This is a genomic window from Achromobacter sp. FW305-C-28 (assembly GCF_058783235.1).
Genome location: NZ_JBYSYL010000002.1, coordinates 336447 through 390729, shown reverse-complemented (window position 1 = coordinate 390729; position 54283 = coordinate 336447). Strand labels below are relative to the sequence as shown.

The following is a 54283-nucleotide window of genomic DNA, read 5'->3' as shown; positions in this document are numbered from 1 at the left end:
CGCCTGCGCATGGTGACGGCGATGTTCCTGTCCAAGAACCTGCTGATCGACTGGCGCCTGGGCGAAGCCTGGTTCATGGCGCACCTGGTGGACGGCGACCTGGCCGCCAACAACGGCGGCTGGCAATGGAGCGCGTCCACCGGCGCCGATTCGGTGCCCTACTTCCGCGTCTTCAATCCGCTGTCGCAGTCACGCAAGTTCGATCCGCGCGGGGTGTTCCTGCGCGAATGGCTGCCCGAGCTGGCGCACCTGGACAACTCGGCGATCCACGACCCCAGCCCCATGGAACGCGCGGCGGCGGGCTATCCGCTGCCCATCGTCGACCTGGCGCAAAGCCGCCTGCGCGCGCTGGAGGCCTTCGGCAACCTGCCCAAGGCATAGCCGCGTACATCCCCCGCGCGAACCCAAGCCGTCCATCACAGCACGGCTTGAGTTCGCCACCCACATTTACCTTTCGCATAACTTCCAAATATTTTGATGTAGATCAACCCGGCCATACCGTCCGTCCCGGATCATCCGGCAGCACCTCGCCACGCCCATCACAGGACGACAGACGCATGCGCAACAACCAGCCGGTCTACGACAAGGAATACACGCTGCACGACGAGCAGTACCTGATTTCGCGCACCGACTCGCGCGGACGCATCATCTACGCCAATCCGGCGTTCGTCGAAGTCAGCGGCTTTTCACGCGATGAACTGGTGGGCGCGGCCCACAACATCGTGCGCCACCCTGACATGCCCGCAGAAGCGTTCGAGGACCTGTGGCGCACCATCCAGCGCGGCGAGTCCTGGACCGGCGTGGTCAAGAACCGCCGCAAGGACGGCGGCTTCTATTGGGTGCTGGCCAACGTCACCCCCATCATCGAGCGCGGCGAAACGGTCTGTTATGCCTCGGTGCGCGTGAAGCCGACGCGCGCCCAGATCGATGCCGCCGACGCGGCCTACACGCGCTTGCGCAACGGCACGGCGCACGGTTTCACGCTCAGTCGCGGCCAGGTCAAGCCCACCGGCATCCGCGGCGTGCTGGCCCGCCTGAAACTGTGGCGCCTGACCGGCGTGCGCTCGCGCATGCTGGCCTGGGCCGTGCTGGCGTCCAGCCTGTTCCTGGGCGCGGCTGGCGTAGCGCTGTACGGCATGCTGGACCGCATGAGTACCGAAGAAATCGCATTGGCCGGGGCCATGCTGGCCGGCGGCGTCGTGCTGATCTTCGCGTCGGGCTGGGGCTTTGCGCGGTCGATCACCGGGTTGCTGGTCACCGCCACCGACTTCACGCGCCAGATCGCCGCGGGCAATCTCAGCACACCGCTGCCGCCGGCCAGCATCCGCGACGAAATCGGCGCCTTGAAATTCTCGCTGGAAGTGATGCGCAAAAGCCTGGTCAGCATCACGCGCGACGTGCACCACGGCATTGAAAGCGCACTGTCGTCCGCCGCCGAGATCGCCGACGGCAACGCCGACCTGTCGGCCCACACGCAACGCCAGGCGGCCTCGCTGGAAGAAGCGGCGGCCAGCATGGAGCAGCTGGCGTCGACCGTGAAGCAGACGGCCACCAACGCGCACGGCGCGGACCAGATGGCCAACCAGGCGTCGGACGTTGCCAAGCGCGGCGGCCAGGTGGTCAACGACGCGGTGGCGGCCATGCAGGGCATCGTGCAAAGCACGTCGCGCATCGCCGAGATCGTCGGCATCATCGACGGCATCGCGTTTCAGACCAACATCCTGGCGCTCAACGCCGCGGTGGAAGCGGCGCGCGCGGGCGAGGCTGGCAAGGGCTTCGCGGTAGTCGCTTCCGAGGTGCGCAGCCTGGCGCAGAAAAGCGCCACCGCCGCACGCGAGATCAAGGAACTGATCGAGGCCTCGAACCACAAGGTCGAAGACGGCGTGCGGCATGTGGAACGGGCCGGCGAGGCCATGCTGGACATCGTCGATTCGGTGCAGCAGGTGACCCAGATCGTCAACGAGATCGCGGCCACGTCCACGGAACAGCACACCGGGATCGACAACGTCAGCCGTACCATTTCGGAAACCGACAATGCCGCGCAGCGCAACGCGGCGCGCGTCGAACAAGCCAGCCTGGCGGTGGACAACCTGCGTACGCGCGGCGCGCAGCTGCGTCATGCGATCGAGGTGTTCCGCATTGCCGGCGCGCAGACGGTGCTGCCCAAGCGTGCCGCTGCGCCCGTGCCCGCCGGGCTGATCGCATCGCCGCCGCGCGTGGCACAGCCGTTGCTCGAGCAGCGTACTTCTTGAGTCAGCGCGCCGGGCGGCGACGCGGCCAGGCCCGGTCTGCACGCGATCGTTCAGGCGGCTTGCGCGGCCGCCTGAATCGCCTGCAACTGCCCCGCCAAGCCTTCCCGGGCGGCGGGAAACTTGCCGTCCAGCGCCGCGGTGCCGACCGTGAAGCCTGCCGCGCCCGCGCGGCAGGCCAGCTGAATGCGTTCGGCCGAATCCAGCGACCCCGCCACGATCACCGGCACATCCACGCGGCACACGTCGGCGATCAGGGCCGGCACGTCGACATCGGCGCGGTAGGCCAGCAGATCCAGCCCATGCACGCCGGGCAGGTCCGCCAGCTGGCGCGCGCTGCGGGCGATCGCCTCGCGCGAACCGCCCAGGATGCTGGGATGTCCATGCACCTGGCCGGGAAACGGGTAATAGCGGATACGCGACCCCGCCAGCAGCGGCAATGCATCGGCCACATGCGTGCCGCCCAGCAGGAAATCCACGTCCAGTTCCAGCGCGGCGCGCACGGACGTCAGCTCGCTCTCGCGGTCCTGCGAGACCACTTCCAGATAGCTGTGGCCGCCGGCCTCGCGAATACCGCGGTTCAAACGCTGCAAGGTCGCCAGCGGCTGGCCGATATCCTTGAAGCCGATGTGCCGCACGCCGCTGTCCAGCGCGATGTCCAGGTAGGCCTCGGCGCTGTCGACCGTGCGGTCGTTGCGCGTCAGCATGAAGATGAAGTCGGATCGCATGATGATGGGGGTGTCCTGGTCAGGCATTGTCGATAGGGAAAGCGGCCTTGGGCAAGTCTTGCGCGTGCCCGGCCAGTTGAAAGGCACGGTCAATGGCGCTGCGCAGGCTGGCCGGATCGGCGATGCCCTGCCCCGCGATGTCGAAGGCCGTGCCGTGATCGGGGCTGGTGCGCACGAACGGCAGCCCCAGCGTGATGTTCACGCCCTGCTCCAGGCCCAGGTACTTGACCGGAATCAGCCCCTGGTCGTGGTATTGCGCCACCACCACGTCGAAGCGCCCTTGCCGCGCCTGCATGAAGACCGTGTCACCGGGCCAGGGGCCGCTGGCGTCGACGCCTTCGCGCCGGGCAGCCTCGATGGCGGGCCGGATGATGCGCGCCTCTTCGTCGCCGAACAGCCCGCCCTCGCCCGCATGCGGATTCAGCCCGGCCACGGCCACCCGGGGCGCCGCCACGCCCAAGGCGCGGCCGCCCTGGTGGGCCAACCGGATGGCGGAGAGCTGCGCATCGAAGTCGGCGCGCTCGATGGCCAGGCGCAGCGAACAGTGGATGGTCACCAGCACCGTGGCGATGACGTCGTTGGCCAGCATCATCGCCACGCGCGACGCGCCTCCGCGCTCGGCCAGGATCTCGGTATGGCCGGGATACGGCACGCCGGCCACGGCCAGCGCCTCTTTATGGATGGGCGCGGTGACCATGCCGGCCACCCGCCCCTGGCGCGCCAGGTCGATGGCCAGGCAGATCGCCTGATACGCCGCCCGGCCGCACGCCGGATCCACGCGGCCCGGCGGCGGCAACGGCGCCAGCGAGGACGATGGCAGCAGGCAGATCCGGCCCGCCCGCAACGGCGCGGCGGCCACCTCCCGCACCACGTGCAGACGATCGGCGGCGCCCAGCGGTGTCAGCGCCCGCAGCATGGCGCCGGGGTCGCCCACCACAATGCAGCGTTCGGCGTATTGCGGCAGCAGCAAGGTCTTGGCGACGATCTCCGGCCCGATGCCGGCGGGGTCGCCCATCGTGATGGCCAGGGGTAGCAAGGGCATGGGGGTCTCCAGGGTCGGGGAAGTCATCGGCACAGCAACTTCATGGCGGCCGCCAGCAGCGCGTCCGGGCGGCCGAAACCGCCGGCCTTCATGGCGAGCGCCAGGCGATGGCCGCGGCCGGCCACGGCCGCCACGCCCGCCGGAAAGCCCGGCGCCAATTCGCAGGTCAAGGTGAAGCTGCGGATCATCAGCGCATCCAGCAATGCGGCCAGCGTGTCGCCGCCGGTGGCGATCAGGCCGTCAAAGCGATGGCGCGCCAGCGCCTGCATGGCCTGGCGCGTCAGGGCCGCCAGCACCGCGGGGGAATCGGCCTGCGCCGTGTCCGGCGCTTGCAGGCAGACCACCTGGGCGTCGGGCGGGATCTCGTCCGCGTGCCGCGTCACCTGGGCGCCGGCGGCCCGCAGCGCGTCGCATTGCGCATGGCTGACCGGGTTGGCGCTGCCCACCACGATCAACACGCGCTGCGCCCGGACCGGTTCGGGCGCAGCGACCGCCACGCCGCCGCATTGCGCGGCCAGTGCGCGCGCCATGCCCGGCGAGCCCGCCCACAGCACCGATCGTCCCTGCGCCATCACCTGTGCCACCCGGTCGTCCAGCGCCTGCTGCGTGCTCGCGTCCAGCACCAGCACCCGCGACGCGCCGGCGGCAGCGCGCACCTGCGCGGCGCTGGCGTCCTCGGTAATGACGCGGGCCGGGCCGATGGCCGGATCGACCAGGTCCAGGATGCGGGACGTGCGCGCCGGATGCACGGGATCGGCGCCGTACATGCTGGCGGCCACCAACTGGCCATGCACGTACTGGTTGCCACCCAGCGTCACGCGGCCCGCGCCGGCAAACGCGGGGGCCACCACCAGCAAGTGACGGCCGCTGGCGCGGAAGGCCGCCGCCAGTTCGGCGCGGATATGCCCGCGCAGCGTGGAATCCATGGTCTTGTAGAGCACGTCGCGGCCAGCCAGTGCCTCCACCGCGGCCGACGCGGCTTGCGCGGCATCTATTTCCGCCCGCGCCCGGCTGCCGGTGTCCAGCGACAGGATGCGCGGCACCTCGTCGGCGGCGACGCCGCGGCACACCTGTGCCGGACCGGCCCAGGGCAGGAAGGGGCCGGCGCCGTCGGCGGCGCTGGTCAGGTCGTCGGCGATGATGCCGATGCTGCGGGAAAAGGCTGCGGGTGTGTTCATATTGGTGATTAAAATGCATATCACCAGCCACGAATATCCATGATTTCTGACGTTTATCAGTGATGAAAAATCACCAATGACCCGACGCCCATCCCTGAACGACCTGCGCGCCTTCGAAGCCGTGGCCCGCCTGGGCTCGATGCGCGCCGCCGCTGATGAACTGTCGCTGACGCACGGCGCGGTGAGCCGGCGCGTGGCCAAGCTGGCCGACGACCTGGGCCTGGTGCTGGTCGAGCCCGCCGGCCGCGGCCTGCGCATCACCGCCGCCGGCCAGTTGCTGGCCTCGTCGATGAACCGCGCCCTGGGCCTGATCAACGGCACGATCGACACCCTGCAAGACCGTGGCGCCAAGCGGCCCGTGGTGCTGTCATGCGAACGTTCGGTGGCCATGCGCTGGCTGATTCCGCGCCTGTCTGCGTTCCAGGACCGGCATCCCGACATCGACCTGCATCTGTCGGTGGGCGGCGGTGCGCTGGATTTTGCGCGCGACTCGGTCACGCTGGCGCTGCGGCGGCTGGATTTCCCGGTGCGCCCTGAATGGACGGTCACCCGGCTGATGCCCGAAAGCATGGGCCCGGTCATGGCCCCCGCCCTGGCGGCGGATTTTCTATCGGGCAACTACGTGGCGCTGGCCTCGCGCACCCGGCCGCAGGCCTGGGACGACTGGCTGGCGCAAGCGCCCGCGCACCCGGCGCCGCGCAGCACACGGCACCTGGATCATCATTTCCTGATGGTGCAAGCCGCGGCCGCGGGCCTGGGCGTGGCGCTCAGCCCGCGCATCCTGGCGCTGGACGATCTGCGCACGGGGCGGCTGGTCGCGCCCTTGGGTTTTGCACCCGATGGGTCCGACTATGGCCTGATCGAACCTCGGGCCACGCCGGCCGGCGCCGAAACGGCGCTGGCTGCCTTGAAACAATGGCTGGTCGACACCGCGCGCAGCGATATCGACGCCGCCTGACAAGCGGCCGCCATCACGGCTGTTGTGCGGCCGCCGCTTCCTTGTCCAGCCGCTTCATGAATACCAGCAGTTCCTTTTCGACCTGCTTGTCGCCGCGCGCCTGCGCGGCTTGCAGGCCGGATTCCCAGGCGGCGCGTGCACCGGCCTTGTCGCCCAGGCCCAGGCACGCCTTGCCCAGCCATTTCCAGGCCACCGAATAGGCCGGATCGAATGCCAGCGAGGCGCGCAAATGCGTTTCGGCTTCGCGAAAGCAATCCTGTTCGGCATAGGCCTTGCCCAACGAGAATCGCAACAACATGTTGTCCGTGCCCTTGGCCAACATTCCTTCCAGACGGTCGATCATTTCCCGCATCACCGGCCTCCTTTGCGCCGCATGCGCTGAATGCGATGGCACATGATAGGACGGCCGGCCCGCACAGGCGGCAATGGCCCCGCGCCGCGCAGGGATAGCGCGTCGCAGGGGCAAAACGATCGGTTTCCGTGCGTTTCAAGCGGCGTGCACAAGGGAATGCCGGTGCGAATATCCTGTCACACGCTCAGGGCCAGCACGTTGCGCGCCGGACCTGAATGCCTGCTGACGACAGGCCTGATCGATCACTGGAGAGGGGCCCGCTTGATGCCATCCTTGCGCTCACCGTCCTGGCATGCGCTGTATTCGCGACTGCCGCAGGGGGACCTGCCACATTCGCAACGGCCGCGTTCGTTCCCGCGACCGCTGCTGAGCCATCTCGCGCTTCTGGCGCTGCTGCTGCCCCTGGCCGTCCAGGCTGCGCCACCCGCCGCCCGGGCCACTGCGGACCCCGCGCCTGCCGCCGGCAGCCCGCGCGACGCCGAGGCCCGCGCGCAGGACGCCGCCCTGCTCAACCGCGTCACCTGGGGCGCCACGCCCGCCGACCTGGCGCGGCTGCGCGAACTGGGCACGGCGCGCTACCTGCAAGCGCAATTGCACCCCGACCCGCGCACCCGCCTGCCGCTCGCCGTGCAGCAGCGCATCGACGCGCTGTCGATCTCGCGCCAGAGCGCCGACGACGCGCTGGCCGAACAGCGCGCGATACGCCAGGACGCCAAGGACGCCGCCCCCGGCCCCAGGCAGGACGCGCAGCGCGACGCGCGCGCCATCTCGCGCCAACGCGCCGACGACACCGCCACCCGCGCCTTCTACCGAGCCCTGTATTCGCCCAACCAGCTGCAGGAACAGATGGCCTGGTTCTGGATGAACCACTTCAATGTCTATGCCGACAAGAACGACATCGGCACCTACATCGACCAGTACGAAGAACGCGCCATCCGCCCGCATGCGCTGGGCAAGTTCCGCGACCTGCTGGCAGCCACGCTGCGTTCGCCGGCCATGCTGGTGTACCTGGACAACACCCAGAACGCCGCCGGCCACCTCAATGAAAACTACGCCCGCGAACTGATGGAACTGCACACGCTGGGCGTCAAGGGCGGCTACACGCAGACCGACGTGCAGGAACTGGCCCGCATCCTGACGGGCCTGGGCATCCGCAACGCCAAAGGCGCGCCCAAGCTGCGGCCCGAACTGCGCGGCCAGTTAGTAGAAAACGGCCTGTTCGTCTTCAACCCCGCGCGTCACGATTACGGCGACAAGGTCTTCCTGGGTCACACCATCCGCGGCGCCGGCATGGCCGAAGTGGACCAGGCCGTCGACCTGTTGGCGCGCCATCCCGCCACCGCGCGCTTCGTCAGCACCAAGCTGGCCGTCTATTTCATGGGCGACGCCCCGCCGGCGTCGGTCATCGACAAGATGGCCAAGACCTTCCAGGCGCAGGATGGCGACATCGCCGCCACGCTGCAGACGCTGTTCGCCTCGCCCGAATTCGCGCATTCGCTCAAGGCCGGCGTGTTCAAGGACCCGGTGCATTACGTGTATTCCGCGCTGCGCCTGGCCTATGCCGACCTGCCGCCCATCGTCAACACGCGCCCCGGCAAGGCCATGCTGCGCCAACTGGGCCAGCCCCTGAACCAGCGCCTGACGCCCGACGGCTATCCGCAAGCGCAGTCGGACTGGGCCGGCTCGGGCCAGATGACCGCGCGCTTCGAAGTGGCGCGCGCCATCGCCGCCGGGCCGCAGGCCTTCTATCGCGAGGGCGACGACAAGGGGCCGGTGGACCTGCCGCGCATGCCCGACCTGCTGCGCGCAGACAGCGCCGACGGCCTGTTCGCGCACCTGTCGCCCGCCACCCGCCAGGCCATCGCCCAGGCCAGGAATCCCAAGGACGCCAACACCTATCTGTTGGCCTCGCCCGAATTCATGCGCCGCTGACGCGCGGCGCGAAAGGAGTCCCGACATGCATCGCCGCCGCATCCTGCAACTGATGGCCTCGGCGCCGCTGGCCTTCGGCGCCAGCCGCCTGTACGCCGCGCCCGCTGCCGCCGGCAACAAACTGCTGGTCGTCTTCATGCGCGGCGCCTACGACGCCGCCAGCCTGCTGGTGCCTGCCAGCAGCGACTTCTATTACGAATCGCGCCCGTCCATCGCCATCGCCCGACCCGGCAGCGGCGCGGATGCCGCCCTGCCCCTGGCCGACGGCTGGGCCCTGCATCCCGCGCTGGCCGACAGCCTGATGCCGTTCTACCAGAAGCGGCAACTGGCCTTCGTGCCGTTCGCCGGCACCGACGACATCAGCCGCAGCCACTTCGAAACGCAGAACAGCATCGAACTGGGCCAGGGCGCGGCCCGCGCCAAGGGCGGCGATTTCCGCTCGGGCTTCCTGAACCGGCTGGCGGCGACGCTGACAGGCCGCGGCGCCCAATCGGCCGCCTTCACGTCCGAGGTGCCACAGATATTTCGCGGCGACGAACGCGTGCCCAACATCGACCTGGGCGGGGCCGGCCGCAAGTCACGCCTCTCCGACGAGGACAACCGCGCCATCGCGTCCATGTACCGCCACACCGACCTGGACGCCCCGGTGGCCGAAGGCCAGCGCATCATGGGCGCGGCGCGCGAAGAACTGGAAGCCGAGATGCAGGCCGCCAACGGCAACGCCGTCTCGGCCGGCAAGCTCGAACAGGAAGCGCGCCGCATCGGCCGCTTCATGAGCGACCGCTACAACCTGGGCTTTGTCGACGTGGGCGGCTGGGACACCCACGTGGGCCAGGGCGCAGCCACCGGCATGCTGGCCAACCGGCTGGGCCAGCTGGGCCGCGCGCTGGCCGCCTACGCCGATGCCATGGGCCCGGCCTGGAAACAGGCCACGGTAGTGGTCATCAGCGAATTCGGCCGCACCTTCCGCGAAAACGGCAACAAAGGCACCGACCACGGCCACGGCACGGTCTACTGGGTGCTGGGCGGCAACGTGCAAGGCGGCCGCATCGCCGGCCGCCAGGTCAGGGTCGCGCAGAACACGCTGTTCCAGGACCGCGACTACCCCGTCCTGAACGAGTACCGCGCGCTGTTCGCCGGCCTGTTCTCGCGCTTGTACGGCCTGGACAAGGCCCGCCTGGCGCAGATATTCCCCGGCATCGCGCCGCTGGATATGAAGCTGGTGTGACCCACTCGCGCAATGGCTCCTGCGCGCGCGCCGACACCTTCCTGTAAGGCCGTGCCCCTATCATTGGCAGGTCATTGCCCGGGCCCGCGTGCCCGGCTGCCCTAAAATCACGGACTTGTTCCCCTTGCCGCCCGCGCCGCCCGGCGCGCCACGGCCATCCCCTTTCCGGTTTTCCATGCCCCTGCATCTCATCGCGCTGGCCGCCGCCGCTTTCGGCATCGGCACCAGCGAATTCGTCATCATGGGCCTGTTGCCCAACGTTGCTGCCGACCTTGACGTCACCATCGACATCGCCGGCCTGCTCATCACCGGCTACGCCATGGGCGTGGTGATCGGCGCGCCGATCATGGCGATCATCACCGCCAAGCTGCCGCGCAAGGCCACGCTGATCGGCCTGGCCAGCACCTTCGTGCTGGGCAACCTGCTGTGCGCGCTGGCGCCCAACTACGGGCTGCTGATGGCGGCGCGGGTGTTCACGGCCTTCTGCCATGGCGCCTTCTTCGGTATCGGCGCGGTGGTGGCGGCGGACCTGGTGCCGCGCAACCAGCGCTCCAGCGCGATCGCGCTGATGTTCACCGGCCTGACGCTGGCCAACGTGCTGGGCGTGCCGCTGGGCACCGCGCTGGGCCAGGTGGCCGGCTGGCGCTCGACCTTCTGGGTGGTCAGCGGCATCGGCCTGGCCGCGGTGGCGGCGCTGGCAGCATGGCTGCCGGGCCGCATCCCGATGCAGCCCGGCAACATCCTGCGTGAATTCAAGGTGCTGCGCGACATCCGCGTGCTGTGGCCGCTGGCGGCCAGCGTGCTGGCGTCGGCCTCGCTGTTCTGCGTGCTGACCTACATTGCGCCCATCCTGCGCGACATCACCGGCGTGTCCGAACGCGGCGTGACCGGCGTGCTGCTGCTGTTCGGCGTGGCGCTGACGGTGGGCAGCACCCTGGGCGGCAAGCTGGGCGACCGCAACCTGGAAGTCTCGCTGCGCCGTATTTTCCTGGGCCTGGTGCTGGTGTTCCTGGCGCTCAGCCAGGCCATCCACGCGCTGGCGCCGATGCTGATGATGACCTTCATCTGGGGCATGCTGGGCTTTGCCGTGGTGCCGCTGTTGCAGACCCTGATCGTGGACCAGGCCGCCGATGCGCCCAACCTGGCGTCGACCCTGAACCAGGGCGCCTTCAACCTGGGCAACGCAGGCGGCGCGTGGCTGGGCAGCCTGGCGCTGGGCCACGGCCTGCCGTTGACCGACCTGCCCTGGATGTCGGCCGCCATCGCCGCCAGCGTGCTGCTGCTGACCTTGTGGGGCACGCGCTACTATGGACGCCATGCCGGGACGGCGCAGCCGCAGCAAGCCAGCGAACTGGCCTCGTCCCGTTCCGACGCCTGACCCAGCCGCGTCGATACCCCCAGGAGCCCACCATGAGCACGATCTACGATTTCTCGGCCCGCGACATCCATGGCGCCGACCAACCGCTGGATGCCTACCGCGGCCGCGTGCTGCTGGTGGTGAACGTGGCCTCCAAGTGCGGCTTCACGCCGCAGTACTCGGGGCTGGAAGAGCTGTACCGCAGCCTGCGCGATGACGGCCTGACCGTGCTGGGGTTTCCGTGCGACCAGTTCGGCCACCAGGAACCCGGCAACGAAGCCGAGATCCAGAATTTCTGCTCCACCCAGTACGACATCACCTTCCCGCTGTTCGCCAAGATCGATGTCAACGGCGCCGACGCCCACCCGCTGTACCGCTGGCTGAAAGGCGAAAAGCCCGGCGTATTCGGCACCGAGGGCATCAAGTGGAATTTCACCAAGTTCCTGGTGGGCCGCGACGGCCAGGTCATCAAACGCTACGCCCCCACCGACACGCCCGCAGGCTTGAAGGACGATATCGTGCGCGCGCTGGCGGCGCCGGCCGTCTAAGTCCCGGGTTCACGTCAGCCCCGACCAGGCATGGCAGGGCCGAAGCGCCGGCCCGCGTTGGCCGGCCCGGGCCAACGGCCCGAGCCAACGGCCCGGCTCAACGCAGCGGCGGCAAGCGGCGGCGCACGGTGTGCGACTTGACGATGGCGGTGTTGGTTTCGGCGAATTCGGTCACGCGTTCCAGGATGCCGTCCAGGTGCGTGATCGACCGCAGCACCAGCCGCGCAATGAAGCAGTCATCGCCCGTGACCTTGTCGCATTCCACGAAATCCGGAATCTCCTGAATCAGGCCCTCGACCCGGCGCAACTGCCCCGGCAGCGGCCGGATGCGCACGATCGCTTCCAGCGTGTAGCCCAGCGCCACCGGATCGACATCCAGCGTGTAGGCGCGGATCACCCCCGATTCTTCCAGGCGCCGCAGGCGGTCGGCCACGCTGGGCGCGGACATGCCGACCTGGCGCGCCAGGTCGGCGGTGGTGGTGCGCGCATTGGCCGTCAGGGTCTCGACCAGGCGGCGGTCGATACCATCCAGAACCGGGTTTTCATTCTTTAGGTCGTTTTGCATAAATTCCACCTAAATGAAGGTTCAAAAACAAAACTGCCGTATCAATATCATATAGCTCGCGGGATCGGCCTGGGATAATTTCTCCATCGAACCCCTGGGCCGCAAGGCCGCCTGGAGCCTCCCATGTCCCCTCATTCCGACCGCCTTGGCCTGGCGCAAATGGCCGCCGCCATGACCCTGTCGGGCACGCTTGGCGTGTTCGTCCTGGAATCCGGCCAAAGCGCCTGGAACGTCGTGTTCTTCCGCTGTGTCTTCGGCGCGCTGTCGCTGTTCCTGTATTGCTGGGCCCGCGGCCTGCTCAAGCCGGGCCTGTTCACCGCCCGCACGCTGGGTCTGGCGCTGGCGGCGGGCGCGGCGCTGGTGCTGAACTGGGTGCTGCTGTTTTCGGCCTACCGGCTGGCCTCGATCTCGCTGGCCACCGCCGTCTACAACGTACAGCCTTTTTTCCTGATCGGCCTGGGCGCGCTGTTCCTGGGCGAACGCCCCAGCCGCGGCAAGCTGGCCTGGTCGGTGGTGGCCTTTGCCGGGCTGCTGCTGGTGCTGCGCCTGACCGACACGGCCGGCGCGGGCGGCGCCGCCTACCTGTCGGGCCTGCTGCTGGGCCTGGGCGCGGCGGCGCTCTATGGCATCACCGCCGTGATCGTCAAGCGTCTGAAGGGCATCCCGCCGCAGGTGCTGGCGCTGGTGCAGGTGACGCTGGGCGCCGTGATGCTGCTGCCCATGGCCGACTTCAATGCCCTGCCCGCCGCGCCGCTGCAATGGGGCTACCTGGTGGCGCTGGGCGTGATCCACACCTGCCTGATGTACATCCTGATGTACTCGGCCATCCAGAAGCTGCCGACCACGTCCACCGCCGCGCTCAGCTTCATCTACCCGGCCGTGGCCATCCTGCTGGACCTGGTGGTGTACGGGCACCGCATGGACGCCACCCAGGTCGTGGGCGTGGCGCTGATCTTCCTGGCCGCGGCCGGGGTCAGCCTGAACTGGCAATGGCGCCTGCGCGGCAGCGCCAAGCCGGGCGCGGCGTGAAGCCACAATCCCGCACCCGGCTTCGGGGTATTCGTCCGCCCCGCCCTCACCCGCCGCTATCATGGTTTTCCTATCCGCCGGCCCCGTCCGGCGGCGCCAAGACGACAAAGGAATCCGCATGATCGATCTCTATTACTGGACCACCCCGAACGGCCACAAGATCACGATCTTCCTGGAAGAAACCGGCCTGCCCTACCAGATCCATCCGATCAATATCGGCAAGGGCGACCAGTTCAAGCCCGACTTCCTGGCCATTGCGCCGAATAACCGCATTCCGGCGATCGTCGACCAGGCGCCGGCCGATGGCGGCGCGCCGATCTCGTTGTTCGAATCCGGCGCCATCCTGCAGTACCTGGCCGAAAAGACCGGCCGCTTCCTGCCCGCCGACCTGCGCGGCCGCGCCGAGGTATCGCAATGGCTGTTCTGGCAGATGGGCGGCCTGGGCCCCATGGCCGGCCAGAACCATCACTTCTCGGGCTATGCCCCCGAACGCATCCCCTACGCCATCGACCGCTACGTCAAGGAAACCAACCGCCTGTATGGCGTGCTGAACAAGCGCCTGGCCGACCGCGAATTCGTGGCTGGCGACTATTCCATCGCCGACATGGCCGCCTACCCCTGGATCGTGCCGCACGCCAAACAAGGCCAGGATCTGAACGACTTCCCTCACTTGAAGCGCTGGTTCGACGCCATTGCCGCGCGCCCGGCCACCCAACGCGCCTATGCGCTGGCAGACGGCATCAATACCACGCCGTCGGTCAGCGATGAGGAATCGCGCCGCATCCTGTTCGGCCAGACCGCCCAGCACGTGCGCTGAACGAGGCCCGCCATGACCGATACTGCGACCGGCGCCGCCGGCACCGATTCCCCCCTGCGCTTTCGCCGCGCCACCCTGGCCGACCTGCCCGCCATCGTCGCCATGCTGGCCGACGACGAACTGGGGGCCAAGCGCGAAGATCCCTCCATTCCGCTGAACCCCCGCTACACTTCCGCCTTTACCGCCATCGAGCAGGACCCGAACCAGTTCTTCGCGGTGGTCGAGCGCGATGCGCACCTGGTCGGCTGTTTGCAGTTATCGTTCATACCCGGCCTGTCGCGGCTGGGCCAATGGCGCGGACAGATCGAGAGCGTGCGCATCGCCTCGTCCTCACGCGGCCAGGGCCTGGGGCGCACCATGTTCGAGTGGGCCATCGAGCAATGCCGTTCGCAGGGATGCGAAATGGTGCAGCTGACCACCGACCGCGCCCGGCCCGACGCCCGCCGCTTCTACGAAAGCCTGGGCTTCGTGGCCAGCCACGACGGCATGAAACTGAGCCTGTAGCGCCCCCCGGCGCCCAGGCCATCACTAAGGAGCGCCCCATGCACGGCGAATACAAAGTCCCCGGCGGCAAGCTGGTCGTCGCGGACCTCGAAGTCCAGGACGGCCGCCTGGCCAACGTCCGCATCAGCGGCGACTTTTTCCTGGAACCGCCCGAGGCCCTGGAAGCCATCAACAGCGGCCTGAACGGCATGCCGGCGGACGCCGGCGAGCTGGAACTGGCGGTGGCCGTACAGTCGGCCCTGCCCGACAACACCGAAATGTTCGGTTTTTCGGCCGAAGCCGTGGCCGTGGTGCTGCGGAGGGCCCTGGCATGACCCGCACCGACTGGAACGACTACGACTGGCAACTGATCCACGAGCCGCCGCAGCCACCCGCGCTGCACATGGCGCTGGATGCCGTCATCACCGACGAAGTCGGCGCCGGCACGCGCCCGCCCACCCTGCGCATCTGGGAATGGTCGGCGCCCGCGGTCGTGATCGGCCGCTTTCAATCGCTCAAGAACGAAGTCGACCCCGACGGCGCCGCGCGCCACGGCATCGAAGTCGTGCGCCGCGTCAGCGGCGGCGGCGCCATGTTCATCGAACCCGGCAACAGCATCACCTATTCGCTCAGCGCGCCGCAGGCGCTGGTGCACGGCATGAGCTTCCAGGAGTCCTATGCCTTCCTGGACGCCTGGGTGCTGCAAGCCTTGCAGGGCCTGGGCATCACGGCCTGGTACCAGCCCCTGAACGACATCGCCTCCGACATCGGCAAGATCGGCGGCGCCGCCCAGGCGCGCCGCGCCGGTGCGGTGCTGCACCACGTCACCATGTCCTACGACATCGACGCCGATAAAATGGTGGAAGTCTTGCGCATCGGGCGCGAGAAACTGTCGGACAAGGGCACCACCAGCGCCAAGAAGCGCGTCGACCCGCTGCGCACCCAGACCGGGCTGGCGCGCGAAGTCATCATCCAGCGCATGGTGGACACCTTCGCCGGGCTGCACCGCCTGACGCCGGGCCAGCTGGGCGCCGCCACGCTGGCGAACGCCCAGGCCCAGGCCGCCGAAAAATTCTCTACGCCCGAATGGACCGCGGTCGTCCCCTGACGGCCCCGGGTTTACGTTCGACGGCTGCGCCCTCGCGGCGCGGCCGGGTTTTTCTGGAGGTAGTTCAATGCGTCGCCCCTTTACGCCTTGCGGCGGGATAAGCGCCCTGTTCCTGGGCGCCGCGCTGCTGGCGCTGGCCGGCTGCGGCAGTTCGCCGCCCGCCAACATCACGCTGGAATCGCCAGCATCGGCCTCGGCGGCGCAGTCCGCCACGCCGGAAAAAGTGGGCGACCTGTCCACCGAACGCATCAAATGGTCGTCCGACAAACCCGGCTGCAAGGGCGACTGCCCCCGCATCGAAATCGACAGCGTGGCGTTTCCCGGCATCCCCAAGCTGACCGCGCTGGTCGACCACGTGCTGGCCTACATGACCGGCACCGACGCCAACCGCCGCGGCCCGTATGAAACCCTGTCGGAATACACCCAGTACTTCTGGTCCACCGCCCGCCCGCGCGACGCCACCTACTTCAAGGCCAGCGTCAAGGACACCGTGGGCGACGTCGTATCCATCGAACTGCACACCGAACAATTCCTGACCGGCGCCGCGCACGGCATCCCGGCCACCCAGTACCTGAACTGGGAACGCAGCCGCGGCCGCGTCATGGCGCTGGACGAAGCCCTGATCCCCGGCCGCCGCGGCGAATACGTCGCCGCCCTGCAACGCGCCCACGCCAAGTGGCTGGCCAGCAACGCCGACGCCAAGCGCGACCCCGCGGCCTACAACAAGATGTGGCCGTTCCAGGAAAGCGACAACTTCGCCCTGACGCGCGACGGCATCGTGGTCAAGTACGACGCCTACTCCATCGCGCCGTACTCCCACGGCGAACCCGAGCTGAGCATCCCCTACGCCGACCTGCGCGGCATTCTCAAGCCGGAACTGCTGCCCAAGTCCTGATGCGGCCCGGCGCCGGGATGGCCGTCAACGGATCGGCCCCTCCGATGACTGTTTGCCCCGGGTAGCCTCGTCCAAGGTTCCCGCCAATGCAAACCGCCCCTTGCGGGGCGGCGTGCTTGTCTTCCTCACTGCTCCTCCGGCGCCGGGCCTGAACCCGGCGCAAGAAGCCCTTACGGGTACAGGCCGCGCACTTGGCGGGCTTGCAGGATGCGCGTGCAAGCCACGATGAACGCGGCGGTGCGCAGCGTCACCTTGTGTTCCTTGGCCACCTGCGCCACCGAGGCATAGGCTTCGCGCATGATGCGTTCCAGGCGCTGGTTGATTTCGTCTTCGCTCCAGAAGAAGCTGGAGAAGTCCTGCACCCACTCGAAGTACGACACGGTCACGCCGCCGGCGTTGGCCAGCACGTCCGGCACCACGTACACGCCGTGTTCAGCCAGGATGTCGTCCGCTTCCGGGGTGGTCGGGCCGTTGGCGCCTTCCACCACGATCTTGGCGCGCACCTTCGCGGCGTTGTTGACGGTGATCTGGCTTTCCAGCGCGGCCGGGATCAGGAATTCGGTTTCGAGCGTCCAGAATTCGTCCTTGTCCAGGGCCTGGCCGCCCGAGAAGCCGCCCACGCCGCCATGTTGCGACACATGCGACAGCAGCTTGTGCACGTCCAGGCCGGCCGGGTTGTGCACCGTGCCGGTGTGGTCCTGTGCGGCGATGACCTTGGCGCCGGCTTCATGGAACAGGCGGGCGGCGGTGCCGCCCACGTTGCCGAAGCCCTGCACCACCACGCGTGCCTTGGACACGTCGATGTTCAGGTCGCGCGCGGCTTCGCAGCCGACCACGAACACGCCGCGGCCGGTGGCCTCGACGCGGCCCAGGCTGCCGCCCAGCGCGATCGGCTTGCCGGTCACCACGCCAGTGGCGGTGGAGCCTTCGTTCATGGAGTACGTGTCCATCATCCAGGCCATGGTCTGGGCGTTGGTGTTCACGTCAGGCGCGGGGATGTCCTTGGACGGTCCGATGATGACGCCGATTTCCGAGGTGTAGCGGCGCGTCATGCGCTCGAGTTCGGATTGCGACAGCTTGCGCGGATCGACACGGATGCCGCCCTTGGCGCCGCCGTAGGGCAGGTTCACCGCGGCGTTCTTGACCGACATCCAGGCGGCCAGCGCCATCACTTCCGACAGGGTCACGTCCTGGTGGAAACGCACGCCGCCCTTGCCCGGGCCGCGCGAGGTGTTGTGCTGCACGCGGTAGCCCTCGAAGTGGGCCACGCTGCCGTTGTCCAGTTCGATCGGCACGTCGACGATCAGCGAGCGCTTCGGGCGCTTCAGGGTCTCGACCCAGCGCGCCAGCGAGCCGAGGTACGGGGTGACCCGATCGACTTGTTGCAGGTAATTACCCCAGGGGCCGAGATCGTCGGCATTCAGATAAGACGGCAAGGCATGGGTGGGAGTTTGAGACATGAACATGCTCTCCTGACAAAGTTGCGCCATTTTATCCATAACCTTAATACGTCCCCATATTTAATATAAATATTTTAATTGGGGACACATAAAAGCGGACGGATACCGCGAGCGTTGCCGAGCCTGCCGAAACGCTGCGCCTATCCTAGCCCTGCGAGACGCCAGCGTCCAGCCACCCAGTGCGACCCGCCCCGCTTGAAACCGACCCCGAGTTCACCCAGAATCAGCCGGCCCCGGTTTTTTTCTTCCCGGCACCGGCGGCTTGTAAAGCTTGTCACTTCCGCGTTCGGCAGCGGGCAACCCCCGCCAGCCATCTTGCCCTTATGAAAACCAACCATAGAGGTGCGCATGTCGGATTTTTCTCTCATTGACGGCCATGACCCGCGTTACGCGACCCTGCAAAAAGGGTTCAACCTGCGCTTTCCCAGCGCGGGCCAAGGCGCGAACGCCATTTACGTCTGCAAGACCCCGCAAGACGTGCTGGACGCAGCCAACGCCGCGCTGGCCCAGGGCTGCCGCATCACGGTGCGCAGCGGCGGCCACTGCTACGAAGGCTTCGTGGCCGACAAACTGCCCGAAGACCACGGCCAGCCCCTGGCCATCATCGATCTCAGCCTGATGACAGGCCTGCGCTACCGCGAGGCCGGCGACATCGCGTCGCCCTGGAACCCGGCAGCGCGCTACCGCTTCGCGGCGGCGTCCGGCAACCAGAACTGGGACGGCTACCTGGACCTGTACAAGACCGCCAACCGCACCCTGCCCGGCGGCTCGTGCTATTCGGTCGGCTCGGGCGGGCATATCGTAGGCGGCGGCTACGGCCTGCAGTCGCGGCTGCACGGCCTGACGGTGGATTGGCTGTCCGGCGTGGACATCCTGGTGCCGCAGGGGCCGGGCGCGCGCAAGCTGGTCGCCAAGCACGTCAACCTGCACAGCACTGGTAGCGACCGCGACCTGTTCATCGCCTGCCGTGGCGGTGGTGGCGGCAATTTCGGCATCATCCTGACCTACTACTACGCCGAGCTGCCCAAGGCGCCGCAGGAAGCCTACTGGTTGTCGTTGTCGTACCCGTGGGACGGCTTCGGCACCGGCACGGCCGGCCGCGCCGCCTTCGCCCGCTTCATGCGGGCCTACTGGCAATGGTTCGCCGACCACGATGCCGACTGGAACAGCCCCGACCCGGCGCGGGCCAACGGCGGCCTCTTCACGCTGCTCAAGGTGCAGCACCGCTCCACCGGCGACATCGTGCTGAACATCCAGTACACCGGCCTGGACGGCAAGGTCGGCGGCGCGCGCGACCAGCCTTTCCTGGACTTCGTGGCCACCATGAACGCCGCGGCCGGCGCGTCGCCGGGCGTGAACCTGGCCTCGAGCTGGCATGGCCCGTCGCGGCGCGTGGTCGAACCGGCGATGCGCCTGTTGGCGCACCCCGTGGCCGATGCGCAGAAAATGGACTGGCTGTGGCTGACCCAGACCATCAACGGCTCGGGCAGCAACCAGCGCGGCAAGTACAAGTCCTCGTATCACAAGGCCAATTTCAGCGACGTCGAAATCATGGCGATGTGGGAATACCTGAATGGCTCGGACGACCCGCGGCTGAACCAGGCGCTGGTGCAGATCGATTCCTACGGCGGGCGCATCAACCGCAACGACGAAACCGCCAACCCCACCAGCGTCAGCCAGCGCGCCTCGCTGCTGAAGTCGCAGTTCCAGGTCTACTGGACCAATCCCGCCGACGACGCCTTCCACCTGAAATGGATCGCCGATCTGTACGACGAGTACTTCGCGCAGTACGGCGGCAAGCCCCGCTACCAGCCGGGCTCGCCGTTCCAGGGGTGCTACATCAACTATCCGGACACGGACATGAAGTACACCGACGCCAGCCGCAGCCGCATCGACCCGGACTGGCTGAACCTGTACTACGGCGACAAGGCCGCCGCCCTGATCGCCACCAAGCGGCAGGTGGACCCTGACAACCTCTTTCACCACGAGATGTCGATTCCGCTGACGCCGCCGCACGCTTGACGCACGCCTCACCCAGGCGTCATCCGCGCGCAATCAGCGCGTAGTCGGCGCCCAAAAACGAACCGGCCCGCGCGAAGCGGGCCGGTTTTCCTGGAACGCCCCGGCCACCTGGACCCGGGCGCCGCGCCTCAGGCTGACACCAACTGCCAGGCCAGCCGCGCCGCCGCGCGGGCACCGTGGCCATCCACGTCAAAACGCGGGTTGAACTCGGCCAGGTCGGCCAGGCGCAGCTTGCCGCTGGCTTTCACCCGCAGCACGATCTCTTCGATCACCGCCATCGGCACGCCATAAGGCGCGGGCGCCGACACGCCGGGCATGACCGCCGCGGGCAGCACGTCCAGGTCGATCGTCAGGTACACGTGGCGCGCCCGGGCCAGCAACGCATCGACGTTGGCCAGCCGCGCCTCCAGGTGGCGCTCTTGCATGTCGCGGTCTTCCACCCAGATGGCGCCCACTTCGGCAGCCCGCGCATACAGCGCCGGGGTATTGGCCAGCCGCGACACGCCCAGGCAAGCGTATTGGAACGCCAGGCCCTGCGCCTCGCAGTAGTGCGCGATCTGGTCGAACGGCGTGCCCGAACTGCCCGGACGCCCGGTGCGCAGGTCGAAGTGTGCATCCAGGTTCAGCACCAGCACGGGGCCGGCGTCATCCCGGCCCGCCAGCCAGCGCGCCAGGCCCTGGAAGCTGCCCCAGGCAATCTCATGACCGCCGCCCAGCACCACCGGGCGGGCGCCCTGTTGCAGCAGGTCGGCCACGGCCAGGCCCAGGCGTTCCTGCGCGTCTTCCAGCTGGTCGCCGTCGCAGGCCACGTCACCCGCGTCGAGCAGGCGCGTCAAGCCGTGCGCCGGCAGGCCCGCCATGAACTTGCGGATGCCGGCCGGGCCGGCGGCCGCGCCTGTGCGGCCCTGGTTGCGCGCCACGCCCGCGTCGCAGGCAAAGCCCAGGATCACGGCTTCGCCCTTGGCGGCCGCCTGCCCGGCGGCCGGCTCGACGATGTGCGCCAGGCGGCGTGTGTCGCCGCGCTCGGCGCTGTCGTCACGGGCGGTCCACAGACTCTTGTCCAGTTGCGCCATCGTCATGCCGCCCCCTGCCCTGCACTCAGCACTGCCTGCAGGAATTCGCGGGTGCGAGCCTCGCGCGGCTGGCTGAAGATGACCTCGGGCGAGCCGGATTCCAGGATCACGCCGCCATCCATCACCGCCACCACGTCGGCCACGTCGCGGGCAAAGCCCATTTCGTGGGTCACGACCATCATGGTCATGCCTTCGCGGGCCAGCAGCTTCATCACCTGCAGCACTTCACCGACCAGTTCCGGGTCCAGTGCCGACGTCGGTTCGTCGAACAGCATGACCTTGGGCTGCATCGCCAGCGCGCGGGCAATCGCCACGCGCTGCTTCTGGCCGCCCGACAGGCTGGCCGGCATCGCCGACATCTTCTGCGACAGGCCGACCTTGGCCAGCAGGTCGGACGCCAGTTCGTTGGCCTCGTCGCGGCCCATGCCACGCAGCTTGCGCGGCCCGACCGTAACGTTTTCCAGCACCGACAGGTGCGGGAACAGGTTGAATCCCTGGAACACCATGCCCACCTGCATGCGCAGCTGGTTCAGCTGGGCTTCGGGTAGCAGTTCGCCGTTGTCCTGCAACGTCTGGCCGCAGATGTCCACGGTGCCGCCCTGCGCCACTTCCAGCCCGTTGCAGCAACGCAGCAAGGTGCTCTTGCCCGAGCCGCTGGGCCCGATCACCACCACCACCTGCGACGGCAGCACGTCAAAGTCGATGCCGCGCAGCACGGCGTGGTCGCCGTAGGATTTTTCCAGTCCGCGGATGCGGATCATTTCTTTCGGGTTTCCGAAGTTCATTGCACCATCCCCCCGGCACGCAGGCGTTGTTCGATCTGGCGCAGAATCACCATGGCCACCGTGGTCAGCACCAGATAGATCAGCGCCACCACCAGATAGGTTTCCAGCGAGCGGTACGACACGCTGATGATCTTCTGGCCTTCGTGCATCAGGTCATGGATGGTCAGCAGCGATACCAGCGCGGAATTCTTGATCAGCGCGATGAACTCGTTGCCCAGCGGCGGAATCATGCGCACGACAGCCTGCGGCAAGATGATGATGCGCATGGCCTGGCCCGACGACATGCCCAGCGAACGGGCCGCCTCGGTCTGGCCGCGATCCACCGACTGGATCGCGCCGCGCACGATTTCCGACACATAGGCGCCGGAATACATGCCCAGGCCCAGCACGCCACACGCAAACGCGGGCAGCGTCACGCCAAACTGCGGCAGGCCGAAGAACCAGATGAACAGCTGCACCAGCAAGGGCGTGCCGCGAAAGAACAGCAGGTAGGTGCTGCACAGGTTGTAGATGATGCGGCGTTGCGGGTTGAGCCGGCCCACGCCGACCAGCAGGCCGATCACGCAGCCCAGCAGCAGCGCGCCGGCGGTCACCTCGATGGTGACCAGCGCGCCGCGCAGAAGCGAGTCGTAGTCGGCAAAGACAGGGGCAAAGTCCAGGTTCATTTCGCGGGCGCCTCGAACCACTTGTTGACGATGGCCTGGTAGCTGCCATCGGCCTTGATCTTCTTGAGCGCCTCATTCAGGCCGCGCGTCAGCTCGGGCTTGCTCTTGGGCACGGCGATGCCGTAGTCCTCGGTGGTGACCTGCTCGTCCAGCACGGCCAGGTCGGTCGTGCTCTGCGCGAACAGCTTGGCGGCGGGCTTGCCCGTCACCGCGGCGTCGGCGCGGCCGATCTGCACCAGGTTGAACATCTCCTGGTTCTTCTCGACTTCCACGCGCTGCACCGACGGGTAGTGTTCCTTCAGGTAGTTGACCGACTTGGTGCCGACCTGCACCGACACCTTGCGGCCGTCCAGGTCCTTCAGGCCCTTGATGTCGCCGCCCTTCTTGGTCAAGACCACCAGGCCGCCTGCGTAATACGGGTCGGTGAAGTCCACCACCTTGCTGCGCTCGGGCGTGATGTAGATGGCGGACACGGCGATGTCGGCGCGGCCGGCCTGCAGGGCAGGAATCAGGCCCTTGAAGTCGATGTCGATCCATTCGACCTTCTTGCCCATGGCGGCGGCCAGGGCCTCGACCAGTTCGATGTCAAAGCCCGTGCGCTTGCCGTCCTTGACGAATTCCATGGGCGGGAAAGTGGCGTCGGTCACGGCGCGAATGGTTTCCTGGGCGTGGGCAGAGCCGGCGGTCCAGGCCAGGCCCAGCGTCAGGGCGGCGGTCAGCAATGTGCGGCGAGTGGTCATGGCAGGTCCTAAAAGGAATGAGTGGGTACGGGGGTACGTCTATCGGTACGGCGTAAGGCCAGCGGCGTCTAGAGATGAGGCGGGAATGGCGGGGACAGCGAGGAATCCGGAATGGCGGCGGCGTCAGTGCGCCTGCAACTTGGCAGAAATGCGGCGGGCCGCGGCCACGGTCAGGTCGATGAAGGCCTGGGGCCGCTGGTCGGCGCGGGTGGATGGGGCCATCAACGTAATGGAGGCCACCGCCTGGTTGGCGCGCTGGAAGATCGGCACGCTCACGCCCCAGACGCCGGCATCGACTTCGCTGTCGGTCACGGCATAGCCCTGGGCGCGGATGGCCTCCAGTTCATCGGCCAGGCGCGCCACGTCCACGCCCGGCTCCTTGGCCAGGAACGTCAGCGCGGTCTGCAGACGCGCGGCCGGCATGAAGGCCAGCAACGACTTGGCCGAGGCGCCACGGGCCAGCGGCAGACCGCGGCCCTTGGTGAAGGAACAGCGCAGCGGATGCTGGCTTTCGACCATGTCCAGGCACACGGCCTGGTCCTTGACGGCCACCAGCAGGCCGATGGTCTCGCCCGACGCGGCGGCCAGCGCCGCCATGTCCGGCTGCGCTTCGTGAATCAGGAACGACGACTGGTCGAAACCCCAGGCCAGTTGCACGCACAGCGGGCCGGGGCCGTACTCGCCTTCGTGCTCGGCCACGAAGCCCCAGCGCTTGAGCAACCCCACCTGCCGGTACAGCGTGCTTTGGGCCAGGCCGGTCTTTTCCGCCAGCGCGGCGATGCTCAAGGGGCCGTCGTGCCGGGCCAAGGTGGCCAACACATACAAGACGCGATCCGCGCCCGCCCCAACCGACTGATCCGACATGAAAAACGCACTCCCAGCATTGATGAAGCGCAGATTATCAATTTATGGTGGTTGAACTTCAAAATATTCCCACCCAGTGAGAATACCCAGGGAAAACCCCGAAAAAAAAACCCGCCGGACGGCGGGTTTTTCAGGGGACGCAGCAAGGCTGCGCAGGCCGACAAGGCTCAAGGCGATGCGGGCGTGTCGTAGTTGTTCAGGCGCACGCCCGACACGCCCCCCACGCCCGGCGACGCCGGGGCAGCCTTGGAGCTGGCGTTGCCCGTGCCCGGGGCAGGTTGCGCCATCGGCGGCGGCGCCTCGGCAGACGGCGAATTCGCGGGTGCGGCGTCCGGCGTCGCAGCGACATCGGCCGGATCGGGTTCCGGCTCGGGCGGCTCGCTGGCGCGACGGGCGCGCTTGGACGCTTCCTGCTGGGCGATCAGCTTCTGCAACTCCGCCGCCAGGGCGGTGGACTTGCCGGTGCGGGCCCAGTCGGATGCATCCTGGCCTTTGGTGTCGCGCGTGGTGATATCGGCGCCCGCCTTGAGCAGCAGGTCCACCATGGGCTTGTTACCGGACAGCGCCGCCATCATCAGCGGGGTTTCGCCGTTGGGCGCCGGCGCGTTCACCATCGCCTTGTGGTCCAGTAGCAGCCGGGCCATGGCCATCTGGCCCTTGGACGCGGCGTAGTGCAGCGGCGTCCAGCCCAGGCGGTTGACCTGGGCGCCGCGCGCCATCAGGCTGCGGGCGCGGTCGACCTGGCCGGCAATGGCCAGGTACATCAGCGGGGTCTCGCCCGCCGGGTTCTCGGCATTGACGTCGGTGCGTGGGTCGGCGGCCAGCACGTCGAACACCTTCCAGGCGCCATCCACCACGGCCCGCATCAGGGCCGGCTGGCCATTGCGGTAACGCACGTTGGGATCGGCGCCCTGGGCCAGCAGGTCCTTGATGTCGTCCGGATAGTCGTTGGCGACGTAGACCCACCAGTCGGCCGGATTGGCCGCCTGCGCCAATGGGGCCGACAGGCCGAGGCACAGCGCCAGCAAGGCGTTGCGGCCATGCGCAACAAGGCGGCGGGACAAGGCGGTGCGGACGGTCATGGCGCTCCTGATTTACTTTAAATAATTCAGATTAAATTATCTCTTTATCTTATTGAAAAGATTAAAGAAATTTTCCGTAGAAGCCTTGGCCACCTCGGCCACGCTGATACCCTTCAGGTCGGCGATCTTCTCGGCTACATGAATCACCTTGGACGGATCGTTGATCTTGCCACGATACGGCACCGGCGCCAGGTAGGGCGAATCGGTCTCGATCAGCAGGCGATCCAGCGGCACCTTGGCGGCCACTTCGTGCACGATGTGCGCATTCTTGAACGTCACGATGCCTGACAGCGAGATATGGAAGTTCTGGTCCAGCGCCGCCTGGGCCACTTCCCAGGTTTCGGTGAAACAGTGCATCACCCCGCCCACTTCGGCCGCGCCCTCTTCGCGCAGCATGCGCACGGTGTCTTCGGCGGACGAGCGGGTATGCACGATCAGCGGCAGCCCCACGTCGCGCGCGGCACGGATGTGGCGGCGAAAGCGTTCGCGCTGCCAGTCCAGCGGCTCGGACAGCCGGTAGTAGTCCAGCCCGGTCTCTCCGATGGCCACCACCTTGGGGTGGGCCGCCAGGCGCACCAGTTCGGCGGGCTCGGGGTCGGGCGTGTCTTCGTAGTCGGGGTGCACGCCCACCGAGGCCCACAGGTTGGCCTGCGGCTCCACCAGCGACATCAGGCCCGGCCATTCGGGCATGTTGACGCTGACCACCAGCGCGTGGGTCACCTGGTTGGCGGCCATCCGGTCGAGAATGGCCGGCAGGTCGGCGGCCAGCTCGGGGAAATTCAAATGGCAGTGGGAATCGACGTACATGGAATTCGGCTTCGGATTGCGCCGCCCGGACGGGCCGGACGGCGGCGGGTTACGCCTGGCAGGATAGCACCACGCGCTGCAGCGTCGCGTGGGCGAAAAGCTTGGCATTCAGGGGGTGGGTGGCCAGCGCCCGTTGGCGCGTCAGCCAGCGGGCGGACTCGGCCACGCGCGCGGTGTTCATGCGGGCGGCCACCTGGGCCACGCCGGCCGCCAGGGCCGGGAAGTAACGCACCGGCGCGCCGGCCGCCGCCAGCATCAGGTCGGTGTACAGGCGCTGCAACGCGTCGATCCATTCGGCGGGCGCGATCTTTTCCAGCGCTTCGGCCAGGGTGCCGACATCGGGCGCCTGGCCCTTGGCCAGCGGGCCGATCAATTGGGTCAACCACGGCGGGCAGGCGGTTTCGGCGTGCTGCGCCAGGCGCAGCGCGGCCAGCGGCGCCCCGCCCGCGGCGGCCAGCCATTCGCGCGCCGGCTCCACGTTCTGGTCGCGCAGCCATTGCAGCGCGGTGTCCGGGTCCGGCGCCGGCAGCGGCAGGCGGCGGCAGCGCGACACCAGCGTCGGCAGCAGCCGGTCGGGCGCGTCGGCCACCAGCAGGAAGACGGTGTGCGGCGGCGGCTCTTCCAGCACCTTGAGCAAGGCATTGGACGACACCACGTTCAGCGCGTGGGCCGGGTACAGCAGCGCCACCCGCCAGCCCCCGCGGTGGGTGGCCGTGTTGAACCAGGATTCCAGCGAGCGGATCTGGTCGATGCGGATTTCCTTGGACGGCGCCTTCTTGGCGGCGCCGGTGGCCGGCTCGGCGTCGTCGGCCGCTTCAGCGGCGTCGGCGCCCTCTTCGACCGCCACGGCCTCGGGCCGGATGCGGCGCAGGTCGGGGTGGTTGCCGCTGGCGAACCAGGCACAGGCGGCGCAATGGCCGCAGGCCAGGCCGTCTTGCGGGGTTTCGCACAGCAGGCTGGCGGCAGCGGCAATGGCGAAGTCCAGCTTGCCGATGCCGGCCAGGCCGTGCACCAGCCAGGCATGGGCGAAGCGGTCGCGGTTGCCCAGCCAGGCCCGCGCCGTCTCCATCTGCCAGGGCAGGAACTGGGGCGCGCTCATGGGCGGGCTGCCACCAGCTCGCGCAGGCCCGCTTCCAGGTCGGTGCGGATTGCGGCGATGGTGCGGGTCGAGTCGATCACGCGGATGCGGCCCGGATCGGCCGCGGCGCGCGCCTGGTAGGCCGCGCGGGTGCGCTCGAAGAACGCGGCGCCCTCACGCTCGAACCGGTCGGGTTCGCGCGCATCGGCCAGCCGCGCCCGCGCCACGTCCAGCGGCACATCGAACAGCCAGGTGCGGTCGGGCTGGCCCGCCTGCATCCAGGTTTCCAGGGTGGCGACGCGCTCAGCGCCCAGGCCGCGGCCCCCGCCCTGGTAGGCGTAGGTGGCGTCGGTGTAGCGGTCGCAGACCACCCAGGCGCCGCGCGCCAGCGCCGGCTCGATGACCTGGCGCGCATGTTCGCAGCGCGCCGCGAACATCAGCAGCGTTTCGGTGTCCAGGCCCATCGTGTCGGTCAAGACCAGCGCGCGCAGCTTTTCGCCCAGCGGCGTGCCGCCGGGCTCGCGGGTCGAGACAACCTCAAGGCCCTGCCCGCGCAGGAAATCGGCGATCCAGTCGGTGTGGGTGCTTTTACCCGCGCCGTCCACTCCCTCCAGCGTGATGAAGCGTCCGCGTGAGGTCATTGGTCTTGTCCTTGTGCTGGTGCCGGATCGGCATCCGGCGTCGAAGTGGGAGCCTGGGCCGGCGCGGCGGGCGCCGGGGTGGGCGCACCCGCGGGCGCGGGCGTGGCCGCGGCGGGCCGGCCCGCCGGGGTCTGGCCCAGGATGTAGCGGGACACGTTGCGGTTGTGCTCGTTCAGGTTGACCGAGAACTCGCTGGTGCCGTTGCCCCGCGATACGAAAAACAGGAATTTATGCTGCTCGGGCTGCACCGCCGCCAGCAGCGCCGCCCGGCCGGGGGCCGCGATGGGCGTGGGCGGCAGGCCCGGGCGCGTGTAGGTGTTCCAGGGCGTATCGGTCTGCAGGTCGCGCTTGCGGATGCGGCCCTGGTAGGCGTCGCCCATGCCGTAGATGACGGTGGGGTCGGTCTGCAGCAGCATGCCGATCTTCAGGCGGTTGGTGAACACACCCGATACGCGACGGCGTTCCGGCCCATGGCCCGTTTCCTTTTCGATGATGGACGCCAGCACCAGCGCTTCATAGGGCGTGGCCACCGGCAGGTCGGACTGGCGCTTGGACCAGGTGTCGTCCAGGATGCGCTGGCCTTCCTGGTAGGCGCGGCGCAGCAGGTCGAAATCCGTGCTGCCCGGCGTGAAGATATAGGTATCGGGGAAGAACAGGCCTTCCGGATGCTTGATATCGGACCCCAGGCGTTCCATCAGCGCTTCATCGCTGATGTCGCCCAGCGTCTGCTTGACGTCCGGGTTCTCGCGCAGCGCCTGGCGGATCTGGCGGAAGGTCCAGCCTTCCAGGAAGGTGATCTGGCGCTGGGTCATGTCGCCGCGCGCCATGCGTTCCAGCAGCAGCCACGGCGTGTCGCCATTGATGGCCTGGTAGCCGCCGGCCTTGATCAATTTGTCTTGCTCGGTCAGCCGCGCCATCCAGACAAAACCGGGTTCCCAGACGGGCACGCCCGCGGCGTTCAACGCGCGCACGACGGTGCGCGGGCTGCTGCCCGGGTCCACCACGAAATCGATCCTGTCGGCCGACAGATGCAGGGGTCGGTGCATCCAGCTCCAGGCGGCGCCGACCGCAGCGGCGGCGGCCAGCACGAGCAGCAGGAAAGACCACAGGACGTAAAAACGGAGTCGCTTCTTCATAAGTGTGGGGAGTTTAATGGATCGCGCGGGCCTGTCGCGGCAAAACCAGGGCCAGAGCGCGTATTGCGCCCCTTTGGCCAGCCGGGACATGGGCCTCTATCAGGGGGAAGGCGGCTATCATCAAGCCTTTGATGACGAGTCACGGGCCTTTGCCGCCATGCATGCATTCCATTCTTCGATCCCTGTGCGCGCGGAAGGTTGCGCCCAATGCGCGCCTTTGGAAGATTTTTCCGTATTCGCCGCTGCCGGCGCCGACGCGCTGACCTTCCTGCATGGCCAGTTGACGCAAGACGTCACCGGCCTGTCCGCCGATGCCGCCCGCCTGGCCGGCTACTGCACCGCCAAGGGCCGCCTGCTGGCCACCCTGGTGATGTGGCGCGGCGCCCCCGCCGCCGACGACGCCCCGCAACTCTACGGTCTGGTGCGCCAGGACTTGTCGGCCGCCCTGATCAAGCGCCTGTCCATGTTCGTGCTGCGCGCCAAGGCCAAGCTGGCCCCCGCCCCCCTGCATGTGGCCGGCGTACAGGCCGACGACGCCCAGGCGGCCGCGCTGGAAGCCGCTGCGGGCGCGTTGCCGCGCAGCGCCTGGCAGCGCGTCGACCTGCCGTCCGGCACCTGGATCGCCGCGCCCTCGGCCGACGCTACGCTGCGCTGGTGGTGGATCGCCTCTGACGAACAACTGGCCGCCGCCGCGCCGCTGGCCGCCACGCTGGGCCTGGCCCCCGCCGCGCAATGGCACGCCGCCGACCTGGCCGCCGGCATCCCCTGGATCACCACGGCCACGCAAGACGTCTTCATTCCGCAGACGGTCAACCTGGACCTGATCCAGGGCGTGAGCTTCACCAAGGGCTGTTATCCCGGCCAGGAAGTGGTGGCGCGCAGCCACTACCGCGGCACCGTCAAGCGCCGCATGGCCTACGGCACCATCGCCGACGCCGGCCTGGCAGACGGCGCGCTGGCCGGCACCGACGTGTTCGATGCCACCCAGCCGGGCGAACCCACCGGCCGCGTCGTCGACGCGGCCGCGACGCCAGGCGGCGTGTCGGTGCTGTTCGAAACCACGCTGGCCGCGCTGCCCGAAGGAGACCTGCGGCTGGGCGCGGCCGACGGCCCGCGCATTGCGGCCCAGCCGCTGCCCTATTCGATCACGCCGTAATTCCCGCGTCGGCCGGGTTTCAGACCACCGTGCCGAACAAGGCGCCCACCCCCGCGGTGGCCGCCATCGCCAACGCCCCCAGGATGGTCACGCGCAGCGCCGCCGGCCCCTTGGGCGCGCCGCCGGCGCCCGCCGCCAATGCGCCCAGGGCGGCCAGACAGGCCACCGACGCGCCGATCACCCACAGAATCAAATGCGGCAAGGGCGTCACCGCGGCCACGGCCAGCGGCAACGCCGCCCCGCCCGCGAAAGACGCGGCCGAGGCCACGGCGGCCTGCACCGGCCGGGCGCGGTTGTGCACTGAAATGCCAAGTTCGTCGCGCGCGTGGGCGTCCAGGGCATCGTGGCGCGTCAGTTGCCGCGCCACCTGTCCGGCCAGGTCCGGCGACAGGCCCCGATCCACGTAGATACCGATAAGTTCTTCCAGTTCTTCGTCTGAATTGCGCCTGAGCGAACGTTGCTCAAGACGCAGGTCGGCGGCCTCGGTATCGGCCTGCGACCGCACCGACACGTATTCGCCCGCGGCCATCGACAAGGCGCCGGCCACCAGGCCGGCCAGGCCCGAGGTCAGCACCGCGCCGTGCGTGGCCTGCGCGGCGGCCACCCCGGTGATGAGGCTGGCGGTGGACACGATGCCGTCGTTGGCGCCCAGCACGGCGGCGCGCAGCCAGTTGCTGCGGAAGATGCGGTGGTGTTCTTTCGAGGGCATTGCCGAAGACCTGTTCAGGGCGCGACAAAGCTTGCGGCGGATGCCCGCCGCAAGCGGATCAACGCGGCGTCACGCGCACCGCGGTGAGCAAGCCTATCACGCAAAGCGTGGCTTGTTCGCCCTCGTACGCATGCACCTCGACCTGGCAGATCGACAGCCGTTTGCCCGGTTTGACCACGCGGCCGCTGGCCACGTAGCGGTCACCCTTGGCGGGCGCCAGGAAGTTCATCTTGAACTCCGAGGTCAGCACGTCTTCGCCCGGCTGGAACAGGCTGAAGGCGGCATAGCCGCCGGCCGAATCGGCGATGGTGGTGGAGATGCCGGCATGCAGGAAACCATTCTGCTGGCACAGGTCCTGACGGTAAGGCAGGACGATGTCCACCCTGCCCGGCTCGACCACGTCCAGGCTGGCCCCGATCAGCCGCATGATGCTCTGCTGGTCGAAGCTGGCCTTGACGCGTTCGGCGGGGTCCGCGGAAGACGGATGCGCCGCCATGTCAGTCCTGTTCGCGCTTGACCAGGTTGACGATGCTGGAGAAGTCCAGCTTGCCCGAACCGCCCGAGCTGTGCAGCGAATACAGGTTGCGCGCCAGCTCGCCCAACGGAATCGAGGCGCGCGCCGACAGCGCGGCCTCGGCCGCCAGGCCCAGGTCCTTGAGCATCAGGTCCACGCCGAAACCGCCGGCATAGCCCTTGGAGGCCGGCGCGTGTTCCATCACGCCAGGCCACGGGTTGTAGAGTTCGGTGGCCCAGTTGCGGCCCGAGCTCTTGGCGATGATGTCCGACAGCACCTTGGGGTCCAGCCCGTTGGCCACGCCCAGCGCCAACGCCTCGGACGTACCGGCCATCAGGATGCCCAGCAGCATGTTGTTGCAGATCTTGGCCACCTGGCCGGCGCCTGCCGGTCCGGCATGGAAGATGTTCTTGCCCATTTTTTCCAGCACCGGGCGGGCGCGTTCCAGCGCGGCGACCTGGCCGCCCACGATGAAGGTCAGCGTGCCGGCTGCCGCGCCGCCGGTACCGCCGGACACCGGCGCATCGATCATGGCGATGCCGCGCACTTCGGCCGCCTGCGCCACCTTGCGGGCCGAATCCGGCGCAATGGTGCTGCATTCGATGACCAGCGCCGAAGACGAAATCTTGCCCAGCAGGTCTTCGCCCAGGTACAGGCCTTCGACGTGCTTGCTGGCGGGCAGCATCGAAATCACGACGTCGGCGCCCTTGACGGCTTCCGACGCCGATGCGGCCGCCTTGGCCCCCGCATCGGTCAAGACCTTGACCGCCGCCGGCACCAGGTCGAACACGGTCAGGCTGTGGCCGGCCTTGACCAGATTCAACGCCATGGGCGAGCCCATGTTGCCCAAACCGATAAACGCGATACTGCTCATGATGTCCTGTCTCCTGTTGCTATTGCTGTAGGTATGAAATCATCGTGTGCTGCGTAATGCGGGCCCGCCGCGCAGGCGCGGCGGGCGAAGATCAGCGGCCTTCCTTGCCCAGGTCGTCCAGCGGATGCGGCTCACCATCGGGCCAGGGTTCCTCGAAGAACTTCTGCACCCAGGCCTCGCTGGCCATATCCAGCGTCGCCGGGTTCCAGCGCGGCTTCTTATCCTTGTCGATCAGCAACGCGCGGATTCCCTCGGCAAAATCTCCATGGGTCGCGCAATGCAGCGCCGCCACGTATTCGGTGCGAAACACGTCATCCAGCGACCGCAGCCGCATGCGCTGCTGCAGCGCAAACGACAAGCGCAGCGACCCTGGCGAACCCGCCAGCATGGTGGTCGCAGCACGCGCCAGCCAGGGGTCGGCATGGTCTTTCAGCGTAGCCAGTTCTTCGACGATCTCGTCCAGGCGATTGCCGCTGCACATGCTGTTGATCTGGAACGAGTGCTGACGCAGATGGCCGCCTTCCAGCGGGGTCTGAGGTTCCAGCGCGGTCAAGGCGCGGCGCAGCAGGCCATCATTGATCGAGCGCGGCGGAATCGCGTCTTCGGCGCCGCCCGTGGCCTGGCCGGCCCACGGTTGCTCTTGCAGCGATGCCAGCAGCTTGGGCCAGTCTTCGTGGTTCAGGCGAAAATCCGCCAGCCCCGCAAAGAATGCATCGGCGGTGTTCATCTGCGCCCCCGTCAGGGCCAGGAACACGCCGATACGGCCAGGCATGCGGTTCAAGAGCCAGCTGCCACCCACGTCGGGGAAGAGACCAATGGACACTTCCGGCATCGCCAGGCGCGACGATTCGCTGACCACGCGGTGGCTGGCGCCCATCATCAGGCCGATGCCGCCGCCCATGACGATGCCATGGCCCCAGCACAGCACCGGCTTGGGGTAGCTGTGGATGCGGTAGTCGAGCCGGTATTCATGCTCGAAGAAGCGGCGCGCGTAGGCGTTGCCCCAGGGGCCCTTGCCCGCGTTCTCGGTCATGCTGCGGTACAGGCCATGCAGGTCGCCGCCCGCGCAAAAGGCCTTGTCGCCCGCGCCTTGCAGCACCACCAGCGCCAAGCCCGGGTCGCGCGCCCAGGCATCCAGGCGCTCGGCCAGCAGGTCCACCATGTCCAGCGACAGGCCGTTCAGGGTCTGCGGCGAATTCAGCGTCGCAATCCCGAAGCGCATCCCGTTGGCAGCGGTTCTTTCTTCGAACAGCACCGGTGCAGTCATCTTATGTCGGCTCCTTTTTCCAACAATTGGCGGGCGATGATCACACGCATGATCTCGTTCGTCCCTTCCAGAATCTGATGTACGCGAGTATCGCGCACCAGACGCTCCAAGGGATAGTCCCGCAGGTAGCCGTAACCGCCATGGATCTGTTGGGCATCCAGGCAGATCTGGAACCCCATGTCGGTGGCAAAGCGCTTGGCCATCGCGCAATAGGTGGCCGCATCGGGCGCACCCGCATCCAGCTTGCAGGCGGCCAGCCGCACCATCTGCCGCGCCGCCACCAGATGGGTGGCCATGTCGGCCAGCTTGAACTGCAACGCCTGGAACTCGGCCAGGCGGCGGTTGAACTGGCGCCGCTCGTCCATGTAGCGCCGAGCCGCGTCCAGCGCGCCCTGCGCCGCACCCACCGAGCAGGTGCCGATGTTGATGCGGCCGCCGTCCAGGCCCTTCATGGCGATCTTGAAGCCTTCGCCTTCTTCGCCCAGCAGGTTGGCCGCCGGTACGCGCACGTTCTCGAACACGATGGGCCGGGTGGACTGGCTGTTCCAGCCCATTTTTTCTTCTTTGCGGCCATAGCTGATGCCCTCGCTGTCGGCAGGCACCGCAAAGGCGCTGATGCCGCCCGCGCCCTCGCCGCCCGTGCGGGCCATCACCACCAGCAGGTCGGTATCGCCGCCGCCCGAAATGAAGGCCTTGGCGCCATTGAGCACGTAGTGGTCGCCCTGGCGCTGCGCGCGGCTGGACAGCGATGCGGCGTCGGACCCGGCGCCCGGCTCGGTCAGGCAGTAGGACGCCAGCTTCTGGCCGCTGGCCAACAGCGGGCCCCAGGCCTCGCGCAGGGCTGGCTGGCCCCACTTGCCCACCATCCAGGTGGCCATGTTGTGGATCGTCAGGAAGGCCGTGGTCGACGGGTCCACCGCGGCCATTTCCTCGAACACCAGCGTGGCGTCCAGGCGCGGCAGGCCCAGGCCGCCGATGTCTTCGCTGGCGTAGATGGCGCAAAAGCCCATTTCACCGGCCCGCGCAAACGCGTCTTTGGGGAAAATGCCTTCGGCGTCCCAGCGCGCCGCGTGGGGCGCCAGTTCACCTTGCGCGTAGTCGCGCGCAGCCTGCGCGAACGCGCGCTGCTCGTCGGTCAGTTCCAAGTCCACAGCCTGTCTCCTGGTGTTATGGGTATTGTCTGTTGGCGTTGCTGCCGTCTCGTGAACGCCAGCCTGCCGATTTTGACATGACGTTGACGTAAACGTAAGTGCGGTGACGATAATGTTACGCCGGAAGCGGCGGCGGAATTTGTCCTATTGATGACAATGTGGCGGCGGCGCTGCCCCGCCTGCATGGACAACGGCGCCAGGCGCCGCCCCGCACGCCTTCGCTACAGCAGCCCGGCCGGCCGCACCCGCCCGTTGCGGGCAGTCTTGGCGCGCCGGTGTTCGGCGCGGCGGCGGCGAGATTCCTTCGGGTCGAATGACAGGCCGCGGTAGATCTCGACCCGGTCGCCGTCGGCCAGCACGGTCTGCGGTTCGGCCGCACGGCCAAACACGCCTACGCCCCGCTCCCAGGGTTGCACCACCGGAAACGCCTGTGCAAAGCCGCTGGCCTGCAGCGCATCGGCAACCGTCGACCCGGCCGGCAGGCGCAGTTCGCGCAGCCAGACCTGGGCGGCCAAGGCATAACAGACGCTGACGCCAATCAGGCCATCGCCAGGTGCCTCATTCGCCATACTTGGCCTGCGCCCGCTTGGTGAAGGAATCAATGAAGCTGGTGGCGATGCGGTTGAACACCGGCCCCACCACCATTTCAAGCGCACGGTTCGAGAACGCGTATTCCATGGTGAACAAGACCTTGCACGCGTCTTCGGCCAGCGGCTGGAATTCCCAGTGCCCCACCAGGCTGGAAAACGGGCCGTCGACCAGTTCCAGATCGATGCGGTCCGGATAGACGTGCGTGTTGCGCGTGGTGAAGCGTTGCTTCATCCCCGCGAAACTGATGAGGATGGAGGCCTGCATGCCGTGTTCGTCGCGGGTCTGCACCTCGGCGCCGCCACACCACGGCATGAACTCGGGGTACTTTTCCACGTCGGCCACCAGGTCGAACATCTGGGCGGCGCTGTAAGGCACCAGGACGGATCGCTGTACTTTGTGCATCGACTATCGCAAATGGCTAGAATGATAGGATTTTACCGGCACCGCGCCCTCCAGGCCAAAACGGCGGTATACACACGATCGCCGAGTCGGCCGCCCCTACAAGATGGGCCAAGAAGAAAGATGGGCAAAACAAGATGAGCATTATCGATAACCGCAAGGCCACGCACGACTATTTCATCGAAGACCGCTACGAGGCCGGCCTGGTTCTGCAAGGCTGGGAAGTCAAGGCGATCCGCGATGGCCGCGTGCAGCTCAAGGAAAGCTACGTCATCGTGCGCGATGGTGAACTGTACCTGCTGGGCATGCACGTCAGCCCGCTCCCCACGGCGTCCACCCATATCCACCCCGATGCCATGCGCACGCGCAAGCTGCTGCTCAAGGCCGAGGAAATCAGCAAGCTGATCGGCAAGGTCGAACAGCGCGGCTACACCCTGGTGCCGCTGAACCTGCACTACAAGAACGGCCGCATCAAGCTGGACTTCGCGCTGGGCCGCGGCAAGAAGCTGTTCGACAAGCGCGACACGGCGCGCGAAAAAGACTGGCAACGCGAGAAAGAACGCATCATGAAGCACGACACCCGCGCGCCCCGCAAGGCCGACTAGGGCCTCGCCGACACCTAGGCCGCCGCCGGCAGCGCGGGCAGCTCCACGACCGCGCTGCCCGGCCCCACGACTCGATTGCGCCCGGCCTGCTTGGCCGCATACAGCATCCGGTCGGCGCGCTCGAAACAGGCTTGCAGGTTCTCGCCCGGCAGCCAATCCACCACCCCCGCACTGAACGTATACGCGATCGTGCTGCCGCCGTGTGCACAGGGCGTGCGCCGCACCGAATCCAGCAGCCGGTCCGCCACGTCCATCACCGCGTCGCTGCGCATGTCGGCGAACAGCACGCTGAATTCCTCGCCCCCTACCCGACCCACGTGGTCGCCCGTGCGCAGCGTGGCCGTGGCCAGCAACCCGAAATGGCGCAGGACCGCGTCCCCGGCCGCGTGGCCGTGCGTATCGTTGATGCGCTTGAAGTGGTCGATGTCCAGCACCATCAGCGCCAGCGGCCGGCGCGTGCGCAGCGCCTGGGCGCAATAGCGTTCGGCCTGCAGCCACCACGCCTTGCGCGACATCAGCCCCGTCAGGAAATCGGTGCTGGCCTCTTGCTCGCGTTCGGCCAGCATGCGGTCGTGGATGATCATGATGGTGCCCAGCGTCAGGCAAGGCATTGCCAGCACGCCCAGCGTCATGAACAGGATGTTCCACGCGGTGGGTGCCAGCAGCGATTCCGCCGGGGCCACTCCCGACGCAAACACCAGCGACCGCAGCCCGCAGGTCAGGCCCGAGATCATCGCCACCGACCACACGAAGTAATAGCTGTAGCGCGAGCGGTTTACCGGCATGCCGCGGCGCACGCCCATGGCGACCGCGAACATGAAGCCCATCTGCAGCGTCGACATGGCCACGATGCGCGGCGCCACCTGGCTGTCGATATAGGTATAGCCGGCCACCACCAGCCAGGCAGCGGCGCAGGCCAGCAGCATCAGGCGCCGGGGCACGCGCTGGCCCATCAGGCGGCGAATGCCGGTGTAGTACGCGCACAGCGCCAGGCCGATCAGCGCGTTGGGCAGCAGGATCGACAGCCAGCGCGGCGCCTCGGTCACTTGCAAGCCGAATAAAAAAAACGCCAACAGCGTAAGCAGGTTGGCGCGTATGGTCTCGGGTATCCCCGCCATGCCGCTGCGTGCCAGGGACCCCAGCACGCAAAGCGACAGCACCCCCGCCAGCACTGCTATCGACAGCAAATGAACGGGAGCGATCATGGGCGGTGCGCCTTGCGGCGCGCGGGTCAGGTGTTGCGGGTGGACTTCACGATGGTCATGGCGGACGCGATCATGCCGCCGACGTCCGCCAGGTTGGCCGGCAGGATCAGCGTATTGCCTTCCTTGGCCACGTTGCCGAAGGCTTCGACGTAACGCTCGGCCACCTTCAGGTTCACGGCTTCCATGCCGCCCGGCTGGCGCACCGCGTCGGCCACTTGCGTGATGGCCTTGGCGGTGGCTTCCGCAATCGCCAGCACCGCGGCGGCTTCACCCTGGGCCTGGTTGATCTGGGCCTGCTTTTCGCCTTCCGAACGGGCGATGGCGGCTTCGCGCTCACCGGTGGCGATGTTGATCTGCTCTTGGCGACGGCCTTCGGACGCCGCGATCAGCGCGCGCTTTTCACGCTCGGCGGTGATCTGCGCCTGCATCGAACGCAGGATCTCGTTGGGCGGGGTCAAGTCCTTGATTTCATAACGCAGCACCTTCACGCCCCAGTTCAGCGCAGCCTCGTCCAGCGACGAAACGATGTTGCTGTTGATGGAATCGCGTTCTTCGAAGGTACGGTCCAGTTCCATCTTGCCGATCACCGAGCGCAGCGTGGTCTGCGCCAGCTGCGTGATGGCCGAGATGTAGTTCGACGAGCCGTACGAGGCGCGCATCGGGTCGGTCACCTGGAAGTACAGCACGCCGTCCACCTGCAGCTGGGTGTTGTCGCGCGTGATGCAGACCTGGCTCGGCACGTCCAGCGGGATTTCCTTGAGCGAATGCTTGTAGGACACGCGTTCGATGAACGGAATCACGAAGCCGGCGCCCGGCGACAGCACGCGGTCGAACTTGCCCAGTCGTTCAACCACCCAGGCATGCTGCTGGGGAACGATGGCGATCGCCCGGATGACGATCAGGATCGCCAGCGCGACGATGACGAGCAGGACGATAGTGGAAGTATCGATCATGATGTGTAGAGCCTCTTCTGGATGAATGCGGTGGCGCTCCTGCCGCGATAGCCAGGGCGCCTGCTGCTGCCGGCGCCGCCTGGGGCGGGCCTGGGTCTTGCATGGAAGCCGCCCACGCGGCAAAGCCAACTTGCCGCGTGGGGATTCCTTATCGGGGGAATGCCTTCGTGAGGGTTCCTTGTCAGTGCGCGACGCCGGCCAGATCGCCCTTGGGCGTCAGGACCAGGCATGTGCCACGCATTTCAGTAATGATGTGCTCGCCCGCATGGGCGGGCTGCCCCTCGGCCAGTTGTGCCTGCCAGTGCGCGCCGCGGTACCAGACGCGCGCCGAGCCGTCCGCCGCCCAGGCTTCCACCTTGACGGTCTGGCCGATATCCAGGTTGACGTCGGCATTGCGGGCGGCATTGACCTCGCGCTTTTTCAGCACGCGCGTCTTGCGCAGCAGCAAAAGGCCCAGCAGCAGCACCACGCCGCAGGCCACCAGCTGCCATTCCAGGCCCGCCAGCAGCCAGGCCGCGACACCGCCGGCGGCCAGTCCCAGCGCCACCAGCAGCAAGTAGAACGTTCCCGTCGCCAATTCCCCGATAAGGGCCAGCGCGGCCAGTCCCAGCCATATCCACATAGTCGAATTCGCCTGAAAGGATGAGTCGTTCAGCGGATTGTACGGATTTCCAGGACACAACGGGGACCATCCGGCCCCTTCCCGGACAATCGCCTGGATTATGATGTGCGCTGGCGTTCGCCATCCGGCCCGACTCCGGCGCCCGGCATCTTCAACGCATAAGCCTCCATGACCGCTGCAATACCCTCAGTCCGCCCCGTCCTCATCCTGCACACGGGCGATCCGGACGACACGCTCAAGAGCCAGTTCGGCGGCTATGCCGAACAACTTGCCCGGGCCTCCGGCCTGGCATCCGACGCCCTCGAAGTCGTCGCCGTCCACAACGGCGAACGCCCCCGCGCGCCTGGCCAATACCGCGCCGCCCTCATCACCGGTTCGCCCGCCATGGTCACCGACCTGGAACCCTGGAGCGAAGACACCGCCGCCTGGCTGCGCGAAGCCGCCGCGGCCGGCCTGCCCATGTTCGGCATCTGCTACGGCCACCAGTTGCTGGCTCACGCGCTGGGCGGCAAGGTCGGCTACAACCCCGCCGGCCGCGAAGTCGGCACCCAGACCGTCGAATTGCTGCCCGCTGCCGCCGGCGACAAGCTGCTGGCCGGCCTGCCCCTCACCTTCCCCGCCCAGATGCTGCACGCCCAGACCGTCCTGCAACCGCCGCCCGGCTCGGCCGTGCTGGCGCGCTCGGACCTCGACGAGCACCAGATGATCCGCATCGGCCGCAACATCTTCTCGACCCAGTTCCACCCTGAATTCGGCCCCGACTTCGTCCGCGCTCACCTCGAACGCTTCGGCCGCCGCTATGCCGCCGAAAACCTCGACGTGCCCGGGCTGTCGGCCAACGTGCGCGCCACGCCCGTCTCTGGCGAACTGGTGCGCCGCTTCCTGGATGCCTACGCGCCGGCCTGAATCCCCTGCCCGGCGGCGCCCCAGGTCGGCGGGCCCGCCCGCAACAACCGGAGTGCGGCACGGGGCGGCCTTTGAGAACATACCCAAAAGCGCGTCAATCCCCGCGCCCTGGAGCCCCTCATGACCCACGCCGCCCCCTTGAGCAAACAGCACGCCGCCGCCGTCGAACGCGCCTGCCGCGCGCTTGAAGCCGAACAGCCGCCCGACCTGAATACGCTGGCCGAACAGGCCGGCATGAGCCGCTTCCATTTCCACCGCATTTTCAAGGCGGCCACGGGCATCACCCCCAAGGCCTACGCCACCGCGCTGCGCGCCGACCGCGCACGCCAGCAGTTGCGGCAAGGCGCCAGCGTCACCGACGCCATGTACGGCGCCGGATTCAATTCCAGTGGCCGCTTCTACGAGGCCGCGCCCGCCATCCTGGGCATGACCCCCACGGCCTTCCGCAAGGACGGGGCCGGCGTCGAGATCCGCTTCGCGGTCGGCCAGTGCTCGCTGGGCGCACTGCTCGTGGCCGCCAGCGACACCGGCATCTGCGAGATCGCCCTGCACGACGACCCCGAACAACTCGTACGCAACCTGCAAGACCGCTTCAAGGCGGCCCGGCTGATCGGCGCCGACCACGAATTCGAGCAATGGATGGCGGCCGTCGTCGGCTTCGTCGAAAATCCCTCGGTGGGCCTGCACCTGCCGCTGGACGTGCGCGGCACGGCCTTCCAGCGCCGCGTCTGGGAAGCCCTGCGCGACATCCCCGTGGGTGCCACCGCCACCTACACCGACATTGCCGAACGCATTGGCGCCCCGAGCGCGGTGCGCGCCGTGGCCCGCGCCTGCGCCACCAACAACATCGCGTTGGCCATTCCCTGCCATCGCGTGGTGCGCACCGACGGCTCGCTGGCCGGCTACCGCTGGGGCATCGACCGCAAGCGCGAACTGATCGAACGCGAAGCGCTGGCGGCCTAGTCCCTGGGCGCCCGGCTCCGGGCAGTCCGGCTCCGGGCAGGCCGCGCCCTTGCGTGATGATTGCCGCGTCCCTTTCTGGCCCCTGCCCGGCCCCTACCCCGCAAACGCCGCCAATACCTCCAGCACCGCGCTCACGGCATCCCCGGGGGCCGGTGCATTGCGATACGCCAGCGCCATCGGCCGCATGAGCGGTGGCGACAAAGGGCGCACCCGGTCCGGCTCATCGCCCACCTCTTCCAGCGGCAGGATCGCCACGCTCTGGTTCGCCGCGGCCAGCCGCTTCAAGGCCTCGGGGTAGCTCAGCGCCAGGTAGGGCCGCGGGTTCAGCCCCGCCTGGCCGAACCAGGATGCAATCAGGCCGTGCATCTGCGTGCCCGGCGCAAACGACGCCCAGCGCCGGCTCGAGAGCCACTCGGGCGTGACCGTTTCCGGCGCATCCCAGTCTGGCGGCATCAGCGCCACCATCGGGTCACTGCGCCAAGGCATCAGCGTCACCCGCGCCGCGGCCGGCTGCGGGCTGGCAACGATGCCGATATCCAGCGTATCGGCCTGCAAGCGCAGCATCGCCTCGGCAGAGCCCACCGCTTCCAGCTTCAGTTCCACCCCGGGACTGCGCCGGCCCAGCGCATCGAGCATCAACGGCAGCCGCCGCATGCCCACCCCGGCAGACACCCCCACCCTCACCACCCCGCCCCCGCCTGCCGCGCAACGGCGCACCAGGTCAACCAGGTCATCGCTGGCCGACAGCAGCTTGCGGCCCGCTTGCACCAGCGCCATGCCCGCGGGCGTCAATTCGGCCTGCCGGCGTCCGCGCGCCACCAGCGCGACCTGCAAGCGCGCTTCCAGCTCTTTCACGTGCAGGCTGATGGTCGGCGGAGCCAGGTGCAAGGCCTGCGCGGCCGCGGCGAACGTGCCCAGGTCCGCAATGGCCACCAGGGTCTGGATCTGATCGAGGTTGAGGTTACGCATCAGTTTTTCTGACCAATCAAGTAAATAAAGTCAACTTTACGGATGCTAACCCATCGCCGAACATCCTGGCCATGCACACCGACACCCCGCCTTCCCCCCAACGCGCCCCGGCCGAACAGACCGCCAAGGACCTGCCGCCAAACCGCCCCGTCGGGCGCCTGCGACGCTGGGCGAGCGCCGCGCGCGCCAGGCTGGCACGCGCCGAGAAACGCATCATCGAACGTTTCAGGGTCCCGCCCAACGGGGCCTGAAACCGGCCTCCCGGATCAACCCTCCCCGATTCCTGGCACCGCCGTAGACACCGCGCCTGGAACAGACACGAACAGCCATAAAAAAACCCGCGCCGAAAACGGCGCGGGTTTTTAAGGGCGGCTGGCCATTACTGCTTGGCCAGGCGCTGCCACGTATCGACAACGGTGTCGGGGTTGAGCGACATCGACAGGATGCCCTCGTCCTTGAGCCACTGCGCGAAGTCCGGGTGGTCGCTGGGGCCCTGGCCGCAGATACCCACGTACTTGTTGGCGGCCAGGCAAGCCTTGATCGCGCGGCGCAGCATGAACTTCACGGCCTCGTCGCGTTCGTCGAAGTCGGCGGCCAGGAGTTCCATGCCGGAATCGCGGTCCAGGCCCAGCGTCAACTGGGTCATGTCGTTCGAACCGATCGAGAAGCCGTCGAAGTACTGCAGGAACTCGTCGGCCAGGATGGCGTTGGACGGCACTTCGCACATCATGATCAGCTTCAGGCCGTTTTCGCCGCGCGCCAGGCCGTGCTTGGCCAGCAGGTTCACGACCTTCTCGGCCTGACCCAGCGTACGCACGAACGGCACCATGATCTCGACGTTGGTCAGGCCCATGTCATCGCGCACCTTCTTGAGGGCTTCGCATTCCATGCGGAAGCACTCGGCGAAGTCTTCGGCGATGTAGCGCGACGCGCCCCGGAAGCCCAGCATGGGGTTCTCTTCCTCGGGCTCGTAGCGCGAACCGCCGACCAGCTTGCGGTACTCGTTGGACTTGAAGTCCGACATGCGCACGATGACCGGCTTCGGATAGAACGCCGCCGCGATGGTGGCCACGCCTTCGGCCATCTTCTCGACGAAGAACGCGCGCGGGCTGGCATGGCCGCGGGCCGCCGACTCCACGGCCTTCTTCAGCTCGCCATCGACGTTCGGGTAGTCCAGCACCGCCTTCGGGTGGATGCCGATGTTGTTGTTGATGATGAATTCCAGGCGAGCCAGGCCCACACCGCCGTTGGGGATCTGGGCAAAGTCGAACGCCAGCTGGGGGTTGCCCACGTTCATCATGATCTTCAGATCGATGGCGGGCATGTCGCCGCGGCGCACTTCCTCGACTTCGGTCTCGATCAGGCCGTCATAGATGCGGCCTTCGTCGCCTTCGGCGCACGACACGGTCACGGCCTGGCCTTCCTTGAGCAGGTCGGTGGCGTTGCCGCAACCCACCACGGCCGGAATGCCGAGTTCACGCGCGATGATGGCCGCGTGGCAGGTACGGCCGCCGCGGTTGGTCACGATCGCCGAAGCGCGCTTCATGACGGGTTCCCAGTTGGGGTCGGTCATGTCGGTGACCAGCACGTCGCCGGGCTGCACCTTGTCCATGTCGGAGATGTCGCCGACCACGCGCACCGGACCCGCGCCGATCTTCTGGCCGATCGCGCGGCCGGTGATCAGGACCTGGCCGGTGGCCTTCAGGCGGTAGCGCTGCTGCACGTCATTGACGCCCTGCTGCGACTTCACCGTTTCCGGGCGCGCCTGCAGGATGTAGATCTTGCCGTCGACGCCGTCGCGGCCCCACTCGATGTCCATCGGGCGGCCGTAGTGCTTTTCGATGATGACGGCGTAGCGGGCCAGTTCATTGACCTCGTCGTCGGTCAGCGAATAGCGGTTGCGCTCGGACACGGGCACGTCCACCGTGCGCACGGCACGGCCTTCCGGACGCTCGGGGTCGAATTCCATCTTGATGAGCTTCGAACCGATGCGGCGGCCGACGATGGGGAAGTGGCCTTGGGCCAGCGTGGGCTTGAAGACGTAGAACTCGTCGGGGTTGACGGCACCCTGCACCACGGTTTCGCCCAGGCCGTACGACGAGGTGATGAACACCACGTCCTGGAAGCCCGATTCGGTGTCGATGGTGAACATCACGCCGGCGCTGCCCTTGTCGGAACGCACCATGCGCTGGATGCCGGCCGACAGGGCCACATCGGCGTGGGCGTAGCCCTTGTGCACGCGATAGGAAATGGCGCGGTCGTTGTACAGCGAGGCGAACACGTGGCGGATCTTGTCCAGCACGTCGTCGATGCCGACCACGTTCAGGAAGGTTTCCTGCTGGCCGGCGAACGAGGCGTCGGGCAAGTCTTCGGCGGTGGCGGACGAGCGCACGGCGAACGAGCCCTTGCCGTCAGCGTCGAGCTTGGCGAAGGCTTCGCGGATCTGTGCTTCGAATTCGGACGAGAACGGCGCGTCGACGATCCATTGGCGGATTTCGCCACCGGCGTTGGCCAGTTCGCGGACATCTTCGGGGTTCAGCGTGGTCAGGCGTTCGGCGATGCGCTTATCCAGGCCCGAGGCCTTGAGGAAGTCGCGGAAAGCATCAGCGGTCGTGGCAAAGCCGCCCGGTACGCGGACACCCGCGCCAGACAGCTGGCTGATCATTTCGCCTAGTGATGCGTTCTTGCCTCCTACCGAGTCCACGTCCGTCATGCGGAGCTGCTCGAACAAAACAACATACGACATTGAAGTCACCTTTTACAATGGAATGAAAGCGAGTTTGGTCAATGCAGATTCGGCGCCCGGCAACTGCCCGGAAATTGCCGATCCGACTGCGCTGACCAAACTGGCCTTGGACCGCCCTTGGGGTGACTTATAGGGGCCTGATTGTACTCGTACGAGCACAATCGGCCATCTGCCTGGTTGGAATTTTTTACACATGACATCTACCCCGATCGTACGCACGGTATACATCGTTTCCGACAGCACCGGCATCACTGCGGAAACCTTCAGCCAGTCAGTGCTTTCCCAGTTCGAGGAAGTCAATTTCAAGCCCGTGCGGCTGCCGTTTGTCGACACGCTGGAAAAAGCCGCGGAAGTCGCCGGGCGCATCGACCGCAGCGCCCTGGAAGCCGGGGTGCCGCCCATCGTGTTCAGCACCCTGGTCAACCCCGACATTCTGGCCCGTGTTCGCCAGGCGAACGGAATTTTCCTGGACCTGTTCGGCACCTTCGTCAGCCACATCGAGCAGGCGCTGGGGCTCAAATCCAGCCATTCCATCGGCCGCTCGCACATGCAGGCCAATTCTGAAAAGTACCGCAACCGCATCGACGCCATCAACTTCAGCCTGGCACACGACGATGGCCAGTTCGTGAACCAGCTGGACCAGGCCGACGTCATCCTGGTGGGCGTCTCGCGCTGCGGCAAGACCCCCACCAGCCTGTACCTGGCCATGCAATACGCGATCAAGGCGGCCAATTTCCCGCTGACGCCCGACGACTTCGAGCGCGGCACCCTGCCCTCGACCATCGCCCCGCATCGCGCCAAGCTGTTCGGCCTGTCGATCCAGCCCGAACGCCTGTCCGAGGTGCGCAACGAGCGCCGCCCCAATAGCCGCTACGCGCAACTCGAGCAATGCCGCTACGAAGTCGCCGAAGCCGAACGCATGATGCGTCGCGAAGGCATCTCGTGGCTGTCCACCACCACCAAGTCGATCGAAGAGATCTCGACCACGGTGCTGCAGGAAGTCGGCCTGGACCGCGGCTGAAAACGATCAGGGCGCGCCAATGGCGCGCCCGGATCCTCTACTGGCCGCCCCGCAGGCGGCTGGGCCAGGCAGGGCCCCAGGGGCTTTCGACTTACGCGCTCACGCCTCGTTCAAGGCCGCAGCTTGACGCGGTCGCGCGACCCCGCCCCCCAGTACTTCAAGGGCGCCATTTCCTGCTGCGCCAGCGTCTCGGAATCCTCCAGCCGCATGACCTGGGTGCCCACGCTGGACGAATTGCCGCCCACGCCCTCGATGCTCAGGCGCACATAGCGCGTCTGGCCCGGCGCCAGGTCAAAGGTCAGGAAGTCGTTCTCGCGCATGGTGTCGACCCGGTACGTGCCGGCCGGTCGATTGATGTAGAAGAAGCTGCCCGGCTTGGACCGCCCGACCTTCTGGCCATTGAGCCGCAGATAGGGCTGGCTGGACAGCACGCTGCCCGGCGCGGGGGGCTGGTAGAAATAGATCCGGCCGGTATCCGGCACCATCACGGGTATGTTCCCGGCCACGTCCCGATACCGGGCGCCCCCGCAGCCCGCCAACACGCCTGCCGCAATGGCTACGGCGGCCAACATTCTGATCCCGCGTTTCATATTTTTCCTTGTTGTGTGTGATTACAGGCCTGGCACCTGTTCCGGCGATGCCGCGCCCCAGTAGCGCAGCCGCCGCATTTCGGCCTCGGCGATGTCAGGCGGATCGACCAGCGTCAGGGCCGCCCTCAAGGTCGTCGTCTTGACACTGGGTGATGGCGCTTCGGAGCGCACATAACGGGTCTGACCCGCTTCCAGCTTGAAGCTCACGCCATCACCGGTCCAGTACAAGTTGGTGACCACGTAATTGCCGGGCGGACGATCGACGAAAAAGAAGCCACCCGGCTTGTTGCGACCTACCACCACATCATTGACGCGCAGCTTTTGCTGGCGCGTGGAGATCAAGTCCGGATGGAGCTGGTAGAAATAGATGCGGCCCTGCCCTTGCGGGATAGGCGGGATCTTCGCGCTGGCGTCCTCATACCGGGTCCCGGCACACCCCGACAACGTCAACACCCCTGCCGCCAAGACAACCGACAGCGCTATTCTGCGATTCATGCTGTTTCCTTATCGCGGCACTACAGGCCAGGCACCTGCTCGGACGAGGCCGCGCCCCAGTAGCGCAGTCGGCGCATTTCTGTCTCGGCCAGTTCGGGCGGATCGACCAGATCCATCATCAGCTTGCCCGATGCACTGGTGCTGCCCAGCGATTCGGCACGGATGCGCACGTAACGGGTCTGGCCGGCATCGAGCATGAAACTCACGCCATCGCCGGTCCAGTACAAGTTGGTGACCGTATAGCGGCCGGCAGGCCGGTCGACGAAAAAGAAGCTGCCCGGCTTGTTGCGGCCCACCACGTCGTCGTTGACACGCAATTTCTGCTGCACCGACGACATCATCTCCGGCTGGGGCTGATAGAAATAGATGCGGCCGTTGCCCTGAGCGATAGGCAGAATTCGTCCGCTCGAAGCCTGGTAGCGGCTGCCTGCACAACCCGCAAGCAGCGCCGTAGCAAGCACCACGATGACCGTCTTCAGCCACGTCATTGCCGCATCTCCACAGGCAGGTTCACGGGCCGTGACAGCGCCATGAATGAACTCTCGCCCGGCAGGTAGAACCCGACCAGCTTGCCCGAAGACGCCACCAGATAGGCTTCGTTCTGGCGCCGCGTGGTGATGGTGAACAACCCCCCTTGCGAACGATAGACATCGCCCTGCAATATCGCGCCGGTACGCTGCCATTGCGAACCGGAAGCCAGCGTCACGACCGTCTCGTTAGGCAACACGGCAACGACCGCACGCGACAGCTGGATCGAACCCACCGGTTCCGACGCCGCGACCGGCACCAGATTGACCCTCTCCGATTTCACGGACATGCAGCCGCCCAGCACAACCGCGCATAGGGTGGCCGCCAGCAGTGCGCCGCCCGCCCGGGCAGTCTGGCTTGCGCGCTTGTTTACGACCTGCGATGACGGCATGGACACCTCGGAATGACAAAAGGCTGAAGTATATAAGTGCGACAGTTTTTTACAAAAAACAATACCCTGCCGCCTGCCCGGCACGCGCCCCAGGCAGGCCCTTCAAGTCGATCAGTAACGCAGCTTTTCGCGGTCGCGCCAGCCCGCGCCCCAATAGCGCAAGCCCGCCATGTCCTGTTGCGCCTTGTCGGCATTGTCTTCCAGGCGCAGCACCTGGGTGCCCGACACGGCCTCGGTCCGCACATAGCGGGTCTGGCCGGCGTCCACGGGTAAGTCCAGAGCGGCCCTGCCCGCCTTCTTGTCGGTGGCGGTGGCGATCGTATGCATGCCTGCAGGGCGGTCGACGAAGAAAAAGCGGCCGGGCTTGGAGCGGCCGATCTTGCGGCCATCGACCAGAATCGCGGGTTCGGCGGCGCTACTGCTGCCATCCGCCTGAGCGGGCTGATAGACGTAAATGCGGCCGTTGCCGGCCTCGATGGTGGGGATTTGCGCGGCGATCTCGCCGTAGCGCGGCCCCGCGCAGCCTGCCAGCAACAACGCGGCCGCCGACGCGGCCAGGGTCAATCGGATCCAGCCCTTCATGCGTTTTCCTCCTCATAACGGGCGGCGCGCCGTCGATAGCGGCGTCACGTCCCGGGCAGGCGAAAGTATAAGCGGGGACAGGCCCCGGTAAAGCGGAGGGAGCGAAGAGAGGACTGAATCAGCCCGCGGCGGTGGCAAGCGCCTGGCGGCGCTGTTCGAACAGGCAGATGGCGGCGGCGGCGCCGACGTTCAGCGATTCCACGGCAGCCATGTCGTGCGGGATGCGCACCTTGAGCCGGGCGGCCGCCAGCAACGACGCCGCCACGCCCTGCCCTTCATGCCCAAATACCCATGCGCAGCGCTCGGGCAGGCGCCCGGCGTACAGGTCCTGGGCGTCGTCCAGCGCGGTGGCGACCAGCGGCACGCCCAGGCGCGGGATCAGCGCCTGCAGGTCCACGTGCTCGTGGATCGCCAACGCAAAATGCGCGCCCTGGCCGCTGCGCAGCACCTTGGGCGACCACGCGGCCGCCGTGCCCGTGGCCAGGAACACGCGCTTGATGCCCGCAGCCGCGCTGGTGCGCAGCAGGGTCCCGACATTGCCGGGGTCCTGGATGCGGTCGAACAGCACGCAGTTCTCGTCGAGCGCGTCCGGCAACGCCGGACTGGGCGGCGTGACCAGGAAAGCCACGCCCTGCCCGCTTTCGACGCTGGCCAGCGACTGCATCAGGCGCGCGTCCAGCGCCAGGCAGCGCGCGTCCGGCACCGAAGCGGCCAGCGCCGCGATGTCCGGCTGCGACAGGCGCTCGATGTCGAAGATGGCCTGGTCCGGCGCGCCGTGGTGCTGCAACCAGGCCTGGCACAGGTGCACGCCATCGAGCAGCACGGGCGCGCCGCGCTTGCCGGCCGTGCCGGCCAGCTTGACCAGCGCCTTGACCGCGGGATTATCGCGGGAACTGATGTGTTTCATGGCGTCGCGCCAAAGGCCTTGATGGGCGCAAAGCTGCGGCGGTGCTCGGCGCAGGGGCCGTGTTCGCGCAGCATCTGCAGATGCAGTGCGGTGCCGTAGCCCTTGTGCTGGTCGAACGCGTATTGGGGATACAGGGCGTGCAGGCGCAGCAGATCGGCGTCGCGCGCGGTCTTGGCCAGGATGGAAGCTGCCGAAATGGCCGGCACCAGGGCGTCGCCCTTGATCACGGTCTGTACCGTGCAGCCCAGCTTGGGCGCCTGGTTGCCATCCACCAGCGCCAGCTGAGGCATGGTGGCCAGGCCTTGCACGGCGCGCTGCATCGCCAGCAGCGTGGCCCGCAGGATGTTCAGGCTGTCGATCTCGGCCACGCTGGCGCTGGCCACGCACCAGGCCAGGGCATGCGCCTGGATTTCCAGCGCCAGGGCTTCGCGCGTGGCGGCCTTGAGCACCTTGGAATCGGCCAGGCCGTCGATGGGACGCGCCGGATTCAGGATGACGGCGGCGGCATACACCGCACCCGCCAACGGACCGCGGCCCGCCTCGTCGACGCCAGCCGTCACCAGCGCCGGCTGGGCCGGCATGGCGAACAGGTCAGGCTGCTCCACCGGCCACCTCCAGGATCGCCTGGGCGGCGAGCGCTGGCGTATCGCGCAGCAACTCTTGGTGCAAGGCGGTAAAGCGCGCCTCGATACGCGCGGTGTAGGCCTCGTCGGTCAGGGCCGTCCAGGTGGCCTCGGCCAGCTTCTCGGGCGTGGCGTCGTCCTGCAGCAGTTCGGGTACGGCAAAGTCGCGCAGCAGCACGTTGGGCAGGCCCACCCAGGGCAGATAGGGCCGCTCTTGCCCGGATTTCCAGGCCATGATGCGGCGCATCCAGGGCGACAGCACGTACGAGATCACCATGGGGCGCTTGTACAGCGCCGTTTCGAGCGTGGCGGTGCCGCTGGCGACCAGCACCGCGGTGCTGGCTTCCATGACGGACCAGGCCACCGGCGCCTGGCGTTCGCCGCCCTCGCCATGCAGGTCATTCGCGGTGATGCAGCGCAGGCCCGGCACCGGATATTGCGCCAGGATCGCCTGGAACTCGGCGCGGCGCTGGTCATTGACCATGGGCACCACGCATTGCAGCGCCGGATCACGCTTTTGCAGCAATTGCGCCGCTTGCAGAAAGCGCGGCGCCAACAGGCGAATCTCGGATGAACGACTGCCCGGCAGAATCGCCAGCACGCGGGCGTTCGGGTCGATGCCCAGCCGCGCGCGCGCCGCGGCGCGGTCGGGTTGCATGGGCACCGCGCCGGCCAACGGATGGCCGACGTAGGTCACCGGAATGCCTTCCTTGCGGTAGATCTCTTCCTCGAACGGAAACAGCACCAGCATGTGCGAGACCGATTCGCGGATCTTGTGGATGCGGTCGTAGCGCCACGCCCAGATGGACGGGCCGACGAAATGCACCGTCGGCGTGCCGGCCTGGCGCAGCTTGTGCTCCAGGCGCAGGTTGAAATCCGGCGCGTCGATGCCGACGAATACCGACGGCGGCTCGGCCAGCCAGCGCTCACGAACGTCGCGATAGGTACGCAGCAGGCTGGGCAGACGCTTGAGCGCGTCCACATAGCCGAACACCGTCAGCGCATGCATGGGGTGCCAGGCATCGAAATCGCGGGCCTGCATCTGCGGGCCGCCGATGCCCTGGCAGAGCACGCGAGGGTCGCGTTCCTGCAGACCGGCAATGATGCGCCCGGCCAGCAGGTCGCCCGAGGGCTCGCCGGCCACCATGCCGATCCGCATGTTCATGGACGGATGATGCCGCGGGAAGCGACGTCCAGGAAGTCCAGCAACGTCTGCAGATGCTCGGCGACTTCGGGTTCGGCTTGCTGGCGGGCACGCAGCTCGGCGCGCGCCTCGTCCAGCGGCAAACCGCGGCGATAGATGATCTTGTACGCATCACGCAATGCCGACACTTGCGCCGGCGTGAAGCCGCGGCGTTTCAGGCCTTCGACGTTGACGCCCACCGGCCGGCACGGATTGCCCGCAGCCAGCACGAATGGCGGCGTGTCCTGCATCAGCGAACTGTTGCCGCCCGTCATGCTGTGCGCGCCGATGCGCGCAAACTGGTGCACGCCGGTCAGGCCGCCCACGATGGCCCAGTCGCCCACGTGGACGTGTCCGCCCAACTGCACGGAATTGGCCAGGATGGTGTGGCTGCCCACGTGGCAATCGTGCGCGACGTGCACGTAGGCCATGATCCAGTTGTCGTCGCCCAGCGTCGTGGCGCCGCCATCCTGCACCGTACCGGTATTGAGCGTGACGAACTCGCGCACCGTGTTGCGGTCGCCGATGACCAGGCGGGTCGGCTCGCCGTTGTACTTCTTGTCCTGCGGCATGCCGCCAATCGAGCAGTACCGGTAGAACCGGTTGTCACGCCCGATGGTGGTCACGCCATCGACCATGCAATACGGGCCAAGCTCGGTGCCGGCGCCGATCGTCACGTTGGGGCCCACGACGCAAAAAGCGCCGATGACCACGCTGGGGTCGATTTTCGCCGCCGGATCGACGACGGCGGTAGGATGGATGTTTCCTGCCATTTACTCTTCCAGAGTACGGATCGCGCACATGAGCTTGGCCGAGGCCACTTCCTGCCCGTCCACCGTCGCGCGTGCCTGGTATTTACAGATGCTGCGGCTCAGGCGCTCGGCTTCGACTTCGATGCGCAGTTGGTCGCCCGGCACCACGGGGCGGCGGAAACGCGCGCCGTCGATGCCGACCAGGTAATACGCCGTCTTGGCACCTTCGCACTTCAGGCCGCCGTTTTCGTCCGTGAACGAGAACAGCGCCGAGGCTTGAGCCATGGCTTCGACGATGAGCACGCCCGGCATCACCGGGTGGTGAGGAAAGTGACCATTGAAAAACGGTTCGTTGATCGAGACGTTCTTGATGGCGACGATGGATTTTCCGGGCACCATTTCGACGACGCGATCAATCAGCAGCATCGGGTAACGATGCGGCAGCCTCTCCATGATCCCCTTGATGTCGAGTTCCATTTTTCTGTGAATTCCTGCGAGTGAGATAAATCTTGCGGCGCCGGACGCGCCAGGGCGGCTTTGACAGCGAGCGCCCTAGTCTTTTTCCAGCGTCCGCACACGGCGGCGCAATTGCGCCAACTGTTGTATCACGGCGGCGTTGCGCTGCCATTCGCCATGTTCCGCATACGGGTACACCCCGGTATAACGGCCAGGCTTCGAAATATTGGACGTCACCGCGGTGCCGCCCGAAATATGCACGTCGTCGCCCAGCGTCAGGTGGCCGGACAGCATCGAGGCGCCACCGATGGTGCAGCGTTCGCCGATGGTCGTGGACCCGGCCACCCCCACGCAGGCCGCAATGGCCGTATGGGCGCCGATGCGCACGTTATGGGCCACCATGATCTGGTTGTCCAGCTTGACGCCATCGGCAACAACCGTGTCTTCGAGGGCGCCACGGTCGACCGTGGTATTGGCCCCGATTTCGACATCGTCACCGACCGATACGCCGCCCAACTGGGGAATCTTGCCCCAGGCGCCCTTGCCCAACGAGGGGTCCGGTGCGAAACCAAAGCCATCGGCGCCCAGTACGGCGCCACTGTGGATGATGGCACGAGCGCCGACCTTCACGCCTTCGTACAGCGTGACGTGGGCGTGCAGCCGGCTGTCGGGCCCGATGGACGAACCCACGCCGATGACACACCCTGCGCCCAGCACCGAACCACGCCCGATACGGGCGCCCGACTCGATGACACAATGGGGACCGATGCACACGTCCGCTTCGATGGTGGCGTCAGCCGCCACCACGGCGGAAGGATGCGTGGCGGCCGGCAGGGCCGGACGCCGGGCGGCATCGAACCATTGCGCGACCCGCGCATACAGCAGATAAGGATGCTTGCAGACGACCAGTGCGAACGACGGCCGGACTTCGCCCGCCTCGAGCGCCTCGGCCACCTCGGCCGAGACAATGACCGCCCCGGCTTGCGTGGTGGCCAACTGGCTCTGGTACTTGGGGTTGGCCAGGAAAGTGATTTCCTGGCTGCCCGCCGACGCCAGGGTGCCGATGCCGCAGACCCGCAAGGGGTCTGCGCCGGCAGGCGCGCTGATGCGCCAGTCCATGCCCTGGGTATTGGCGGCGCTCAGCAGCGATTCGAGCGTAGGCGCGCGGGCAAGATCCAGTAAAACCGGCATACGGCTAAGACTTACTTGCCCAGGCTCTGGATCACCTTGTCGGTGATGTCGATGCGCGGGTTGACCGTCACGGCGTCCTGGATGATCAGGTCGTAGTTTTCTTGTTCGGCGATGCGCTTGATGGCCTCGTTGGCCTTCGTGACGATGCCGGAAAACTCTTCGTTGCGACGACGGTTGAAGTCTTCCTGGAATTCGCGGCGCTTGCGCTGCAGGTCGGTATCCAGGTTGGACAGTTCACGCTGGCGCTTGACGCGATCGGACTCGGACAGGACAGGCGCGTCCTTGTCGAACTTCTCGGCTTGCGTACGCAGGCTGGTGTTCAGGCGCTGCAGCTCGTCGTCGCGCTTCTTGAATTCGGCTTCGATCTTGCTTTGCGCCGTCTTGGCCGGACCCGATTCACGCAGGATCCGCTCGGTATTGACGAAGCCGATCTTGGTGGTTTGAGCCTGAGCGGGCACCGCCGCAACGGAACCGAGAATGAGCGCACCCACCAGGGCAATGGAGCCGCCCAGCTTGCCACGACGTTTTGCGCGCGGCGAATTCGATGATTTAAGTGCGAAATCAGACATCATGAAAATCTCACCTTCCAGTAAGGCAAAGCCAAAGTGTGTATTGTGCCACTAAACGGCAAGGGAGCCGGGCCGAGGCCCCTCTCCCTTGTTTTCAAGCGTAACGCGACGCTTAGAATCCGGTTCCGATCTGGAACTGGAAGGCCTGCTTGTCGTCGCCCGGCTTGGCATTGAGCGGACGGGCATAAGACAGTTGCAACGGACCCATCGGCGACTGCCACGACAGGCCGATACCTGCCGAGAAACGCCAGCCGCAAGGATCGTCGACCTCGCTGCCCGGCTTGCCGTTGGTGCAAGACAGGCCGCTGCCCGCGCCGACCTGGCCCGCGTCGCTGAAGATGAACCAGCGCAGCGTGCGGTCCTTCGAGGCGCCCGGGAACGGCAGGTACAGCTGCGCGTTCGCCACGATGCGGCGCGAACCGCCCAGGTAGTCGCCCGTGATCGAGTCGCGCGGACCCAGCGACGATCCCTCGTAACCACGCACGGTACCGATACCGCCCGCGTACACGTCCTTGATGATCGGGTAGTCCTTGCCGCCATAGC

60 protein-coding genes (2 of these 60 only partly in view) are annotated in these 54283 nt (G+C 67.3%); 19 read left to right on the top strand and 41 right to left on the bottom strand.

The features are described from left to right. A protein-coding gene (gene phrB, locus AC3WMR_RS06775) for a deoxyribodipyrimidine photo-lyase (protein WP_492263678.1) crosses the window boundary here: on the top strand, positions 1-381 show its end. Its footprint begins 1038 nt before the window's first position; only the last 381 of its 1419 coding nucleotides appear in the window; its start codon lies off the left edge, out of view; it ends in the stop codon at positions 379-381. 176 nt (positions 382-557) lie between these two features. Continuing rightward, the gene (locus tag AC3WMR_RS06770) at positions 558-2252 is read left to right on the top strand and encodes a methyl-accepting chemotaxis protein (protein WP_492263679.1); all 1695 of its coding nucleotides are present in this window, start codon (positions 558-560) and stop codon (positions 2250-2252) included. 50 nt (positions 2253-2302) lie between these two features. Here the strand turns inward: AC3WMR_RS06770 and AC3WMR_RS06765 are convergent, their stop codons facing one another. The 3 genes from AC3WMR_RS06765 to AC3WMR_RS06755 are packed head-to-tail and all read right to left on the bottom strand — an operon-like array spanning position 2303 to position 5197. After that, the gene (locus tag AC3WMR_RS06765; RefSeq protein ID WP_492263680.1) at positions 2303-2977 is read right to left on the bottom strand and encodes a 4-hydroxythreonine-4-phosphate dehydrogenase; all 675 of its coding nucleotides are present in this window, start codon (positions 2975-2977) and stop codon (positions 2303-2305) included. Positions 2978-2996: 19 nt separating this feature from the next. Continuing rightward, positions 2997-4019 (bottom strand): 4-hydroxythreonine-4-phosphate dehydrogenase PdxA, encoded by a 1023-nt coding sequence (pdxA, locus tag AC3WMR_RS06760; protein WP_492263681.1) that lies wholly within the window; start codon positions 4017-4019, stop codon positions 2997-2999. A 23-nt stretch (positions 4020-4042) separates the two neighbouring features. Next, positions 4043-5197: a four-carbon acid sugar kinase family protein gene (locus AC3WMR_RS06755; RefSeq protein ID WP_492263682.1), complete on the bottom strand. Its 1155-nt coding sequence runs from the start codon at positions 5195-5197 to the stop codon at positions 4043-4045. 76 nt (positions 5198-5273) lie between these two features. Here AC3WMR_RS06755 and AC3WMR_RS06750 point away from each other — a divergent pair, with 76 nt between their 5' ends. Continuing rightward, positions 5274-6155, top strand: a complete 882-nt coding sequence (locus AC3WMR_RS06750) for a LysR substrate-binding domain-containing protein (RefSeq protein WP_492263683.1) — start codon at positions 5274-5276, stop codon at positions 6153-6155. 13 nt (positions 6156-6168) lie between these two features. Here the strand turns inward: AC3WMR_RS06750 and AC3WMR_RS06745 are convergent, their stop codons facing one another. Further along, positions 6169-6507 (bottom strand): hypothetical protein, encoded by a 339-nt coding sequence (locus AC3WMR_RS06745; protein WP_081821602.1) that lies wholly within the window; start codon positions 6505-6507, stop codon positions 6169-6171. Positions 6508-6771: 264 nt separating this feature from the next. Between AC3WMR_RS06745 and AC3WMR_RS06740 the strand changes: the two genes are divergently transcribed. From AC3WMR_RS06740 to AC3WMR_RS06725, 4 genes are all read left to right on the top strand, one after another. Continuing rightward, on the top strand, positions 6772-8439 hold the full coding sequence (locus AC3WMR_RS06740) for a DUF1800 domain-containing protein (protein ID WP_492263684.1): 1668 nt from the start codon (positions 6772-6774) through the stop codon (positions 8437-8439). A 25-nt stretch (positions 8440-8464) separates the two neighbouring features. Further along, positions 8465-9667 carry a DUF1501 domain-containing protein gene (locus AC3WMR_RS06735; protein ID WP_492263685.1) on the top strand — a complete coding sequence of 401 codons (1203 nt, stop codon included), beginning with the start codon at positions 8465-8467 and terminating at the stop codon, positions 9665-9667. A gap of 175 nt (positions 9668-9842) precedes the next feature. Next, positions 9843-11045 (top strand): MFS transporter, encoded by a 1203-nt coding sequence (locus tag AC3WMR_RS06730; RefSeq protein WP_492263686.1) that lies wholly within the window; start codon positions 9843-9845, stop codon positions 11043-11045. A gap of 32 nt (positions 11046-11077) precedes the next feature. Then, positions 11078-11572 (top strand): glutathione peroxidase, encoded by a 495-nt coding sequence (locus tag AC3WMR_RS06725; protein WP_025137643.1) that lies wholly within the window; start codon positions 11078-11080, stop codon positions 11570-11572. Between the two features lie 97 nt (positions 11573-11669). Here AC3WMR_RS06725 and AC3WMR_RS06720 read toward each other — a convergent pair whose 3' ends face one another. Next, positions 11670-12137 (bottom strand): Lrp/AsnC family transcriptional regulator, encoded by a 468-nt coding sequence (locus AC3WMR_RS06720; RefSeq protein ID WP_025137642.1) that lies wholly within the window; start codon positions 12135-12137, stop codon positions 11670-11672. A 123-nt stretch (positions 12138-12260) separates the two neighbouring features. Between AC3WMR_RS06720 and AC3WMR_RS06715 the strand changes: the two genes are divergently transcribed. The 6 genes from AC3WMR_RS06715 (at position 12261) to AC3WMR_RS06690 (ending at position 16469) form a co-directional block, all read left to right on the top strand. Further along, positions 12261-13166, top strand: coding sequence for a DMT family transporter (locus AC3WMR_RS06715; RefSeq protein ID WP_492263687.1), 906 nt, complete (start codon positions 12261-12263; stop codon positions 13164-13166). Positions 13167-13284: 118 nt separating this feature from the next. Continuing rightward, positions 13285-13983, top strand: a complete 699-nt coding sequence (locus AC3WMR_RS06710) for a glutathione S-transferase N-terminal domain-containing protein (protein ID WP_025138791.1) — start codon at positions 13285-13287, stop codon at positions 13981-13983. A gap of 12 nt (positions 13984-13995) precedes the next feature. Then, a complete protein-coding gene (locus AC3WMR_RS06705) occupies positions 13996-14487 on the top strand; it encodes a GNAT family N-acetyltransferase (RefSeq protein ID WP_492263688.1) in 492 nt (163 codons plus the stop codon). 38 nt (positions 14488-14525) lie between these two features. Beyond that, positions 14526-14801 carry a lipoate-protein ligase small subunit gene (lplB, locus tag AC3WMR_RS06700; protein ID WP_025138793.1) on the top strand — a complete coding sequence of 92 codons (276 nt, stop codon included), beginning with the start codon at positions 14526-14528 and terminating at the stop codon, positions 14799-14801. Continuing rightward, complete coding sequence (locus tag AC3WMR_RS06695) at positions 14798-15574, top strand: lipoate--protein ligase family protein (protein WP_492263689.1); 777 nt, start codon at positions 14798-14800, stop codon at positions 15572-15574. The genes lplB and AC3WMR_RS06695 overlap by 4 nt, the downstream gene beginning before the upstream one ends. 67 nt (positions 15575-15641) lie before the next feature. Beyond that, on the top strand, positions 15642-16469 hold the full coding sequence (locus AC3WMR_RS06690) for an RsiV family protein (RefSeq protein WP_492263690.1): 828 nt from the start codon (positions 15642-15644) through the stop codon (positions 16467-16469). 170 nt (positions 16470-16639) lie between these two features. On the opposite strand, the gene AC3WMR_RS06685 is transcribed toward AC3WMR_RS06690, so the two are convergent. After that, positions 16640-17929: a Glu/Leu/Phe/Val family dehydrogenase gene (locus tag AC3WMR_RS06685; RefSeq protein WP_492263691.1), complete on the bottom strand. Its 1290-nt coding sequence runs from the start codon at positions 17927-17929 to the stop codon at positions 16640-16642. 348 nt (positions 17930-18277) lie between these two features. Between AC3WMR_RS06685 and AC3WMR_RS06680 the strand changes: the two genes are divergently transcribed. Beyond that, entirely contained in the window at positions 18278-19951 is a 1674-nt protein-coding gene (locus AC3WMR_RS06680; protein WP_492263692.1) for an FAD-binding oxidoreductase, read from the top strand. A gap of 128 nt (positions 19952-20079) precedes the next feature. Here the strand turns inward: AC3WMR_RS06680 and hutG are convergent, their stop codons facing one another. The 10 genes from hutG to mltG all read right to left on the bottom strand — a co-directional run bounded on the left by hutG (position 20080) and on the right by mltG (position 28822). Further along, positions 20080-21030 (bottom strand): formimidoylglutamase, encoded by a 951-nt coding sequence (gene hutG, locus AC3WMR_RS06675; protein ID WP_492263693.1) that lies wholly within the window; start codon positions 21028-21030, stop codon positions 20080-20082. Beyond that, the gene (locus AC3WMR_RS06670; RefSeq protein WP_492263694.1) at positions 21027-21809 is read right to left on the bottom strand and encodes an amino acid ABC transporter ATP-binding protein; all 783 of its coding nucleotides are present in this window, start codon (positions 21807-21809) and stop codon (positions 21027-21029) included. The genes hutG and AC3WMR_RS06670 overlap by 4 nt, the downstream gene beginning before the upstream one ends. Then, complete coding sequence (locus AC3WMR_RS06665) at positions 21806-22474, bottom strand: amino acid ABC transporter permease (protein WP_175194271.1); 669 nt, start codon at positions 22472-22474, stop codon at positions 21806-21808. The genes AC3WMR_RS06670 and AC3WMR_RS06665 overlap by 4 nt, the downstream gene beginning before the upstream one ends. Beyond that, complete coding sequence (locus AC3WMR_RS06660) at positions 22471-23214, bottom strand: transporter substrate-binding domain-containing protein (protein ID WP_025138803.1); 744 nt, start codon at positions 23212-23214, stop codon at positions 22471-22473. Before AC3WMR_RS06660 ends, AC3WMR_RS06665 begins: the two co-directional genes overlap by 4 nt. Positions 23215-23337: 123 nt before the next feature. Further along, the gene (locus tag AC3WMR_RS06655) at positions 23338-24078 is read right to left on the bottom strand and encodes an IclR family transcriptional regulator (RefSeq protein ID WP_175194273.1); all 741 of its coding nucleotides are present in this window, start codon (positions 24076-24078) and stop codon (positions 23338-23340) included. Positions 24079-24245: 167 nt separating this feature from the next. Continuing rightward, positions 24246-25160, bottom strand: coding sequence for an ankyrin repeat domain-containing protein (locus AC3WMR_RS06650; protein WP_492263695.1), 915 nt, complete (start codon positions 25158-25160; stop codon positions 24246-24248). Positions 25161-25196: 36 nt separating this feature from the next. Beyond that, positions 25197-25967, bottom strand: a complete 771-nt coding sequence (locus tag AC3WMR_RS06645) for a TatD family hydrolase (protein WP_492263696.1) — start codon at positions 25965-25967, stop codon at positions 25197-25199. 49 nt (positions 25968-26016) lie between these two features. Then, positions 26017-27066 carry a DNA polymerase III subunit delta' gene (gene holB, locus AC3WMR_RS06640; RefSeq protein WP_492263697.1) on the bottom strand — a complete coding sequence of 350 codons (1050 nt, stop codon included), beginning with the start codon at positions 27064-27066 and terminating at the stop codon, positions 26017-26019. Then, positions 27063-27686, bottom strand: a complete 624-nt coding sequence (tmk, locus tag AC3WMR_RS06635; RefSeq protein WP_025138808.1) for a dTMP kinase — start codon at positions 27684-27686, stop codon at positions 27063-27065. The genes holB and tmk overlap by 4 nt, the downstream gene beginning before the upstream one ends. Further along, the gene (gene mltG / locus AC3WMR_RS06630; RefSeq protein ID WP_025138809.1) at positions 27683-28822 is read right to left on the bottom strand and encodes an endolytic transglycosylase MltG; all 1140 of its coding nucleotides are present in this window, start codon (positions 28820-28822) and stop codon (positions 27683-27685) included. Before mltG ends, tmk begins: the two co-directional genes overlap by 4 nt. Before the next feature lie 157 nt (positions 28823-28979). Between mltG and ygfZ the strand changes: the two genes are divergently transcribed. After that, on the top strand, positions 28980-29978 hold the full coding sequence (gene ygfZ, locus AC3WMR_RS06625) for a CAF17-like 4Fe-4S cluster assembly/insertion protein YgfZ (RefSeq protein WP_492263940.1): 999 nt from the start codon (positions 28980-28982) through the stop codon (positions 29976-29978). A gap of 19 nt (positions 29979-29997) precedes the next feature. On the opposite strand, the gene AC3WMR_RS06620 is transcribed toward ygfZ, so the two are convergent. The 7 genes from AC3WMR_RS06620 to AC3WMR_RS06590 all read right to left on the bottom strand — a co-directional run bounded on the left by AC3WMR_RS06620 (position 29998) and on the right by AC3WMR_RS06590 (position 35486). Next, positions 29998-30687: a VIT1/CCC1 transporter family protein gene (locus AC3WMR_RS06620; RefSeq protein ID WP_492263698.1), complete on the bottom strand. Its 690-nt coding sequence runs from the start codon at positions 30685-30687 to the stop codon at positions 29998-30000. Between the two features lie 58 nt (positions 30688-30745). Continuing rightward, positions 30746-31183, bottom strand: coding sequence for a PaaI family thioesterase (locus AC3WMR_RS06615; protein ID WP_025138812.1), 438 nt, complete (start codon positions 31181-31183; stop codon positions 30746-30748). Position 31184: 1 nt separating this feature from the next. Beyond that, complete coding sequence (mmsB, locus tag AC3WMR_RS06610) at positions 31185-32075, bottom strand: 3-hydroxyisobutyrate dehydrogenase (protein WP_175194289.1); 891 nt, start codon at positions 32073-32075, stop codon at positions 31185-31187. 91 nt (positions 32076-32166) lie between these two features. Next, positions 32167-33342, bottom strand: coding sequence for an enoyl-CoA hydratase/isomerase family protein (locus AC3WMR_RS06605; protein WP_492263699.1), 1176 nt, complete (start codon positions 33340-33342; stop codon positions 32167-32169). Continuing rightward, positions 33339-34493, bottom strand: a complete 1155-nt coding sequence (locus tag AC3WMR_RS06600; protein WP_492263700.1) for an acyl-CoA dehydrogenase family protein — start codon at positions 34491-34493, stop codon at positions 33339-33341. Before AC3WMR_RS06600 ends, AC3WMR_RS06605 begins: the two co-directional genes overlap by 4 nt. Before the next feature lie 221 nt (positions 34494-34714). After that, the gene (locus AC3WMR_RS06595; RefSeq protein ID WP_492263701.1) at positions 34715-35062 is read right to left on the bottom strand and encodes an RnfH family protein; all 348 of its coding nucleotides are present in this window, start codon (positions 35060-35062) and stop codon (positions 34715-34717) included. Beyond that, positions 35052-35486, bottom strand: coding sequence for a type II toxin-antitoxin system RatA family toxin (locus AC3WMR_RS06590; RefSeq protein ID WP_006223413.1), 435 nt, complete (start codon positions 35484-35486; stop codon positions 35052-35054). Before AC3WMR_RS06590 ends, AC3WMR_RS06595 begins: the two co-directional genes overlap by 11 nt. Positions 35487-35563: 77 nt before the next feature. Between AC3WMR_RS06590 and smpB the strand changes: the two genes are divergently transcribed. Next, the gene (gene smpB, locus AC3WMR_RS06585; protein WP_492263941.1) at positions 35564-36088 is read left to right on the top strand and encodes an SsrA-binding protein SmpB; all 525 of its coding nucleotides are present in this window, start codon (positions 35564-35566) and stop codon (positions 36086-36088) included. Positions 36089-36102: 14 nt separating this feature from the next. On the opposite strand, the gene AC3WMR_RS06580 is transcribed toward smpB, so the two are convergent. The 3 genes from AC3WMR_RS06580 to AC3WMR_RS06570 form a co-directional block, all read right to left on the bottom strand. Then, positions 36103-37293 carry a GGDEF domain-containing protein gene (locus AC3WMR_RS06580; protein WP_492263702.1) on the bottom strand — a complete coding sequence of 397 codons (1191 nt, stop codon included), beginning with the start codon at positions 37291-37293 and terminating at the stop codon, positions 36103-36105. A gap of 26 nt (positions 37294-37319) precedes the next feature. Next, complete coding sequence (locus AC3WMR_RS06575; protein WP_025138819.1) at positions 37320-38246, bottom strand: SPFH domain-containing protein; 927 nt, start codon at positions 38244-38246, stop codon at positions 37320-37322. A gap of 181 nt (positions 38247-38427) precedes the next feature. Continuing rightward, positions 38428-38868 (bottom strand): NfeD family protein, encoded by a 441-nt coding sequence (locus tag AC3WMR_RS06570; RefSeq protein WP_492263703.1) that lies wholly within the window; start codon positions 38866-38868, stop codon positions 38428-38430. Positions 38869-39036: 168 nt separating this feature from the next. Between AC3WMR_RS06570 and AC3WMR_RS06565 the strand changes: the two genes are divergently transcribed. Together AC3WMR_RS06565 and AC3WMR_RS06560 are read left to right on the top strand one after the other, a co-directional pair. Next, positions 39037-39774, top strand: a complete 738-nt coding sequence (locus tag AC3WMR_RS06565) for a glutamine amidotransferase (protein ID WP_492263704.1) — start codon at positions 39037-39039, stop codon at positions 39772-39774. Positions 39775-39894: 120 nt separating this feature from the next. Continuing rightward, a complete protein-coding gene (locus AC3WMR_RS06560) occupies positions 39895-40737 on the top strand; it encodes a bifunctional transcriptional activator/DNA repair enzyme AdaA (protein ID WP_492263705.1) in 843 nt (280 codons plus the stop codon). A gap of 93 nt (positions 40738-40830) precedes the next feature. Here the strand turns inward: AC3WMR_RS06560 and AC3WMR_RS06555 are convergent, their stop codons facing one another. Further along, a complete protein-coding gene (locus AC3WMR_RS06555) occupies positions 40831-41706 on the bottom strand; it encodes a LysR family transcriptional regulator (protein ID WP_492263706.1) in 876 nt (291 codons plus the stop codon). Positions 41707-42085: 379 nt separating this feature from the next. Continuing rightward, positions 42086-44452 (bottom strand): phosphoenolpyruvate synthase, encoded by a 2367-nt coding sequence (gene ppsA, locus AC3WMR_RS06550; RefSeq protein ID WP_492263707.1) that lies wholly within the window; start codon positions 44450-44452, stop codon positions 42086-42088. A 193-nt stretch (positions 44453-44645) separates the two neighbouring features. On the opposite strand from ppsA, the gene ppsR reads away from it, so the two are divergent. Continuing rightward, positions 44646-45473 carry a posphoenolpyruvate synthetase regulatory kinase/phosphorylase PpsR gene (gene ppsR, locus AC3WMR_RS06545; RefSeq protein WP_492263708.1) on the top strand — a complete coding sequence of 276 codons (828 nt, stop codon included), beginning with the start codon at positions 44646-44648 and terminating at the stop codon, positions 45471-45473. 110 nt (positions 45474-45583) lie between these two features. Here ppsR and AC3WMR_RS06540 read toward each other — a convergent pair whose 3' ends face one another. The 13 genes from AC3WMR_RS06540 to bamA form a co-directional block, all read right to left on the bottom strand. Further along, positions 45584-46045, bottom strand: coding sequence for a DUF2846 domain-containing protein (locus AC3WMR_RS06540; RefSeq protein WP_492263709.1), 462 nt, complete (start codon positions 46043-46045; stop codon positions 45584-45586). Positions 46046-46084: 39 nt separating this feature from the next. After that, positions 46085-46558, bottom strand: coding sequence for a DUF2846 domain-containing protein (locus AC3WMR_RS06535; protein WP_492263710.1), 474 nt, complete (start codon positions 46556-46558; stop codon positions 46085-46087). A 20-nt stretch (positions 46559-46578) separates the two neighbouring features. Continuing rightward, positions 46579-47046, bottom strand: coding sequence for a DUF2846 domain-containing protein (locus AC3WMR_RS06530; protein ID WP_492263711.1), 468 nt, complete (start codon positions 47044-47046; stop codon positions 46579-46581). After that, a complete protein-coding gene (locus AC3WMR_RS06525; RefSeq protein WP_492263712.1) occupies positions 47043-47477 on the bottom strand; it encodes a hypothetical protein in 435 nt (144 codons plus the stop codon). Before AC3WMR_RS06525 ends, AC3WMR_RS06530 begins: the two co-directional genes overlap by 4 nt. A 111-nt stretch (positions 47478-47588) precedes the next feature. Next, positions 47589-48059 carry a DUF2846 domain-containing protein gene (locus tag AC3WMR_RS06520; RefSeq protein ID WP_492263713.1) on the bottom strand — a complete coding sequence of 157 codons (471 nt, stop codon included), beginning with the start codon at positions 48057-48059 and terminating at the stop codon, positions 47589-47591. Between the two features lie 118 nt (positions 48060-48177). Continuing rightward, positions 48178-48966: a TrmH family RNA methyltransferase gene (locus AC3WMR_RS06515; protein ID WP_492263714.1), complete on the bottom strand. Its 789-nt coding sequence runs from the start codon at positions 48964-48966 to the stop codon at positions 48178-48180. Further along, positions 48963-49571, bottom strand: coding sequence for a ribonuclease HII (rnhB, locus tag AC3WMR_RS06510; protein ID WP_175218860.1), 609 nt, complete (start codon positions 49569-49571; stop codon positions 48963-48965). Before rnhB ends, AC3WMR_RS06515 begins: the two co-directional genes overlap by 4 nt. Continuing rightward, a complete protein-coding gene (gene lpxB / locus AC3WMR_RS06505; RefSeq protein WP_492263715.1) occupies positions 49558-50754 on the bottom strand; it encodes a lipid-A-disaccharide synthase in 1197 nt (398 codons plus the stop codon). The genes rnhB and lpxB overlap by 14 nt, the downstream gene beginning before the upstream one ends. Beyond that, positions 50751-51545, bottom strand: coding sequence for an acyl-ACP--UDP-N-acetylglucosamine O-acyltransferase (gene lpxA, locus AC3WMR_RS06500; protein WP_492263716.1), 795 nt, complete (start codon positions 51543-51545; stop codon positions 50751-50753). The genes lpxB and lpxA overlap by 4 nt, the downstream gene beginning before the upstream one ends. Next, entirely contained in the window at positions 51546-52001 is a 456-nt protein-coding gene (gene fabZ, locus AC3WMR_RS06495) for a 3-hydroxyacyl-ACP dehydratase FabZ (protein WP_492263717.1), read from the bottom strand. It abuts the gene before it with no gap. Between the two features lie 75 nt (positions 52002-52076). Beyond that, on the bottom strand, positions 52077-53171 hold the full coding sequence (gene lpxD, locus AC3WMR_RS06490) for a UDP-3-O-(3-hydroxymyristoyl)glucosamine N-acyltransferase (RefSeq protein WP_492263718.1): 1095 nt from the start codon (positions 53169-53171) through the stop codon (positions 52077-52079). 11 nt (positions 53172-53182) lie between these two features. Then, positions 53183-53743, bottom strand: a complete 561-nt coding sequence (locus tag AC3WMR_RS06485; RefSeq protein WP_492263719.1) for an OmpH/Skp family outer membrane protein — start codon at positions 53741-53743, stop codon at positions 53183-53185. 109 nt (positions 53744-53852) lie between these two features. Next, positions 53853-54283: the final stretch of an outer membrane protein assembly factor BamA gene (gene bamA / locus AC3WMR_RS06480; RefSeq protein ID WP_025138837.1), read on the bottom strand. Its footprint extends 1915 nt past the window's final position; only the last 431 of its 2346 coding nucleotides appear in the window; its start codon lies off the right edge, out of view; its stop codon occupies positions 53853-53855.

Coding starts and splice junctions, on each gene's coding strand:
- AC3WMR_RS06770 (WP_492263679.1), top strand. CDS start 558: ATGCGCAACAACCAGCCGGTCTACGACAAGGAATACACGCTGCACGAC.
- AC3WMR_RS06765 (WP_492263680.1), bottom strand. CDS start 2,977: ATGCGATCCGACTTCATCTTCATGCTGACGCGCAACGACCGCACGGTC.
- pdxA (WP_492263681.1), bottom strand. CDS start 4,019: ATGCCCTTGCTACCCCTGGCCATCACGATGGGCGACCCCGCCGGCATC.
- AC3WMR_RS06755 (WP_492263682.1), bottom strand. CDS start 5,197: ATGAACACACCCGCAGCCTTTTCCCGCAGCATCGGCATCATCGCCGAC.
- AC3WMR_RS06750 (WP_492263683.1), top strand. CDS start 5,274: ATGACCCGACGCCCATCCCTGAACGACCTGCGCGCCTTCGAAGCCGTG.
- AC3WMR_RS06745 (WP_081821602.1), bottom strand. CDS start 6,507: ATGCGGGAAATGATCGACCGTCTGGAAGGAATGTTGGCCAAGGGCACG.
- AC3WMR_RS06740 (WP_492263684.1), top strand. CDS start 6,772: ATGCCATCCTTGCGCTCACCGTCCTGGCATGCGCTGTATTCGCGACTG.
- AC3WMR_RS06735 (WP_492263685.1), top strand. CDS start 8,465: ATGCATCGCCGCCGCATCCTGCAACTGATGGCCTCGGCGCCGCTGGCC.
- AC3WMR_RS06730 (WP_492263686.1), top strand. CDS start 9,843: ATGCCCCTGCATCTCATCGCGCTGGCCGCCGCCGCTTTCGGCATCGGC.
- AC3WMR_RS06725 (WP_025137643.1), top strand. CDS start 11,078: ATGAGCACGATCTACGATTTCTCGGCCCGCGACATCCATGGCGCCGAC.
- AC3WMR_RS06720 (WP_025137642.1), bottom strand. CDS start 12,137: ATGCAAAACGACCTAAAGAATGAAAACCCGGTTCTGGATGGTATCGAC.
- AC3WMR_RS06715 (WP_492263687.1), top strand. CDS start 12,261: ATGTCCCCTCATTCCGACCGCCTTGGCCTGGCGCAAATGGCCGCCGCC.
- AC3WMR_RS06710 (WP_025138791.1), top strand. CDS start 13,285: ATGATCGATCTCTATTACTGGACCACCCCGAACGGCCACAAGATCACG.
- AC3WMR_RS06705 (WP_492263688.1), top strand. CDS start 13,996: ATGACCGATACTGCGACCGGCGCCGCCGGCACCGATTCCCCCCTGCGC.
- lplB (WP_025138793.1), top strand. CDS start 14,526: ATGCACGGCGAATACAAAGTCCCCGGCGGCAAGCTGGTCGTCGCGGAC.
- AC3WMR_RS06695 (WP_492263689.1), top strand. CDS start 14,798: ATGACCCGCACCGACTGGAACGACTACGACTGGCAACTGATCCACGAG.
- AC3WMR_RS06690 (WP_492263690.1), top strand. CDS start 15,642: ATGCGTCGCCCCTTTACGCCTTGCGGCGGGATAAGCGCCCTGTTCCTG.
- AC3WMR_RS06685 (WP_492263691.1), bottom strand. CDS start 17,929: ATGTCTCAAACTCCCACCCATGCCTTGCCGTCTTATCTGAATGCCGAC.
- AC3WMR_RS06680 (WP_492263692.1), top strand. CDS start 18,278: ATGTCGGATTTTTCTCTCATTGACGGCCATGACCCGCGTTACGCGACC.
- hutG (WP_492263693.1), bottom strand. CDS start 21,030: ATGACGATGGCGCAACTGGACAAGAGTCTGTGGACCGCCCGTGACGAC.
- AC3WMR_RS06670 (WP_492263694.1), bottom strand. CDS start 21,809: ATGAACTTCGGAAACCCGAAAGAAATGATCCGCATCCGCGGACTGGAA.
- AC3WMR_RS06665 (WP_175194271.1), bottom strand. CDS start 22,474: ATGAACCTGGACTTTGCCCCTGTCTTTGCCGACTACGACTCGCTTCTG.
- AC3WMR_RS06660 (WP_025138803.1), bottom strand. CDS start 23,214: ATGACCACTCGCCGCACATTGCTGACCGCCGCCCTGACGCTGGGCCTG.
- AC3WMR_RS06655 (WP_175194273.1), bottom strand. CDS start 24,078: ATGTCGGATCAGTCGGTTGGGGCGGGCGCGGATCGCGTCTTGTATGTG.
- AC3WMR_RS06650 (WP_492263695.1), bottom strand. CDS start 25,160: ATGACCGTCCGCACCGCCTTGTCCCGCCGCCTTGTTGCGCATGGCCGC.
- AC3WMR_RS06645 (WP_492263696.1), bottom strand. CDS start 25,967: ATGTACGTCGATTCCCACTGCCATTTGAATTTCCCCGAGCTGGCCGCC.
- holB (WP_492263697.1), bottom strand. CDS start 27,066: ATGAGCGCGCCCCAGTTCCTGCCCTGGCAGATGGAGACGGCGCGGGCC.
- tmk (WP_025138808.1), bottom strand. CDS start 27,686: ATGACCTCACGCGGACGCTTCATCACGCTGGAGGGAGTGGACGGCGCG.
- mltG (WP_025138809.1), bottom strand. CDS start 28,822: ATGAAGAAGCGACTCCGTTTTTACGTCCTGTGGTCTTTCCTGCTGCTC.
- ygfZ (WP_492263940.1), top strand. CDS start 28,980: ATGCATGCATTCCATTCTTCGATCCCTGTGCGCGCGGAAGGTTGCGCC.
- AC3WMR_RS06620 (WP_492263698.1), bottom strand. CDS start 30,687: ATGCCCTCGAAAGAACACCACCGCATCTTCCGCAGCAACTGGCTGCGC.
- AC3WMR_RS06615 (WP_025138812.1), bottom strand. CDS start 31,183: ATGGCGGCGCATCCGTCTTCCGCGGACCCCGCCGAACGCGTCAAGGCC.
- mmsB (WP_175194289.1), bottom strand. CDS start 32,075: ATGAGCAGTATCGCGTTTATCGGTTTGGGCAACATGGGCTCGCCCATG.
- AC3WMR_RS06605 (WP_492263699.1), bottom strand. CDS start 33,342: ATGACTGCACCGGTGCTGTTCGAAGAAAGAACCGCTGCCAACGGGATG.
- AC3WMR_RS06595 (WP_492263701.1), bottom strand. CDS start 35,062: ATGGCGAATGAGGCACCTGGCGATGGCCTGATTGGCGTCAGCGTCTGT.
- AC3WMR_RS06590 (WP_006223413.1), bottom strand. CDS start 35,486: ATGCACAAAGTACAGCGATCCGTCCTGGTGCCTTACAGCGCCGCCCAG.
- AC3WMR_RS06580 (WP_492263702.1), bottom strand. CDS start 37,293: ATGATCGCTCCCGTTCATTTGCTGTCGATAGCAGTGCTGGCGGGGGTG.
- AC3WMR_RS06575 (WP_025138819.1), bottom strand. CDS start 38,246: ATGATCGATACTTCCACTATCGTCCTGCTCGTCATCGTCGCGCTGGCG.
- AC3WMR_RS06570 (WP_492263703.1), bottom strand. CDS start 38,868: ATGTGGATATGGCTGGGACTGGCCGCGCTGGCCCTTATCGGGGAATTG.
- AC3WMR_RS06565 (WP_492263704.1), top strand. CDS start 39,037: ATGACCGCTGCAATACCCTCAGTCCGCCCCGTCCTCATCCTGCACACG.
- AC3WMR_RS06560 (WP_492263705.1), top strand. CDS start 39,895: ATGACCCACGCCGCCCCCTTGAGCAAACAGCACGCCGCCGCCGTCGAA.
- AC3WMR_RS06555 (WP_492263706.1), bottom strand. CDS start 41,706: ATGCGTAACCTCAACCTCGATCAGATCCAGACCCTGGTGGCCATTGCG.
- ppsA (WP_492263707.1), bottom strand. CDS start 44,452: ATGTCGTATGTTGTTTTGTTCGAGCAGCTCCGCATGACGGACGTGGAC.
- ppsR (WP_492263708.1), top strand. CDS start 44,646: ATGACATCTACCCCGATCGTACGCACGGTATACATCGTTTCCGACAGC.
- AC3WMR_RS06540 (WP_492263709.1), bottom strand. CDS start 46,045: ATGTTGGCCGCCGTAGCCATTGCGGCAGGCGTGTTGGCGGGCTGCGGG.
- AC3WMR_RS06535 (WP_492263710.1), bottom strand. CDS start 46,558: ATGAATCGCAGAATAGCGCTGTCGGTTGTCTTGGCGGCAGGGGTGTTG.
- AC3WMR_RS06530 (WP_492263711.1), bottom strand. CDS start 47,046: ATGACGTGGCTGAAGACGGTCATCGTGGTGCTTGCTACGGCGCTGCTT.
- AC3WMR_RS06525 (WP_492263712.1), bottom strand. CDS start 47,477: ATGCCGTCATCGCAGGTCGTAAACAAGCGCGCAAGCCAGACTGCCCGG.
- AC3WMR_RS06520 (WP_492263713.1), bottom strand. CDS start 48,059: ATGAAGGGCTGGATCCGATTGACCCTGGCCGCGTCGGCGGCCGCGTTG.
- AC3WMR_RS06515 (WP_492263714.1), bottom strand. CDS start 48,966: ATGAAACACATCAGTTCCCGCGATAATCCCGCGGTCAAGGCGCTGGTC.
- lpxB (WP_492263715.1), bottom strand. CDS start 50,754: ATGAACATGCGGATCGGCATGGTGGCCGGCGAGCCCTCGGGCGACCTG.
- lpxA (WP_492263716.1), bottom strand. CDS start 51,545: ATGGCAGGAAACATCCATCCTACCGCCGTCGTCGATCCGGCGGCGAAA.
- fabZ (WP_492263717.1), bottom strand. CDS start 52,001: ATGGAACTCGACATCAAGGGGATCATGGAGAGGCTGCCGCATCGTTAC.
- lpxD (WP_492263718.1), bottom strand. CDS start 53,171: ATGCCGGTTTTACTGGATCTTGCCCGCGCGCCTACGCTCGAATCGCTG.
- AC3WMR_RS06485 (WP_492263719.1), bottom strand. CDS start 53,743: ATGATGTCTGATTTCGCACTTAAATCATCGAATTCGCCGCGCGCAAAA.